Origin of the sequence: Pseudomonas sp. MYb2 (assembly GCF_002979955.1) — a bacterium.
In the GTDB taxonomy this organism is placed as follows: domain Bacteria; phylum Pseudomonadota; class Gammaproteobacteria; order Pseudomonadales; family Pseudomonadaceae; genus Aquipseudomonas.
Window position 1 is genome coordinate 57342 of record NZ_PCQC01000007.1, and the last position, 55949, is coordinate 113290.

The 55949-nt window shown below is 59.2% G+C and carries 55 protein-coding genes and 1 pseudogene (1 of these 56 only partly in view); 18 read left to right on the forward strand and 38 right to left on the reverse strand.

The window, feature by feature from the left end; translation table 11 throughout:
* On the forward strand, positions 1–844 hold the 3' portion of the coding sequence (locus CQ009_RS13760; protein WP_105706924.1) for a transporter. It extends 179 nt beyond the left edge of the window; only the last 844 of its 1023 coding nucleotides appear in the window; its start codon lies off the left edge, out of view; its stop codon occupies positions 842–844.
* 224 nt (positions 845–1068) lie between these two features.
* The gene (locus CQ009_RS13765) at positions 1069–2682 is read left to right on the forward strand and encodes an inorganic phosphate transporter (RefSeq protein ID WP_105706926.1); all 1614 of its coding nucleotides are present in this window, start codon (positions 1069–1071) and stop codon (positions 2680–2682) included.
* A gap of 124 nt (positions 2683–2806) precedes the next feature.
* Here CQ009_RS13765 and CQ009_RS13775 read toward each other — a convergent pair whose 3' ends face one another.
* The gene (locus tag CQ009_RS13775) at positions 2807–3703 is read right to left on the reverse strand and encodes a LysR family transcriptional regulator (protein ID WP_064387615.1); all 897 of its coding nucleotides are present in this window, start codon (positions 3701–3703) and stop codon (positions 2807–2809) included.
* 125 nt (positions 3704–3828) lie between these two features.
* Here CQ009_RS13775 and CQ009_RS13780 point away from each other — a divergent pair, with 125 nt between their 5' ends.
* Positions 3829–4587, forward strand: a complete 759-nt coding sequence (locus CQ009_RS13780; RefSeq protein WP_105706928.1) for an SDR family NAD(P)-dependent oxidoreductase — start codon at positions 3829–3831, stop codon at positions 4585–4587.
* A gap of 119 nt (positions 4588–4706) precedes the next feature.
* Here the strand turns inward: CQ009_RS13780 and CQ009_RS13785 are convergent, their stop codons facing one another.
* Positions 4707–5144: a multidrug/biocide efflux PACE transporter gene (locus CQ009_RS13785; RefSeq protein WP_105706930.1), complete on the reverse strand. Its 438-nt coding sequence runs from the start codon at positions 5142–5144 to the stop codon at positions 4707–4709.
* An 89-nt stretch (positions 5145–5233) separates the two neighbouring features.
* On the opposite strand from CQ009_RS13785, the gene CQ009_RS13790 reads away from it, so the two are divergent.
* Positions 5234–6088 (forward strand): LysR family transcriptional regulator, encoded by an 855-nt coding sequence (locus CQ009_RS13790; protein WP_105706931.1) that lies wholly within the window; start codon positions 5234–5236, stop codon positions 6086–6088.
* Positions 6089–6316: 228 nt separating this feature from the next.
* On the opposite strand, the gene CQ009_RS13795 is transcribed toward CQ009_RS13790, so the two are convergent.
* The 3 genes from CQ009_RS13795 to CQ009_RS13805 are packed head-to-tail and all read right to left on the reverse strand — an operon-like array spanning position 6317 to position 8361.
* A complete protein-coding gene (locus CQ009_RS13795) occupies positions 6317–7558 on the reverse strand; it encodes an RNA polymerase sigma factor (protein WP_105706934.1) in 1242 nt (413 codons plus the stop codon).
* Positions 7551–7895, reverse strand: coding sequence for a YciI family protein (locus tag CQ009_RS13800; RefSeq protein ID WP_034153360.1), 345 nt, complete (start codon positions 7893–7895; stop codon positions 7551–7553). The genes CQ009_RS13795 and CQ009_RS13800 overlap by 8 nt, the downstream gene beginning before the upstream one ends.
* A gap of 40 nt (positions 7896–7935) precedes the next feature.
* Positions 7936–8361: a nuclear transport factor 2 family protein gene (locus tag CQ009_RS13805; protein ID WP_105706936.1), complete on the reverse strand. Its 426-nt coding sequence runs from the start codon at positions 8359–8361 to the stop codon at positions 7936–7938.
* Between the two features lie 140 nt (positions 8362–8501).
* Between CQ009_RS13805 and CQ009_RS13810 the strand changes: the two genes are divergently transcribed.
* The gene (locus CQ009_RS13810; RefSeq protein ID WP_064389188.1) at positions 8502–8987 is read left to right on the forward strand and encodes an N-acetyltransferase; all 486 of its coding nucleotides are present in this window, start codon (positions 8502–8504) and stop codon (positions 8985–8987) included.
* Positions 8988–9005: 18 nt separating this feature from the next.
* Entirely contained in the window at positions 9006–9611 is a 606-nt protein-coding gene (locus tag CQ009_RS13815; protein WP_105706939.1) for a pyridoxamine 5'-phosphate oxidase family protein, read from the forward strand.
* A 123-nt stretch (positions 9612–9734) separates the two neighbouring features.
* On the opposite strand, the gene CQ009_RS13820 is transcribed toward CQ009_RS13815, so the two are convergent.
* From CQ009_RS13820 to CQ009_RS13830, 3 genes are all read right to left on the reverse strand, one after another.
* Positions 9735–10223 (reverse strand): GNAT family N-acetyltransferase, encoded by a 489-nt coding sequence (locus CQ009_RS13820; protein ID WP_064389186.1) that lies wholly within the window; start codon positions 10221–10223, stop codon positions 9735–9737.
* A 120-nt stretch (positions 10224–10343) separates the two neighbouring features.
* The gene (locus CQ009_RS13825) at positions 10344–10838 is read right to left on the reverse strand and encodes a GyrI-like domain-containing protein (RefSeq protein ID WP_105706942.1); all 495 of its coding nucleotides are present in this window, start codon (positions 10836–10838) and stop codon (positions 10344–10346) included.
* A gap of 67 nt (positions 10839–10905) precedes the next feature.
* Positions 10906–11568 (reverse strand): LysE family translocator, encoded by a 663-nt coding sequence (locus CQ009_RS13830; protein ID WP_105706944.1) that lies wholly within the window; start codon positions 11566–11568, stop codon positions 10906–10908.
* 139 nt (positions 11569–11707) lie between these two features.
* Between CQ009_RS13830 and alaC the strand changes: the two genes are divergently transcribed.
* On the forward strand, positions 11708–12925 hold the full coding sequence (gene alaC / locus CQ009_RS13835) for an alanine transaminase (RefSeq protein WP_105706946.1): 1218 nt from the start codon (positions 11708–11710) through the stop codon (positions 12923–12925).
* A 164-nt stretch (positions 12926–13089) separates the two neighbouring features.
* Here alaC and CQ009_RS13840 read toward each other — a convergent pair whose 3' ends face one another.
* A complete protein-coding gene (locus tag CQ009_RS13840) occupies positions 13090–14445 on the reverse strand; it encodes a GntP family permease (protein ID WP_064389183.1) in 1356 nt (451 codons plus the stop codon).
* An 82-nt stretch (positions 14446–14527) separates the two neighbouring features.
* Entirely contained in the window at positions 14528–15061 is a 534-nt protein-coding gene (locus CQ009_RS13845; RefSeq protein WP_105706948.1) for a gluconokinase, read from the reverse strand.
* 215 nt (positions 15062–15276) lie between these two features.
* Here CQ009_RS13845 and CQ009_RS13850 point away from each other — a divergent pair, with 215 nt between their 5' ends.
* The gene (locus CQ009_RS13850) at positions 15277–16308 is read left to right on the forward strand and encodes a LacI family DNA-binding transcriptional regulator (protein WP_105707250.1); all 1032 of its coding nucleotides are present in this window, start codon (positions 15277–15279) and stop codon (positions 16306–16308) included.
* Positions 16309–16473: 165 nt separating this feature from the next.
* On the opposite strand, the gene CQ009_RS13855 is transcribed toward CQ009_RS13850, so the two are convergent.
* Positions 16474–17346, reverse strand: coding sequence for a LysR family transcriptional regulator (locus CQ009_RS13855; RefSeq protein WP_105706950.1), 873 nt, complete (start codon positions 17344–17346; stop codon positions 16474–16476).
* Positions 17347–17468: 122 nt separating this feature from the next.
* Here CQ009_RS13855 and CQ009_RS13860 point away from each other — a divergent pair, with 122 nt between their 5' ends.
* The 3 genes from CQ009_RS13860 (at position 17469) to CQ009_RS13870 (ending at position 20168) form a co-directional block, all read left to right on the forward strand.
* Positions 17469–17909, forward strand: coding sequence for a PACE efflux transporter (locus CQ009_RS13860; RefSeq protein WP_105706952.1), 441 nt, complete (start codon positions 17469–17471; stop codon positions 17907–17909).
* Positions 17910–18034: 125 nt separating this feature from the next.
* Entirely contained in the window at positions 18035–19459 is a 1425-nt protein-coding gene (locus tag CQ009_RS13865; protein ID WP_105706954.1) for an MFS transporter, read from the forward strand.
* 154 nt (positions 19460–19613) lie between these two features.
* On the forward strand, positions 19614–20168 hold the full coding sequence (locus tag CQ009_RS13870) for a hypothetical protein (RefSeq protein ID WP_105706956.1): 555 nt from the start codon (positions 19614–19616) through the stop codon (positions 20166–20168).
* 129 nt (positions 20169–20297) lie between these two features.
* Here the strand turns inward: CQ009_RS13870 and CQ009_RS30420 are convergent, their stop codons facing one another.
* The 6 genes and pseudogenes from CQ009_RS30420 to CQ009_RS13895 all read right to left on the reverse strand — a co-directional run bounded on the left by CQ009_RS30420 (position 20298) and on the right by CQ009_RS13895 (position 25791).
* The gene (locus CQ009_RS30420) at positions 20298–20837 is read right to left on the reverse strand and encodes a methyl-accepting chemotaxis protein (RefSeq protein WP_232013121.1); all 540 of its coding nucleotides are present in this window, start codon (positions 20835–20837) and stop codon (positions 20298–20300) included.
* A 3-nt stretch (positions 20838–20840) separates the two neighbouring features.
* Positions 20841–21617, reverse strand: a pseudogene (locus tag CQ009_RS30425) (PAS domain-containing protein); the annotation flags it as partial.
* A 573-nt stretch (positions 21618–22190) separates the two neighbouring features.
* Positions 22191–23204 carry an ABC transporter substrate-binding protein gene (locus tag CQ009_RS13880; protein ID WP_105706958.1) on the reverse strand — a complete coding sequence of 338 codons (1014 nt, stop codon included), beginning with the start codon at positions 23202–23204 and terminating at the stop codon, positions 22191–22193.
* Positions 23201–23728 carry a sigma-70 family RNA polymerase sigma factor gene (locus tag CQ009_RS13885; RefSeq protein WP_064389175.1) on the reverse strand — a complete coding sequence of 176 codons (528 nt, stop codon included), beginning with the start codon at positions 23726–23728 and terminating at the stop codon, positions 23201–23203. Before CQ009_RS13885 ends, CQ009_RS13880 begins: the two co-directional genes overlap by 4 nt.
* Before the next feature lie 190 nt (positions 23729–23918).
* A complete protein-coding gene (locus tag CQ009_RS13890) occupies positions 23919–24710 on the reverse strand; it encodes a phosphate/phosphite/phosphonate ABC transporter substrate-binding protein (RefSeq protein ID WP_105706960.1) in 792 nt (263 codons plus the stop codon).
* Between the two features lie 139 nt (positions 24711–24849).
* Entirely contained in the window at positions 24850–25791 is a 942-nt protein-coding gene (locus tag CQ009_RS13895; RefSeq protein WP_105706962.1) for a fatty acid desaturase, read from the reverse strand.
* A 325-nt stretch (positions 25792–26116) separates the two neighbouring features.
* Between CQ009_RS13895 and CQ009_RS13900 the strand changes: the two genes are divergently transcribed.
* Complete coding sequence (locus CQ009_RS13900) at positions 26117–26533, forward strand: GNAT family N-acetyltransferase (protein ID WP_105706965.1); 417 nt, start codon at positions 26117–26119, stop codon at positions 26531–26533.
* Between the two features lie 123 nt (positions 26534–26656).
* On the opposite strand, the gene def is transcribed toward CQ009_RS13900, so the two are convergent.
* From def to CQ009_RS13920, 3 genes are all read right to left on the reverse strand, one after another.
* Complete coding sequence (def, locus tag CQ009_RS13910; RefSeq protein ID WP_105706966.1) at positions 26657–27196, reverse strand: peptide deformylase; 540 nt, start codon at positions 27194–27196, stop codon at positions 26657–26659.
* 2 nt (positions 27197–27198) lie between these two features.
* A complete protein-coding gene (locus CQ009_RS13915) occupies positions 27199–28149 on the reverse strand; it encodes a YihY/virulence factor BrkB family protein (RefSeq protein ID WP_064391698.1) in 951 nt (316 codons plus the stop codon).
* A gap of 164 nt (positions 28150–28313) precedes the next feature.
* Positions 28314–28505, reverse strand: coding sequence for a CsbD family protein (locus CQ009_RS13920; RefSeq protein ID WP_007917841.1), 192 nt, complete (start codon positions 28503–28505; stop codon positions 28314–28316).
* A gap of 197 nt (positions 28506–28702) precedes the next feature.
* Here CQ009_RS13920 and CQ009_RS13925 point away from each other — a divergent pair, with 197 nt between their 5' ends.
* Positions 28703–29080 (forward strand): hypothetical protein, encoded by a 378-nt coding sequence (locus tag CQ009_RS13925; RefSeq protein WP_064391701.1) that lies wholly within the window; start codon positions 28703–28705, stop codon positions 29078–29080.
* A 217-nt stretch (positions 29081–29297) separates the two neighbouring features.
* Here CQ009_RS13925 and fadD1 read toward each other — a convergent pair whose 3' ends face one another.
* Positions 29298–30995 (reverse strand): long-chain-fatty-acid--CoA ligase FadD1, encoded by a 1698-nt coding sequence (gene fadD1, locus CQ009_RS13930; protein ID WP_064391702.1) that lies wholly within the window; start codon positions 30993–30995, stop codon positions 29298–29300.
* A gap of 347 nt (positions 30996–31342) precedes the next feature.
* Positions 31343–33031 (reverse strand): long-chain-fatty-acid--CoA ligase FadD2, encoded by a 1689-nt coding sequence (fadD2, locus tag CQ009_RS13935; RefSeq protein WP_105706969.1) that lies wholly within the window; start codon positions 33029–33031, stop codon positions 31343–31345.
* A 201-nt stretch (positions 33032–33232) separates the two neighbouring features.
* On the opposite strand from fadD2, the gene CQ009_RS13940 reads away from it, so the two are divergent.
* Positions 33233–34177, forward strand: a complete 945-nt coding sequence (locus tag CQ009_RS13940; protein WP_064392138.1) for an alpha/beta hydrolase — start codon at positions 33233–33235, stop codon at positions 34175–34177.
* A 42-nt stretch (positions 34178–34219) separates the two neighbouring features.
* Positions 34220–34690, forward strand: a complete 471-nt coding sequence (locus tag CQ009_RS13945) for a MaoC family dehydratase (protein ID WP_003227420.1) — start codon at positions 34220–34222, stop codon at positions 34688–34690.
* Between the two features lie 140 nt (positions 34691–34830).
* Here the strand turns inward: CQ009_RS13945 and CQ009_RS13950 are convergent, their stop codons facing one another.
* On the reverse strand, positions 34831–35298 hold the full coding sequence (locus CQ009_RS13950) for a PA2169 family four-helix-bundle protein (RefSeq protein ID WP_064391705.1): 468 nt from the start codon (positions 35296–35298) through the stop codon (positions 34831–34833).
* Between the two features lie 205 nt (positions 35299–35503).
* Between CQ009_RS13950 and CQ009_RS13955 the strand changes: the two genes are divergently transcribed.
* Complete coding sequence (locus CQ009_RS13955) at positions 35504–35740, forward strand: DUF3820 family protein (RefSeq protein ID WP_003227425.1); 237 nt, start codon at positions 35504–35506, stop codon at positions 35738–35740.
* Positions 35741–35768: 28 nt separating this feature from the next.
* Positions 35769–36950 carry an aminotransferase class V-fold PLP-dependent enzyme gene (locus tag CQ009_RS13960; RefSeq protein ID WP_105706971.1) on the forward strand — a complete coding sequence of 394 codons (1182 nt, stop codon included), beginning with the start codon at positions 35769–35771 and terminating at the stop codon, positions 36948–36950.
* A gap of 4 nt (positions 36951–36954) precedes the next feature.
* On the opposite strand, the gene CQ009_RS13965 is transcribed toward CQ009_RS13960, so the two are convergent.
* The 4 genes from CQ009_RS13965 to zwf all read right to left on the reverse strand — a co-directional run bounded on the left by CQ009_RS13965 (position 36955) and on the right by zwf (position 40736).
* On the reverse strand, positions 36955–37680 hold the full coding sequence (locus CQ009_RS13965; RefSeq protein WP_105706973.1) for an intradiol ring-cleavage dioxygenase: 726 nt from the start codon (positions 37678–37680) through the stop codon (positions 36955–36957).
* A gap of 206 nt (positions 37681–37886) precedes the next feature.
* On the reverse strand, positions 37887–38552 hold the full coding sequence (locus CQ009_RS13970) for a bifunctional 4-hydroxy-2-oxoglutarate aldolase/2-dehydro-3-deoxy-phosphogluconate aldolase (protein WP_008082815.1): 666 nt from the start codon (positions 38550–38552) through the stop codon (positions 37887–37889).
* Positions 38553–38569: 17 nt separating this feature from the next.
* Entirely contained in the window at positions 38570–39283 is a 714-nt protein-coding gene (gene pgl / locus CQ009_RS13975; RefSeq protein ID WP_105706975.1) for a 6-phosphogluconolactonase, read from the reverse strand.
* Positions 39270–40736, reverse strand: a complete 1467-nt coding sequence (gene zwf, locus CQ009_RS13980) for a glucose-6-phosphate dehydrogenase (RefSeq protein ID WP_105706978.1) — start codon at positions 40734–40736, stop codon at positions 39270–39272. Before zwf ends, pgl begins: the two co-directional genes overlap by 14 nt.
* Positions 40737–40962: 226 nt before the next feature.
* Here zwf and CQ009_RS13985 point away from each other — a divergent pair, with 226 nt between their 5' ends.
* The gene (locus CQ009_RS13985) at positions 40963–41823 is read left to right on the forward strand and encodes a MurR/RpiR family transcriptional regulator (RefSeq protein ID WP_171057240.1); all 861 of its coding nucleotides are present in this window, start codon (positions 40963–40965) and stop codon (positions 41821–41823) included.
* Between the two features lie 345 nt (positions 41824–42168).
* Here the strand turns inward: CQ009_RS13985 and CQ009_RS13990 are convergent, their stop codons facing one another.
* The 11 genes from CQ009_RS13990 to edd all read right to left on the reverse strand — a co-directional run bounded on the left by CQ009_RS13990 (position 42169) and on the right by edd (position 55867).
* Positions 42169–43023, reverse strand: coding sequence for a D-hexose-6-phosphate mutarotase (locus CQ009_RS13990; RefSeq protein ID WP_064391715.1), 855 nt, complete (start codon positions 43021–43023; stop codon positions 42169–42171).
* Between the two features lie 113 nt (positions 43024–43136).
* Positions 43137–44486: a carbohydrate porin gene (locus CQ009_RS13995; RefSeq protein ID WP_064391717.1), complete on the reverse strand. Its 1350-nt coding sequence runs from the start codon at positions 44484–44486 to the stop codon at positions 43137–43139.
* A gap of 193 nt (positions 44487–44679) precedes the next feature.
* Positions 44680–45840: an ABC transporter ATP-binding protein gene (locus CQ009_RS14000; RefSeq protein ID WP_105706980.1), complete on the reverse strand. Its 1161-nt coding sequence runs from the start codon at positions 45838–45840 to the stop codon at positions 44680–44682.
* Positions 45841–45842: 2 nt separating this feature from the next.
* Positions 45843–46688 (reverse strand): carbohydrate ABC transporter permease, encoded by an 846-nt coding sequence (locus CQ009_RS14005; protein ID WP_064391721.1) that lies wholly within the window; start codon positions 46686–46688, stop codon positions 45843–45845.
* The gene (locus tag CQ009_RS14010; protein WP_007917874.1) at positions 46681–47589 is read right to left on the reverse strand and encodes a carbohydrate ABC transporter permease; all 909 of its coding nucleotides are present in this window, start codon (positions 47587–47589) and stop codon (positions 46681–46683) included. Before CQ009_RS14010 ends, CQ009_RS14005 begins: the two co-directional genes overlap by 8 nt.
* Positions 47590–47739: 150 nt before the next feature.
* On the reverse strand, positions 47740–49041 hold the full coding sequence (locus CQ009_RS14020) for an ABC transporter substrate-binding protein (protein WP_105706982.1): 1302 nt from the start codon (positions 49039–49041) through the stop codon (positions 47740–47742).
* 118 nt (positions 49042–49159) lie between these two features.
* Complete coding sequence (locus tag CQ009_RS14025) at positions 49160–50419, reverse strand: AGE family epimerase/isomerase (RefSeq protein WP_105706984.1); 1260 nt, start codon at positions 50417–50419, stop codon at positions 49160–49162.
* A gap of 295 nt (positions 50420–50714) precedes the next feature.
* A complete protein-coding gene (locus CQ009_RS14030; RefSeq protein ID WP_007917878.1) occupies positions 50715–52184 on the reverse strand; it encodes an ATP-binding protein in 1470 nt (489 codons plus the stop codon).
* A complete protein-coding gene (locus CQ009_RS14035) occupies positions 52174–52905 on the reverse strand; it encodes a response regulator (RefSeq protein ID WP_064391728.1) in 732 nt (243 codons plus the stop codon). The genes CQ009_RS14030 and CQ009_RS14035 overlap by 11 nt, the downstream gene beginning before the upstream one ends.
* Positions 52906–53084: 179 nt before the next feature.
* Positions 53085–54044 carry a glucokinase gene (locus CQ009_RS14045; protein ID WP_105706986.1) on the reverse strand — a complete coding sequence of 320 codons (960 nt, stop codon included), beginning with the start codon at positions 54042–54044 and terminating at the stop codon, positions 53085–53087.
* Positions 54041–55867 carry a phosphogluconate dehydratase gene (gene edd, locus CQ009_RS14050; RefSeq protein ID WP_105706988.1) on the reverse strand — a complete coding sequence of 609 codons (1827 nt, stop codon included), beginning with the start codon at positions 55865–55867 and terminating at the stop codon, positions 54041–54043. The genes CQ009_RS14045 and edd overlap by 4 nt, the downstream gene beginning before the upstream one ends.
* Between the last annotated feature and the right edge of the window lie 82 nt (positions 55868–55949).

Consider the following 55949-nt stretch of genomic DNA (forward strand, 5'->3'; position numbering starts at 1 on the left):
GGCGTGCGAGCGCTGGATGAAAAGTCATCTGCAATTGCCCGAAGAGTTTTTCGAGGCGCTGCACGAAGGCTCGCGTTCGACGCGCATCGAGCATGTCGATTCGGCGTTGTTGGCGGTGGTCAACGATGTGGTGTTCAACCTCAGCAGCATGGTCTCCTCGGACGTATCGACGCTGTGGGTCTGCGTGCGCAGCAAACTGATCGTCAGTGCGCGTCTGCAACCGCTGCATTCGGTGGACAAATTGCGCTCGTCAGTGAAGGCCGGCGAACGCTTTCGTTCGCCCTCGGAACTGCTCGTGCACCTGCTGCGCGATCAGGGCGAAGTGCTCACGCAGATCGTCCGTAAAACGAGCATGAGCGTTGACCAGGTCGAGGACGAATTGCTCTCCTCGCGACTGTCGACCAACCGCGCTGAACTCGGTGCAAACCGGCGGGTGCTGGTGCGTCTGCAACGGCTGTTGGCGCTGGAACCGGGTTCGTTGCTGCGCCTGCTCAATCGCCCGCCGCCGTGGTTGCAGAAGGAAGACGTCAAGGAGCTGCGCAAATCCACCGAGGAGTTTGCGCTGATCATCAACGATCTCACCGCGCTCGGCGAGCGGATCAAACTGTTGCAGGAAGAGATCGCCGCCAACCTCAACGAACAGAGCAACCGCACGCTGTTTACCCTGACGGTGGTGACGGTGCTGGCGTTGCCGATCAACATCATTGCCGGTTTTTTCGGGATGAATGTCGGCGGGGTGCCGTTGTCGCAGGATCCGGAAGGGTTCTGGATATTGGTCGCGCTGGTGGCGACGTTTACCGTGATCGCCGGGCGTTGGGCGTTTCGCAAGCGCGGAGACTACTGACGCCTGAACGCTCGTTCCCACGCTCTGCGTGGGAATGCATCAAGTGACGCTCTGCGTCACAGGGACGCGGAGCGTCCCGGGCGGCATTCCCACGCAGAGCGTGGGAACGAGCAGAAGACCGACGGCTGGGCTAATCCGCCAAACACTGACATGGCGCAGTCTCTCTGTAACATTCTGCAACGATCATGGGCGACATTCCTTCCCTCGCTCAGGATTGTCCTGCCATGGCTACTCCCTCCCTGACCGCCAGCCCCGCGTCCGCCGCCAGCGGCAGGCCGGCCCTCGACAAGAAAACCGGCGCGTTCACCTACGTGATCTTTTTCGCCGTGCTGGCGCTGGGGATGCTGTTCACCGCTTATAGCCTGATGCATGACATGCACGAACTCGGCACGGTGGTGACCACCTGGACGCCGTTCCTGTTGCTCGGTGTGGCACTGTTGATTGCGCTGGGTTTCGAGTTCGTCAACGGCTTCCACGACACCGCCAACGCCGTCGCGACGGTGATTTACACCCACTCGCTGCCACCGAATGTCGCGGTGGTCTGGTCGGGCTTCTTCAACTTTCTCGGTGTGTTGTTATCGAGTGGCGCGGTGGCGTTCGGCATCATCGCTTTGCTGCCGGTAGAGCTGATTCTGCAGGTCGGTTCGTCCGCCGGTTTCGCGATGATCTTCGCTCTGCTGATCGCGGCGATCCTGTGGAACCTCGGCACTTGGTGGCTGGGGTTGCCGGCCTCGTCGTCGCACACGTTGATCGGTTCGATCATCGGCGTCGGTGTGGCCAATGCCTTGATGCACGGCCGCGACGGCACCAGCGGTGTCGACTGGGCGCAGGCGACCAAGATTGGTTACGCCTTGCTGCTGTCGCCCCTTGTGGGGTTCGGTTGTGCGGCGCTGTTGCTGTTGGCGCTGCGTGCGTTCGTGAAGAATCGCTCGCTCTATAAAGCACCGGAAGGCAACACTCCGCCGCCGTGGTGGATTCGTGGTTTGCTGATCGCCACGTGCACTGGTGTGTCCTTCGCCCACGGCTCCAACGACGGCCAGAAAGGCATGGGCCTGATCATGTTGATTCTGGTCGGCACGCTGCCGATGGCTTATGCCTTGAACCGCACCATGCCCGAAGAGCAATCGCTGCAGTTCGCCGCTGTGGCGCAGGTCACTCAGCAAGCACTGGTGAAAAGTGCGCCGCTGCCGACGCCCGCCGATCCGCGTGCAGTCCTTTCCGATTACGTGCGCAGCAAGGAAGCCACGCCGCAACTGATCCCGGCCCTTGCCGCTCTCACCGGGCATATTGGCGAAGAAGTCAGAGGCTACGGCTCGCTGGCGAAAGTCCCGGCCGAAGCCATGGGCAACGTGCGTAACGACATGTATCTGGCCAGCGAAAGCATTCGCCTGATGGACAAGAACAAGGTCGGCAATTTCGACGCCGACACCAGCAGTAAGCTGCAACTGTTCAAGCAACAGATCGACAACGCCACGCGGTTTATTCCGCTGTGGGTGAAGATCGCCGTGGCCATCGCGCTGGGGCTGGGCACCATGGTCGGCTGGAAGCGGATTGTGGTGACGGTCGGCGAGAAGATCGGCAAGACTCACCTGACGTATGCGCAGGGTGCGTCGGCGGAAACCGTGGCGATGCTGACCATCGGCGCGGCGGACATGTTCGGTTTGCCGGTGTCGACCACGCACGTGTTGTCCTCGGGCGTGGCCGGGACCATGGTTGCCAATGGTGGGGGGTTGCAGATGAGGACCATCCGTAATCTGTTGATGGCGTGGGTGCTGACGCTGCCGGCGGCGATCCTGCTGTCGGGCAGTCTCTACTGGCTGTTCACCCAGATCTTCTGACCGAAGAAAGTCCCCTGTAGGAGTGAGCCTGCTCGCGATAGCGGTGTATCAGTCAACATTGATTAAACTGACACACCGCTATCGCGAGCAGGCTCACTCCTACAGTTTTGACCGGTGTTCAGGTTTAGAGCGCGGAGCGAATCAGATCGCCCAGCCAGTCCATGAACACCCGCACCCGCAACGGCAAATGCCGTTGTCGCGCATACAGCAATGAAATGCCCATCGCCGGCGCGGTGAATTGCGGCAACACCGTCACCAATTCGCCGTTTTCCAGATGCGGTTGCATGCCGGTGCGCGGCACCTGAGTCAGACCGAAGCCGCCGAGGCACGCCGACTCGTAAGCGTCAGTGCTGTTGACCGTAATGCTGCCAGCCATCGGCAAGCGTTTCACCTGGCCGCCCTCCTCGTACACAAACCCTTCCGAACGCGAACCGAGCACGCCGACGTAATGCACCAGTCGATGCTGCGCGAGATCTTCCAGCGACTGCGGCACACCGTAGCGTTCGAGGTAAGCGGGGCTGGCGCAATTGACCATGGGGAAGTCACCGAGGTGCCGCGCGACCACCGATTGATCCGGCTGCGCGCCAATCCTCACCACGCAATCGAACCCTTCGCTGAGCAAGTCGACGCGGCGGTCGGTGCTGCTGATTTCCAGTTCCAGATGCGGGTGCCGATCCATGAACTGCGGCAGGCGCGGCATGACCAGGCGCCGCGCGAGAATGTTCGGCAGGTCGACACGAATGCGCCCGGTCAGCGACGCTTCGTCCTGTCGAAACAAGCCTTCGATCTCGTCCATGTGCGAGAGCAGATCCTTGCTGCGTTCGTACAGCACCAGACCGTCCTGAGTCGCCTGCACCTTGCGCGTGGTGCGTTGCAACAGGCGCGTGCCGAGCAGCGCTTCCAGCGCTTGCACGTGTTCGGACACCGTTGAGCGGGGCAGTCCGAGGCTTTCCCCGGCGAGAGTGAAACTCGACAGTTCGCTGACCCGGACGAAGGTGCGCAGCAGTTCCAGTTTGTTCATGGGCCACCTATTGATTGTTCGGCTTAACCGATCAGTGATTCCGGATTCAGCCTGTTTATCACCACAGGGCGGATAAATAAACTTTGATCCATCACCTGATCACTCACGGCAATCGAGGAAAAACCATGAATCGCAAAATCGCATTGATCACTGGCGCCAGTCGTGGCCTGGGCAAAAACGCTGCACTGCACCTCGCCGCGCAAGGCATCGACATCATTGGCACTTACAACAGCCGCGCCGATGAAGCCCAGGCGCTGGTCGCCGAAGTGCAGGCTCTCGGCGGCAAAGCCGTGATGCTGCAGCTGGACGTTGGCCGTAGCGAGAGCTTTGCCGATTTCGCTACACGTGTTGAGCAAGCGTTACAGCAGACCTTCGACCGCCAGCGCTTTGATTTCCTGATCAACAACGCCGGGGTCGGCTTGCATGCCGGTTTCGCCGAGACCACCGTCGAGCAATTCGACCTGCTGATGAATGTGCACCTCAAAGGGCCGTTCTTCCTGACCCAGCAACTCTTGCCACTGATCAACGACGGCGGGCGGATCATCAACATTTCCAGTGGTCTAGCGCGTTTCACCATTGCCGGCGCCAGCGCTTATGCCGCAATGAAAGGCGCGATTGAAGTCCTGACCCGCTATCAGGCGAAAGAGCTGGGCGCACGGCAGATTGCCGTGAATACCTTGGCGCCAGGTGCGATTGAAACCGACTTTGGCGGCGGCACCGTTCGCGACAACACGGCAGTGAATGCGATGGTCGCCGACAACACTGCGCTGGGTCGTGCCGGTCAGCCGGATGACATTGGCGGGGCGTTGGCGCTGTTGCTGTCGCCGGGTGCGCAGTGGATCAATGGCCAACGGGTTGAAGCCTCTGGGGGCATGTTCCTCTAACTTCACTGAAAACATTTAACGCCTGTAGAAGCTGCCGAAGGCTGCGATCTTTTGATCTTGTCTTTAAAAACAAAATCAAAAGATCGCAGCCTGCGGCAGCTCCTACACGGGGATCGGTGTTAGTTCTGACAGGCGTTGCGAGTCATGAAGCGCTCGCGCACCACGTCATATCCCCAGTGATACACATAGGTGTACGGCAGGAAAAACAACAACACGCCGATGTCGAGCAAGAACGCCTGCCACAGGCTGACCGACAGCCACCAGGCAATCAGCGGCACGCCCATCACGATCAAACCACCCTCGAACAGCAACGCGTGTACCACCCGTACCCAGGCGTTGTGTGCAACATTCATTCGCACAAGCATGCGGTCGAAGAAGCGGTTGAACACCACGTTCCAGCCCAGCGCCAGCATGGCGATCAATACTGTCACCGCGCCCATTTCAAGCATCGGTTTTTGCATGATCCACGCCAGCAACGGGGTGCAGATCAGAATCGCCAACAATTCGAAACCGATGGCCTGGAAAATACGTTCAGTGATGGATTTGTGGGCAGTCATGACCTGAGTCCTTGAGTGAAGATGGTTGCCATGATCTATGCTCGCATCGATACTTCATAACCAATAACCATCGATCAAGGCGATAGTTGATGATTTCGCAGGAAGTGCTGCTGGCATTTGTCCAGGCTGCCACGCAAGGTTCGTTTTCGGCAGCGGCGCGCAAGCTCGGGCGCAGCCAGTCGACCATCAGCGCGGCGGTGGCCAGCCTGGAGATTGATCTGGATCTGCAGCTGTTCGATCGCAGCAGCCGCAAACCGACGCTGACTCCGGCCGGGCATGTGATGCTGCAACGCGCCGAGGCGATTCTGGCGGCCAGCAGTCGCCTGGAAATGACTGCGCGGCAGTTGTCCCAAGGCGTCGAACCGAAGCTGACGGTGGCGATTTCCGATACTTATCAGTCGTACCGTTTTGAAGCGGCGCTGGTGGGGTTTGAGCAGCGTTATCCGGATCTGGAGCTGGAATGTCTGATCGCCGAATGCGATGACCTGGTCGAGTTGGTGCAGCGTGGTCGCGCGCATCTGGCGTTCGCTGAAATGCAAGAGAACTACCCGCCGGATCTGGTCACCTCGACGGTGGCCGAGCGTACGGAAATTGCCTTGTTCGTTAATCGCGACCATGCGCTGGCCAAGCTCGATCACATTGATCAGCACATCCTGGAACAGCATCGCGAATTGCGTCTGGCGACCATCGTCAATCCTTATGACAGTCGCGGCAAAGGTCGGGTGTGGTCGGCGCCGAGTTATTTGATGCTGCTGGAAATGGCCGAGAAAGGTTTTGGCTGGGCGCCGTTGCCGCGTTGGCTGGCGCAGCGCTTTGGCAATGATTTGCTGGTGGAGTTGAAGGTGCGCGGCTGGCCGAAACCGGTGTTTGTCGATGCGTTGTGGTCGCGGCTGTATCCGCCGGGGCCGGCGGGGAGTTGGTTGCTCAGCAAGATGCTGGAATAGCGGTGAAGAGAGAGCCACCCTCACCCCAGCCCTCCCGAAACGTCGGACCGCCCGGTGGGAGAGGGAGCCGACCGAGGTGTCTTGGGTCAGACATCGACCTGAAAGACCGAGTCGATTATGGATGTTTAGCTACGGTATACACCTCGATTATGGATTCACAGCTGAGCTTTCAGGTCGGTGAAATTCTCCAATATCCCCCAATCGGTCCCCTCTCCCACTGGGAGAGGGCTAGGGTGAGGGCAATTCCAGCGCCGAAAGCCGCCCTTCAATAAACCGCCGTTCCGGCTCCTGCCGGGTCAGCTCCAACGCCCGCAAATACGCCGCCCTCGCCTCTTCCACCCTGCCCAACTGCCGACAAAACTCCGCCCGCGCCGAATGCACCAAGTGATAATCCTGCAACTCCCCCCGCGCCAAAATCCCTTCAATCAGATTCAACCCCGCCAGCGCGCCGTCGCGCTTGGCCACCGCCACCGCCCGGTTCAACTCGATTACCGGCGAAGGCACTGCCCGCAACAGTACGTCATACAAGCCAATGATCTGCTCCCAATCCGTCTCCCCCGCCGTCGGCGCCTCAGCATGAACCGCCGCAATCGCCGCCTGCAAACAATACGGCCCAAACCGCCGCGTGGTCAGCGCGCGCTCAACCAGCGCACAACCTTCAGCGATCAGATCGGCATCCCAACGCGAGCGATCCTGATCATCCAGCAGCACCAGTTCACCACCCGGCGAAGTGCGCGCCGAGCGTCGCGATTCGTGCAACAGCATCATCGCCAACAGCCCCATGACCTCAGGCTCCGGCAGCAACTCCATCAACAGTCGCCCCAGCCGGATCGCCTCGCGCGTCAGATCTTCGCGGGTCAATTCAGCCCCGCCCGACGCCGAATACCCCTCGTTGAACACCAGATAAATCACCCGCAACACACTGTCGAGGCGCTCGGGCAATTCGCTCAGGCTCGGTACTTGATAAGGAATTTTCGCATCACGAATCTTGGCTTTCGCCCGCACGATGCGTTGAGCAATCGCCGCCGGTGCCGAAAGAAACGCGCGGGCAATTTCCTCGGTGGTCAGGTCGCAGACTTCACGCAAGGTCAGCGGCACTTGCGCATCCGCCGCCAGCGCCGGGTGGCAGCAGGTGAAGATCAGCCGCAGACGATCGTCTTCCACGTCTTCGCCACTCCAATCGGCCTGTTCGAGTTCTTCCAGTTGCGCGACCAATATGGGCTGCGAAGCCTTGAACCGCGCACGGCGGCGCAACACATCAATCGCTTTGAAACGCCCGGTCGAGACCAGCCAGGTGCGCGGATTGTCCGGCACGCCGTCGCGTTGCCAGCGCTCGACCGCGACGAAGAACGCCTCGTGCAAGGCTTCTTCGGCGAGGTCGAAATCACCGAGCAGACGAATCAGCGTCGCCAGAATCCGCCGCGAGTCTTCGCGATAGACCTGCTCGACCCGCGACCGGACCTCAGACATTCAACTGCCGCACCGGGCGCACTTCAACGCTGCCGACCCGCGCCGCCGGAATGTTGCCGGCGACCTGAATCGCTTCGTTGAGATCCTTGGCGTCGATCAGGTAGAAGCCGGCCAGTTGCTCCTTGGTTTCGGCAAACGGGCCGTCGGTGATCGACAGTTTGCCGTTGCGCATCCTGACGGTCGTGGCGGTCTGCACCGACTCCAGCGCCTCGGCGGCGACCATCCGCCCGCTGCCCTGAATCGACTCGGCGTAGGCCCAGCACTCGGCGTCTTCCGGGCTGTCGGGCGATGAATGCAGCAGGTGCTCATCGCTGTAGACCAGGCATAAATACTTCATGGCGTTCTCCTGAATCGGACGGTTCAACTATGGTTGAAGATCAGGGAGTCACATCGAACAGGGTCGCGCCGCTCATCGGATCGAACGGCGCCGACCAATGTTCATGGGCGATTTTCCACGCCCCGCCGACTTGCCGATAGCAGGCGGTGACGCGCATCCAGCAGCTCTGGGTTTCGCCTTTTTCATTGGTGCCGCCGCAGTTGGCAACCCAGTGGGCGAAGGCGATGTTGTCGGCGCTTTCGATGACGATTTCCTCGAATTCGAAGACGTGCGGTCCGGGGCACATTTCCATGCACGCCACCCAGTGCTCGCGGTAAGCCGCTTTACCCTTGAATTGCAGGGCCTTGATCGCATCGAACGAGACGATGTCATCGGCATACAACGCCATGACTTTCTCCACGTCCTTGGTCATGACGGCTTCGCGGTAGGTGTTGATCAGGGTCTGTATTTCAGATTGTGCACTCATGGTGTTCTCCGTGGTTTTTGTTGTGAAGACACCCTTAGTCGTTCGGCAAATGGGCAGATCGACAGATGAAACAAAAAAAATCCGCGAAGGACAAAATCGCTAGAATCGGCGACTTACCTTGTAGGAAAAAGGAAATTCCCGTGTCAGCCCAACTCGTGCCGTACGACAGCCTGAACGCCTTGCAGCGTCAGCAAGTCGAGGCAATTGAAATCCATGCCGAGCAGATCAAATTCTCTGGCGATATCCACGGCGCTTTGCACACCCTACTGTCGAAACCCGGCCCGGGCGTGAAAGGCTTTGCGCTGTTGGCGGATGACGTGCCGGTGGCGTTTTTGCTGCTCAAACGCCCGCCGGTGTTGCCAGCCTGGGCCGATGAACACAGCGCCACCTTGCATGCGTTGCAGGTCGATCGCCGCGCGCAGGGCAAGGGTTACGGCAAGGCTTGTCTGCAAGCGCTGCCCGAGGTTGCGCGTCAGGCCTGGCCGGAGATCAAGGGGCTGGAATTGTCGGTAGATGCGGATAACGACGCGGCCATCGCGCTGTACGCCAAGCACGGCTACGTCGACAGCGGTGAAGCGTACAAGGGCCGGATCGGTTATGAACGGCGCATGGGCCTGGTTTTCTAAGTCATCGAGGGATGCACGATGATCGATTCAATCGAAGCGCTGGAAGCGATTTACGGACTGCCCCACGAGCGGGCGGTGCGCAAGCAGATCGGTTTTCTCAACGAGGATTATCAGGCGATGGTGCGGGTTTCGCCGCTGGTGATCGTCAGCTCGGTGGGGGCTGATGGCCTGGATAATTCGCCGCGCGGGGATGCGCCGGGCTTTGTGCGGATCATTGATCAAAACACCCTGGCCCTGCCGGATCGCCCGGGCAACAACCGCATCGATACCCTGCGCAACGTGCTGCAGGATTCGCGGGTGTCGCTGCTGTTCATCATTCCGGGGATTGGCGAGACGTTGCGGGTCAATGGCACCGCGGTGATCAGCGCAGAGCCGGCGCTGCTGGAGAGTTTTGCGGTGAATGGCAAACCGGCGAAAACAGTGTTGCTGGTGACGGTGGAGGCGGCGTTTTTTCATTGCTCGAAAGCGTTCGTCCGTTCGGATGCGTGGAATCCGCAAACGCACCTGCCGCGCTCGGCCCTGCCCTCTGCCGGCGCCTTCCACAAACGTCTGAACGATGGCGAGTTCGACGCTGAAACCTACGACCGTGAAGCGCCGAAACGGGTCACCGACACTCTCTACTGACACAACGCGGTCCCTTGTAGGAGTGAGCCTGCTCGCGATAGCGGTGTGCCAGTTAAATTAATGTTGACTGACACTCCGCCATCGCGAGCAGGCTCACTCCTACAGGTTTTGATCAGTGCTGGGTTAGAGGGTAAGGATCATCTCGTGCCACGCCATGCCGCCGTGATCCGACTCCGATGGCTTGATGTAGGCAAAGCCAAACCCGGCATACAGCGGAATATGCTTTTCCTTGCACATCAGGTGAATCGTCGCTTTATCCATCCCGCGCATACGCTCGATGAACTCGCCCATCAAGCGCTTGGCCAAACCCTGCCCCTGATAATCCGGATGCACCACCACCGACATGATCACCACGTTCGGGCCTTTCGGGTCATGGCCGATCAACTCTTTGAACGCCTCGTCCGACATCTGCACGTCAAACGCCGCGCCGGAATTGACGAAACCGGCGACCACGCCATCCACCTCAGCGACGATAAAACCTTCCGGCCAAGTGGCGATTCGCGTGGCGATCTTCTCGCGAGTGGCGGCTTCGTCACCTTCGTAGGCAACGGTTTCGATGGCGTAGCAGCGGTCCAGATCGGCAGCGGTGACGTTGCGTATGACGGTGTTCATGGCGGCTCGGAAATCAGCAGAAGAAAGTGCCGAAAGGATAAAGGAATCAGGGAGCCATATCGATGCGCTCATCGCGCAAACAAAAAGGCGGATCAGTGATCCGCCTTTTGGTCTGTGTGCTCAGGCCTTGGTATCGACCGGCACGCAGATTTCCAGTTTGCCGGTGTGCAGCTTCGGATTGAAGTCCGCGCTGTAACGCTCCAGTTCAGGGGCGTTGAGTTCCACGTAGTGGGAGGACGGCAACCAGGTCTTGTAGATGTATTGCAGGGTCTGCGGCAACTGGTCGAGCGGCCCTGAATGTTCAAACACCGCGTACTGCCGAGGCAGCACTTCGACCCATTGGTAGACCTTCTGGTCGAGGTCATCGAGCTTGCTGATTTCCACTCCGGCGATGTAATCGAAGCCGCCCTTGCCATCGAAGTTGCTGCAGACACCGTAGGTCACTTCGTTCTTTTGCCCCTGGATCTTTCCTAGGTGCGGCAAGAACTTTTCCCACAGCGCCGGGATGTCTTTTGCTGTGTCTTGGGTAAATCGACCGCGAAAGCCTGCAATCAGCAGGAAGTGTCCATGTTCGAAGCGAGGTTCAGCCACTTCGACGCGTGTTTGCTCATCCATGACTCGACTCCTGGAACAAAAAAGGGGTTCGGCTGGGAGTATAGAAAGCCAAACCCAATTCGCACGCTTACAGCGAATGCAACTGCTCGACGGCGCCCGAACCGACAAACTCGTTATAGCCGGATACGATCACGTACACCGCGAAATAGCAGAAGATCGCTGCAGATGCCAGATAGGAATAGCGCAACAGCTTGTCGCCCAGCAGTTTGCCACCGTGGCTCGCGGCGAAGCACAAACCCGCCGACCACAACAGTCCGGCGCAAAGGAAACCGCCGAGGAACAACGCCGAACTCAGCGGGCCGCCGCCACCGGAACGGGCGATCAAGGTGCCGCCGACCGCTGCAAACCAGAGAATCGCGCTTGGCGATGACATAGCGAGAAAAATCCCACGGAAGAACTCCTTGCGATGGGAGTTCTGCCCTACCTCGGCGGTCGCGGCCAGTTGCGCTTCGTGATGGATCGCCGAGTAAATCATCTTCGCCGCAAAGTAGATCAGCAGCGCCGAACCACCGATCCACAGGACCCAGCGCACGGTTTCGAACTGCAGCAAAACGGTCATGCCGGCCAGCGCCAGCACCGCGTAGATCAGGTCGCCGACGCAGGTGCCGAGGCCCAGCGCAAAGCCCTGAAAGTAACCGCGCTGCATCGCCAGGGTGATCATCGCAATGTTGGCCACGCCGATATCCAGGCACAGCGAGAGGCTCAGCAAGAAGCCGCTGGTGAATTCCATCTACCGATTTCCTTGGGACAAAATTGTTTACAAACGGGCTGGACAGTATGCCATCACTGACCTTATCTTCCGCCACAGGTCACCGCAGTGACCAGCGTCGCTCGGACGGTTCCGGGCGCTTACGTTATCCGAGGCAACAATGGCTGAACAAGGTTCGCCGCGCCGCTTTGCGCGCATAGATCGACTCCCCCCTTATGTTTTCAACATCACCGCCGAGCTGAAGATGGCCGCGCGTCGTCGTGGTGAAGACATCATCGACTTGAGCATGGGCAACCCCGACGGCGCCACGCCGCCGCACATTGTCGAAAAACTTGTACAAGTCGCCCAACGCGACGACACCCACGGTTACTCCACATCCAAGGGCATTCCGCGCCTGCGCCGGGCGATTTCCAACTGGTACAAGCAGCGTTACGAGGTCGATATCGACCCGGAAAGCGAAGCCATCGTCACCATCGGTTCCAAGGAAGGCCTGGCGCATCTGATGCTGGCCACCCTGGACCAGGGCGACACCGTACTGGTGCCGAACCCGAGCTATCCGATTCACATCTACGGTGCGGTGATTGCCGGTGCCCAGGTGCGTTCGGTACCGCTGGTGCCGGGAGTGGATTTCTTCGATGAACTGGAACGGGCCATTCGCGGTTCGATTCCGAAGCCGAAAATGATGATCCTCGGTTTCCCGTCGAACCCGACTGCACAGTGCGTGGAACTGGATTTCTTCGAACGGGTGATCGCCCTCGCCAAGCAGTACGACGTGCTGGTAATTCACGACCTGGCCTACGCCGACATCGTCTATGACGGCTGGAAAGCGCCGTCGATCATGCAAGTGCCGGGGGCCAAAGACATCGCGGTGGAGTTTTTCACCCTGTCCAAAAGCTACAACATGGCCGGCTGGCGTATCGGTTTCATGGTCGGTAATCCGGAACTGGTCAACGCGCTGGCGCGAATCAAGAGCTACCACGACTACGGCACCTTCACCCCGCTGCAAGTGGCGGCAATTGCCGCGCTGGAAGGCGATCAGCAATGCGTGCGCGATATCGCCGAGCAGTATCGTCAGCGTCGCAACGTGCTGGTCAAAGGCCTGCATGAACTGGGCTGGATGGTCGAGAATCCTAAGGCTTCGATGTATGTCTGGGCGAAGATTCCTGAGCAGTACGCGCATCTGGGTTCGCTGGAATTCGCCAAGAAACTGCTGGCCGAAGCCAAGGTGTGCGTCTCGCCGGGGGTGGGGTTTGGTGAGTATGGCGACGATCATGTGCGCTTTGCGCTGATCGAAAACCAGGACCGCATTCGTCAGGCTGTACGCGGAATTCGCGGGATGTTCCGGGCGGATGGCCTAGCCCCGAAATCCATTGCCTGACGCACTGATCGTTCCCACGCTCCGCGTGGGAATGCAGCCCGGGACGCTCCGCGTCCCAAAGCGGACGCAGAGCGTCCATTGAGGCATTCCCACGCAGAGCGTGGGAACGATCACCCACAAAAAAACCGCATCGCTGCGGTTTTTTTGTGTCTGCAAGAAGCTGTTTACACGAACAGCGACAGCAGCAGGATAAAGCCCAACGCAACCACCGAGAGGATGGTTTCCATCGCCGTCCAGGTCTTGAACGTCTCGGCCACGGTCATGTTGAAGTACTGCTTCACCAGCCAGAAACCGGCGTCGTTCACGTGCGACAGGATCAGCGAACCGGCGCCGGTAGCGAGTACCAGCAGCTCACGGTTAACGCCCGGAATCATCCCCACCACCGGCACCACAATGCCCGCGCCAGTAATGGTTGCCACAGTCGCCGAACCGGTCGCGATACGAATCACCGCCGCCACCAGCCACGCCAGCAGGATCGGCGAGATCTGTGCGCTCACTGCCATGTGTCCGATCACGTCGCCCACACCGCTGGTGACCAGCATCTGCTTGAAGCCACCGCCGGCACCGATGATCAGGATGATCGCCGCGGTTGGCGCCAGGCTCGCGTCGAGCCACTTGAGCATTTGCTGGGAACCGATGCCCTGCTTGTGACCGAAGGTGTACAGCGACAGCAGCAACGCCAGCAGCAGTGCAGAGATCGGGTGACCGATCATGTCCATCCAGGTGCGGAAGAAGTGACCGTCGGGCAGCGCCACGTCAGCGAAGGTTTTCAGCAACATCAGGAACACCGGCAGCAGCACGGTGACCAGGGTGATGCCGAAGCTCGGCAGCTTGGCCGAGTCGTCGTTCTCACGGGCCAGTTGATCGACCAGCTCCTGGTTCGGGTGACCAGGAATGTGCTTGGCGATGAACGTACCGAAGATCGGACCGGCAATGATCGCGGTCGGCAGCGCAACGATCAGACCGTAGAGAATGGTCTTGCCGATGTCAGCGCCGAACACGCCGATGGCCAGCAGCGGGCCCGGGTGCGGTGGCACCAGACCGTGCACGGCGGACAGGCCGGCGAGCAACGGGATACCGATCTTGATGATCGACACGCCGGTGCGGCGCGCAACGATGAACACCAGCGGAATCAGCAGAACAAAACCGATCTCGAAGAACAGCGGAATGCCCACCAGGAATGCAGCGAACATCATCGCCCACTGGACTTTGTCCTTGCCGAACGCGCGGATCAGGGTCTGGGCGATCTGATCCGCTCCGCCCGACTCGGCCATCATTTTGCCGAGCATGGTGCCCAGCGCGAGGATGATGCCGACGAAACCGAGCACGCCACCGAAGCCGTCCTGGAACGCTTTGATGATGGTGCCGATCGGCATGCCGGAGGTGAGGCCGAGGAACGCGGCGGCGATGGTCAGGGAAATAAACGGGTGCAGCTTGAACTTGGTGATCAGGACAATCAGTCCGATCACCGTGACCACTGCATCGAGCAGCAGAAACGCGTCGTGGGACATGCCAAACATTGGGGGTGTCTCCTGGATTGTTGTTGTTATTAAAGCGGGTTAAACAGAAGTCGGGTGGACAGCGCTATCTCTTTCAACACACTCATACCGCCTGTTTCAGACCGTGGGCTTGCCACCAGACGTGAGCCTGGGACGCCAGTTCGTCAACGCTGTGGATCGAAGCGTTCAGCGCCAGGGTCAACGGCTCGCCCTTCGGCGATTCGAGGGTGGCGAACTGGCTTTCGATCAGCGTGGCCGGCATGAAGTGGCCCGGACGATGGGACACACGCTCAGCGGCAACTTCAGGGGTCAATTCAAGAAACACGAAGCCCAGGCCCGGCAAGGCGCTGCGCAACACTTCGCGATAACTGTGTTTAAGGGCCGAGCAGGTCAGCACCGGGCGTTTGCCCAGTGCATCGACACGACGCAACTCATCGCACAGGCTGTCGAGCCAGCCGGCACGGTCGTCGTCGTTCAGGGGGATCCCCGCGCTCATCTTTTCGATGTTCGCGGCCGGATGAAAAGTATCGCCTTCAATGGCAGTGGCGCCGCTCAATTGGCACAGGGCCTCGCTGACGCACGTCTTGCCGCAACCGGCAACGCCCATGATGACCAGGGCGGTGATGGGATGACTCATATAACACCTCAGCGCGCAGACAGCGCTACCTTTGCTAGCTATGACTCTAGTGCACAGGCAGAAGTTGCCGACGCCTTCTTGTCGTTTTTTTGGGTTGCAGCAGGTTTGTTCCCAACGCCAAAAAGCGAAGATCAGGCAGGACCTCGCTTACGCATTTACAGCTGCATCAGGACAGCGCTACCTTAGTGCCTTGATTTTTGTTTGGCAAGCCGTCGATGACCACCCCTAAAAACGATAAAAATACCCGCACCACCGGCCGTCCCACCCTGAATGAAGTTGCCCGCCTGGCCGGTGTCAGCCCGATTACCGCCTCCCGCGCCTTGCGCGGGGTCAGCACCGTGGCTACCGAACTGGTGGAAAAAGTCCAGAAAGCCGCCCTCGAACTCAACTATGTCGTGAACCCTGCCGCCCGCGCGCTGGCCTCGGCGCAGAGCCATTCTGTCGTCGTGCTGGTGCCGTCGCTGTCCAACCTGTTGTTCATTGATACGCTGGAAGCCATTCATCGGGTGCTCACGCCCAAGGGCTTCGAAGTGCTGATCGGCAACTTCCACTATTCGCGCGATGAAGAAGAAAACCTGCTGCGCAACTACATGGCCTATCAGCCGCGCGGTTTCCTGTTGACCGGGTTTGATCGCACGGAAAGCTCACGGCGCATGATCGAAGCCAGCAACATTCCCTGCGTGTACATGATGGAGCTGGACAGCGCCGCTGGCGTGAACTGCGTGGGCTTCTCGCAACTGAGTGCCGGAGAGACCGCGGCTGAGCACTTGCTGTCCCGTGGGCGCAAACGTCTGGCGTATATCGGCGCGCAACTTGATCAGCGTACGCTGCTGCGCGGTGAAGGTTTTCGCAAAGCGTTGCAGAAAGCCGGGCGTTACGACCCGGACCTGGAAGTGCTGACGCCGCGTGCTTCGTCGGTAGGATTGGGTGGTGAATTGTTTTTGCAGTTGCTTGCGGCGCATCCGGATGTCGATGCGATCTTCTTTGGCAACGATGACCTGGCGCAGGGTGCATTGCTGGAAGCGTTGCGCCACAGCATCAAGATTCCCGAGCAAGTGGCGATTCTCGGCTTCAACGACTTGCCGATGTCCGAGCACATGGTGCCGCGCCTGAGCAGCATCAACACCCCGCGTGAAGCGATTGGCCGGCGGGCGGCAGAGCAGATGCTGACGCTGATGGCCGGTAACAGCGTGGCGCGGCCGGTTGAAGACATGGGCTTTGAACTGAAGATCCGCGAAAGTACCTGACCCCTGAAATCCCTGTGGGAGCTGGCTTCACCGATCGTTCCCACGCTCTGCGTGGGAATGCCTCAACGGACGCTCCGCGTTCGGCTTTTGATGGGACGCAGAGCGTCCCGGGCTGCATTCCCACGCAGAGCGTGGGAACGATCAACACAGGGGCTTGTGTTGGGCTCAGTGGCTGAGCAAGTCAACGAGGGCCAAGGCGCCTTTCTGTAGTGGCTGGCTCTTGAGCCACACCGCGTGCACCGGCATTACCAGACCGTTTTCGATGTTGCGAAAATTCAGGCGTTGCAGTTGGCCGCTGTCCAGTCGCGGTTGCACCACCGACAACGGAAAGTTGCCCCAGCCCAATCCCGCCTCGACCATTTCCATCGCCGTCTCCAGGCTGTCGGTGCGCCAATATGATTGCGCCACCAACGGTCGCGTCTCACTGATCGGCAGATCACGGCTGGCGACGATGATCTGCCGCACCTGCACCAGGTCTTCAAGGAACACGTCCTGCCCCTGCAATAGCGGACTGTCCGCTGCCAGCGTGGCAATCATGCGTTCGCTGCCGACGAACTGAAAACGCTCAAGCACATTCATGCTCAACCCGGCGAACGCCAGGCACACACTGACCCGACCACTGTGCAGCATCGCCAGCACGTCATCCTGCGGCGCCGTCAGCACTTCGATATCGAGCAGCGGATGCCGCGCGGCGATCACCTTGATCGCCGCCAGCAAACGACGGCGGTCGATGTCCGCGACCACGCCAATCGACAGCTTGCTTTCCAGCCCCAGCGACAGCTCCACCGCGTGCACTTGCAGTTGTTTGAGCTGCTCGGCGATCAACCGCGCATGGGGTACAAGCGTCAGCGCCATTGCCGTCGGTTGTGGCTCACGATGGCTGCGGTCAAACAGCAGATAACCGAGCTCAGCCTCAAGATTGCCGATACCCATGCTCACGGCCGAGGGGACTTTGCCCAAGGCTCGCGCAGCCGCCGAAAACGAACCGCGCTCAATGACGGCGAGAAACAGCTCAATGCTGTCGCTGTTGAAATTCACTTCACATACCTATCAATAAAACTGAAAGTAGCTGACTTTTTCTGTCACCCCTATTGAAGCTATCTTTCGTCGCCTTCGCCAGTCCCGCTGGCCAACAAACGGCAAGAAAGAGGCAATTCCCCATGCAAGGCGTCAAACGCAAACTGGTCTACGTGTCGCTCTACGAAGTGATCGGCATGACCTTCTCGGCTCTGGGCCTGGCACTGTTATCCGGCACCTCGCCAGGCAGCACCGGGCCATTGGCGGTGATCATCACCACCATCGCCGTGACCTGGAACTTCATTTACACCTCGCTGTTCGAGTGCTGGGAAAGCCGCCAGGTGTCGCGCACGCGCACGGTCAAACGCCGCATCGCCCACGCCGTGGGTTTTCAACTGACGTTGATCGTGTTCCTGATTCCGTTGATCGCCTGGTGGATGAATATCAGTCTGGTACAGGCGTTTCTGCTGGATCTGGCGCTGATCATCTTCATCCCGTGCTACACCTTTGCCTTCAACTGGCTGTTTGACCGGATTTTCGGGCTGCCAGCCTCGGCGCTACCGAATTCGGCGGCTGCGGCATAAATCGTTAATTCGTAAGCAGATATTGCTAGAAATCAGCGGTTTAACCGGTTAAACCGCCGATATTCACAATCCGTCAACTCCGATAGCAGGCTAAGCTTTTCCATCAATAAAAAATGGATCAGCCCATGACTGCTCACGCCCCCGCCGCCGCGCAAAGCGACGGCATCGACCCGATTCGCGCCGCTCAGGTGTCCGCCCGCATCGACCGTCTCCCTGCGGTCTCAACGATATGGCGCCTGGTGGCGCTGCTGTCGATTGGCGGCTTCTTCGAACTTTACGACTTGTTTCAGACCGCCTACATCAGCCCAGGCCTGATCCGCGACGGCATCTTTGCTACCGGCGTTCAGGGCGTGTTCGGCTTCTCCGATCAAGCGGCGTTTGCCTCGGCGACTTTTCTTGGGCTGTTCCTCGGCGCCAGTCTGCTCAGCCCGTTGGCAGACCGTTTCGGCCGCCGCGCGATCTTCACCTTCGCACTGATCTGGTACACGGTCGCCACCGTGTTGATGGGCGTTCAGAGTTCGGCGCTGGGCATCATCTGCATGCGCTTTCTGGTCGGCATCGGCTTGGGTATCGAACTGGTGACCATCGACGCTTACCTCTCGGAACTGGTGCCCAAACGCATGCGCAGTTCGGCGTTTGCCTTCGCGTTTTTCGTGCAGTTTCTCTCAGTGCCGGCGGTGGCGTTGATGTCGTGGTGGCTAGTGCCGCAAGCGCCGTTCGGCGTGTCCGGCTGGCGTTGGGTGGTGTTGGCCAGCGCGGTGTTTGCGTTGTTTATCTGGTGGCTGCGCAAACGTCTGCCGGAGTCGCCGCGCTGGTTGGCGCAGCATGGTCGGTTCGACGAGGCCAACCGGATTCTCGATGGCATCGAAGCGCGATGCGCGAAGGATCACGGTAAAGCGCTGGATGCTCCTGAAGCCGTTTCGGTCGACGTCGAAGGCAAGGGCCGCTTCGCCGACATCTGGCAGCCACCCTATCGCCGTCGCGCATTGATGCTGATCGTCTTCCACATCTTCCAGGCCATCGGTTTCTTCGGTTTCGGTAACTGGTTGCCGGCGTTGCTGTCCGGCCAGGGCGTCAGCGTCACCCACAGTTTGATGTACGCCTTCATCATCACCCTCGCCTACCCGCTTGGGCCGTTGCTGTTCGTGAAGTTCGCCAACCGCTTCGAGAACAAATGGCAAATCGTCGGCTCGGCCCTCGGTGCAATGACCTTCGGTACCTTGTTTGCGCTGCAGACCAGCGCGTTCGGGCTGATCTTCTGCGGGGTGATGATCACCTTCTGCAACGCCTGGCTGAGCTTCAGCTATCACTCGTACCAGAGCGAACTGTTCCCGACCAATATTCGCGCCCGCGCGGTAGGTTTCTGCTATTCGTTCAGTCGCTTGTCGACGGTATTCAGCAGTCTGTTGATTGGCTTTTTCCTCGACAGCTTCGGCACGCCGGGCGTCTTGGCATTCATCGCCAGCAGCATGCTCATCGTGATGCTGACCATCGGCTGGTTCGGCCCGCGCACGCGTAATCTGGCGCTGGAGAACATTGCCCATCGCTGACGACGCAGCGGTCATCGCCTGCCGCGCAACGGCAAGAGATGACCGCTCCAACTCTGAGCAAAGACAACAAGCAATTGAAATATAAGGACTTATCCGCGAGGCACGGTAATTGCTCCATAACCGCCGTCAGCAATTACCCACAGGTTCAGTCATCATGTTGGTCAATGCCAAACAACCTTTAATCATCCACCTGCCCAAACAGGTCAATGACGACGCAACGGCCACCGCGGCCGCCGGTCTGCAGAGCGGCCTGCACGGCGCCATGCTGCAAACCCTGCAGAATCAGAGCCAACTGCAATCCGCGCAGACCGCCTCCACCGTGCAGGCGTCGGCCACCCAGATCGCCACGCAGCAAGTCAGCGAAGCGACGCGCATCAGCGACAACGTCGACGAGGCTTTCGCCAAGACGCGTGTCGGCCTGCAATCTACCGATACCTCCGATGCCACCAAGACCACCGGCACTTCGGCCACCGACGAGTTCAAGGACTACATGAGCAAGTCGCCGGAACAGCGCCTGCGCGACAGCATCCTCCAGAGCATGGGCATCACCGAAGACGACATCAAAGCCATGCCGCCGGAGAAACAACTGGCCATCGGCAAAGAGATCGCCGAGCGTTTGCAGGACAAGATGAAGTTGGCGCAGGCGGAAAAAGACAACGATGTGAAGGACAGCGACAAGCAGGCGGACAAGTTTCTTGCCGCACTCTGATCTCGGGTCTAAATGAAAAATCCCTTGTAGGAGTGAGCCTGCTCGCGATTGCGGCTAGTCAGTCACCGAAGATGTCACTGATAAACCGCTATCGCGAGCAGGCTCACTCCTACAGGTTTGGCTGCGTTTTCAGTTCAGTTGCAGGGTTTCATTGAACTGACTTATCGCATCCACCACATGCCGCGATCCCTGCTGAATTTCCTGAATCACCGCCCCCGCCTCGTTCGCCAGTTCCACGCCAAGCCCGGTACGGCTCAAACTTGACTGCATGCTCGACACCGCACTCAACGACAAATCATGGTTCTTGCGCACCACATCGACGATCTCAAGTGTCGCCTGACTGGTCCGCGCCGCCAGGCTGCGCACCTCATCCGCGACCACCGCAAAACCACGCCCATGTTCGCCGGCCCGCGCCGCTTCAATCGCAGCGTTGAGTGCCAGCAAGTTGGTCTGGTCGGCAATGCCGCGAATGGTCTGCACGATGGTGCCGATGATGTCCGATTGTTTGCTCACCGCATCGATACTGACGGCGGCTTCGTTTAAGTCGCGGGAAATGTCCTGAATGATCTGCACGGTTTGTTGCACGACTTGCGAGCCCTTTTGCGCGCAGGCGTCGTTTTGCACCGAAGTGCTGTGGGCGGATTCGGCAGCGTTCTGCAAAGTGGTCATCTGATGGGTGATGTCGCTGGCGAACTTGACCACTTTGTACAAGCGGCCCTTGGCGTCGAACAGCGGGTTGTACGAGGCTTCGAGATAAACCATCTGCCCGGACTTGTTTTTGCGTTCGAAACGATGGGAGTGATATTCGCCGCGATTGAGCGAGGCCCAGAACGCCTTGTACTGCGCTGATTCGGATTCGGCGCGATGGCAGAACAGGCTGTGATGATGCCCGACGATTTCGTTCAGCGAGTACTGCATGGTGCGTAGAAAGTTGTCGTTGGCACTGATGACATTGCCTTCGGGAGTGAACTCGATCACCGCCATGGAACGGCTGATCGCCGCCAGCATGCTTTCTTCTTCGTGTTCCTTGTTGACCCGGGCGGTGATGTCCGCCGCCACCTTGATCACACTTTTGACCTGCTTGTCGGCGCCATACACCGGCATGTAACTGGCTTCGAGCCAGATCTCCCTGCCGCTCTTGTTCAAGCGCAGGAACGTGCCGCTGATCGGCTCGCCCCGGGCCAGATCGCGCCATAACCGGGCGTAATCCTCGCTGCGGTAAAACGCTTCTTCACAAAAGATCCGGTGATGTTTGCCACGTACTTCTTCGGCGCTGTAGCCCATGGTCTTGCAGAAATTTTCGTTGGCATCCAGGACGATGCCCTCAGGGGTGAACTCGATCATTGCCATCGAACGGCTGATCGCTTCCAGCTTGGCGTTGGCCTCGGTCAAGGCGCAGCTGAATCGCTCGATCTGCTGCAGGTCAGCCTTGTGATGTAGGTTGAACATGGTTGTATCACCTTCCGCGCGGACTTTTGATTTGATGAAAGTTCAGTTCTTTCACGATCCACCACTACGTTCCACAGAACAGGCACACGCATTCCTCCACGGGAGGAAGTTGTCAGGTGATAAATGATGATCAATCGGAGAGTCCATGCAGCGACGCTCTAATCAAGACATCCTTCTCTTGATAGCCCGCACGCGGGCCAGCCCTAACGCGTTGAAGAACTTCCATGTAAGCGACGCTCCTTGTTGGTTCAGTGTCGGTGCCTCGGGTTGCGCACTCTGGCAGCATGAATTCACGGACCAACGATGTGTTTGAGCCATGTTTTGACATGACGGTCGACATAGTTAGTTATGAGAAGCATAGCCAGTGCAAAGCCCTGCGCAAGGCCACTAGTCGGCCAGTATCTGGCACTTTTTGCACAAGAATCGGTTCAGCGCGGGGCGTTGTATCGGGGGATGGCCATCGCGAGCAGGCTCACTCCTACATTTGATCTGCGATGTTCACACGATCAAATGTAGGAGTGAGCCTGCTCGCGATAGCAATAGTCGTCGCACTAACAAAACATCAGGAAAAATCTACAAACCTGCACTCACCTTGGTCGCCACCTCCGCAGGCACCCAAGGCTTCCAGATCTGCGGCTGATCACGCAAGAACGCCTGCGCCACCACCCTCGGCTGCAAACGTTTTTCACTCATCCCCGCCAAAGTCTGGTTCAACAGATCAATCGGCAAATCGACTTTCTCGAAGAACGCCACCAACTCAGGATACTGCGCCTTGAACGGTGCCGAGACACCAATCGCCAGGCTCGCCGGCATCGACCGCGTGCCCTTTGGGTTCGGGTTGTTAGCATCGGCCAGGGTCTTCCAGGCCTCGGCATCGAACGGCGGCTCCTCCAGTTTGACCAGTTTGAACCGGCCGAGCAGCGGCGTCGGTGACCAGTAGTAGAACAGCACCGGTTTGCCGCGTTTGATCGACGAGGCCACCTCGGCATCCAGCGCCGCGCCGGAACCGGTGCGGAAGTTGACGAAACTTTCGTTCAGCGCATAGGCCTTGAGCTTCTGACTGTTGACGATCTCCGAAGTCCAACCGGTCGGGCTGTTGAGGAAACGCCCGCGAGTCGGATCTTCCGGGTCGCGGAACACGTCTTTGTAGCGCGGCAGATCGGCCACCGACTTCAACTCCGGCGCCAACGCTTTGATGCCCCGCTCGGGGTCGCCCTTGATCACATACTCCGGCACCCACCAGCCTTCAGTCGCGCCTTTGACCGTGTCACCGAGGCCAAATACCTTGCCCTCGGCGGCCGCCTTGACCCACGCCGGACTGCGCCCGGCCCACTCTTCGCCGATCACCTGGATATCATTTTTCGCCAATGCGGCCTCAAGGCTGACCGTGCTGCCGGGCAAGGTGTCGGTCGGATAGCCGTAACCTTTTTCAACGATCACGCGCAGCACTTCGGTGATGAAACTGCCGCTCTCCCAAGTGATGTCGCCGAAGTGGATCGGCGCGGTTTTCTCCGTCGCCGAGACAGCGCCAACACTCAGGCTCAGTGCCAGCAGCGATGTGCCGAGCAGGGTTTTGATCGCTCTCATGCGTACCTCTTGTCTGTCAGGAATGGATTGGCGCTGTGGCGCTCGCACAGTGCTTGGGAACGGTTCATGTAGACGCTGACCGAACGCTGGGAGATGCCCAGTTCGGCGGCGATTTGCGGGTAGGTCAGGCCGTCGATGCGCGCGAGCAGAAACGCTGTGCGAACCTTGCCGGGCAAGCGCTGCAAGCTGTGATCGAGGCGGTTGAGGGTCTGCGAGAGGTGAACGCGGTCTTCAGGCGAGGCGGCGTAATCAACGTCGATTTGCTGGCGATGGCGACGCTCCAGATCACCGCGCCGCCAGCACTGATAAAGCAAGCGTTGGGCGATGGTCGTCAGCAGGGCGCGAGGTTCGCGAATGGCCCTTAGCGACGGTGCTTCGAGTAACTGCACGAAGGTTTCTGCGGCGATGTCTTCAATACTGGCGGCATCATGCAGATGACGACGCAGATAACTACAGAGCCAGCGATAGTGGGCGCGAAACAGGCCGTCCACGGTGTGATGATGGGAAAGGTCGGCGCCGGACATAGGGGCTCCTGGGTTAGGGGTCGCTGAATGTCCGGTGTTCCGGTGGCGCGATCGTAGCAAGGCGCCTTATTCTTTAATAATACTTAAATTTCATTTTTATATTCTATTAAAGAATAAAAAAACCAAAAGATCGCAGCCTTCGGCAGCTCCTACACCGATCCCCGTAGGAGCTGCCGAAGGCTGCGATCTTTTAGCGCAAGCGGCTATAACCGAGTTCTTCAGCCTCGCGCTGATAATCGAGCAGGATCTGATAATCGCTCTCGCTAGCCGCAAGCACCTCAGGCAATCCCAATGTCTGCACGACATCAGGGAGTTCGCGCAAGGCTTCATTCATTACCTGTCGGAGCTGCTCGATCTGCTCATCCGTAGCGCTACCGACCGTAATGAACGGTAAGGTCGGGCTCAACGCACTGCGCGCGATCACTCGCAAGGCGTTGACCTCTTCCGGCGCATATTGCGCGAGATAGGCATAGGTTACGCTGTCGATAGCCGCCAGATCGGCGCGGTTTTCCCGCAGCCAGCGCAGACTTTCCCGATGACCGCCGCTGACCTCGACTGTGGCGAAGAACCGGCCACTTTGCTGCAACGGCGCCAGACGCTGACGCAGCAGGTTCATGCCACTGTTGGAGTCCTCACTGTTGATTACCCCGCGACTGTCGCGCAACTCCGCCAGGGTTTTGCGTGGGTCGTCAGCGCGACCGAGGATCAGGCTGCAATGATTGCCGGCGCTGGCGTCGGGGAGTTCGTAGCGTGGGCGGCCGACGATGCGCACTTGTCCGCGCAATGCAGTCATCAGCGGATAGCCGCAGGTTTGTGTGAGCAGTAGATCGGGGGATATCCAGAGTTCTGGCAGTGACAGGCCCTCAGCGCTCAGACGAGTGTGGCCAAGTTGCTTGAGAATGCGCGCAATCCAGCGTTCATTGGCCGCGCGGATGGGCTCGGGGGCGATGTACATCAGGAGTTCGGTGTGGTGTTGGGTCATACATTTTTTCCCGGTAAACACAAATCCAATGTAGGAGTGAGCCTGCTCGCGATAGCGGTGCATCAGTGACATCTTCAGTGCCTGAGACACCGCTATCGCGAGCAGGCTCACTCCTACAGGGGGTTGTGGTGGTCTTGGGTCAGTGGAAGGGATGTTGCGGACTGTCGATCGGCTTGAAGCCATTGCGTCGCCAGAACTCGCCATACCCTTGCACCAGAAACCCGCCACTGCGCGCGATCCACTGTTCGCGATGCGTCCGGTAGACCTTGGGCAAGTCGTACCACGCAAGCTTGGGCAAATCGTGATGCACCAGATGAAAATTAAGATTCAGAAACAACCAGCGCCACGGCCAAGCCGCTTCGTTCAACACCGTGCGCTGTTCCGGTTGCGCATGCGGGCGATGTTCATGATAGGAACGGATCATCGCAATCGACAGCGCCGGCACGCTGATCAGCAGCAGGTAATGCCAGACCGGCAGCACACTGAAACGGGCAATGAACCACAGCATCAATAATGTGAACGCAGCATGCGTCAGCCACATCAACCAAGCCTGGCGCTCGCCATTCTTCAGTCGCATCAATTCTTCTTTGACCAGCGCCATCAATGCCAACGGCGCTCCGATCACGAAGCGGCCAAGGACGGTTTTGTTCAGCCAATGCAAACTGCGTTCGAACAGCGAACTGCCCTGCCAGCCCACGCGGGTCAGGTAACGGCTTTCCGGATCGACGCCGGGCACGGTCAGATCCTCATCGCGATGATGCAGCAAGTGGCTGTCGCGGTAGAGCGTGTACGGATACCAGACCGCGAACGGCGCATAGCCAAGGATTTTGTTGACGAGGGTCCAGCGCGTCGGATGTCCGTGAAGCAGTTCGTGCTGTACCGACAACCACAGCACCAGCAGCGGGATCAGCAGCAATGTGCTCAAGCCACGACCGAGCCACTGACTATTGAGAACAATGGCGAACCAGCCGCCATAGACGCCGATCAGCAACAGCCAGGTTGGCCATTCAGTGCGGGCGGTAAAGCGTTGGCGCAGGGTCTCGATCTGTTGACGATGGGCGGCGTCGAAGTAATGGGGCATGGCGTTGCTCGGAACGGGGATCGTCCCCTTCTGTGCAACGACGCAATGCAATCTTGCAGATTATTTTCGGGTGCAGGCAGGAGCCCGAGAGCCGGGCTCCGGAAAGGCGTGATCAATGGCCGAAGATGTCGACTTTCTTGGCTTTCTTCTCCGCGCGCTTTTCAATCGCGGTCTTGGCCGGTTTCTTCTTCGCGGCTTTCTTTGAATCCATACCTTTGGACATGATGCGTACTCCACTCACAGGGGATGTGAGGTCAGGTATACACCTATCCAGAGCCGTGCGTTCTTTTATAATCGGCGCTTTGCCCACCGACAGTCCGATCCCATGCCCGATACCCAATACAGCCTGCTCGACGAGTCGTTATGGCCGTTGATGAACAAGTTTTACCGCAGCCATCAATCGTCGATGAAAGCTGTTCGCGAGGCACAATTGTGGGTCGCTCGGCGGGGAGAGATTGTCGCCGCGCTGTGCTTGCGGCCGGTTGCGGGCGGGCATTGGTTGACCGGGTTATTCGTTGATCCGAGGTGCCGGGATCAGGGGATTGCGGCGCATTTGATGGCGGCTGCGGTGAAGGGTGTCAGCGAGCCGGTGTGGCTGTTCTGTCATCCGGATCTGCGGGAGTTTTATGAACGACGCGGGTTCACGTTCGACCCGGCGCTGCCCCAGGCGATGGCGGAGCGTTTGAGCCGGTATGCGCGGAGCAAGCCGATGATTGCGATGGAACGCAAGACTTCAATCTGACGCGAATCCTTGTAGGAGTGAGCCTGCTCGCGATAGCGGTGTGTCAGTCACCGAAAATGTCACTGACACACCGCTATTGCGAGCAGGCTCACTCCTACAGGGGGGTTGTGGTGTTCTCGGGGATCAATCGTCAGCTGTGGGATCGAGATCCGGGAACATCACTTCGGTATAACCGAACTTAGTGAAGTCAGTGATGCGCGACGGATACAACCGGCCGATCAAGTGATCGCATTCATGCTGCACCACCCGCGCGTGAAAACCCGAAGCCACACGCACAATCGGCTCGCCCTTCGGATCAAATCCTTCATAGCGAATCTGCTGATAGCGATCCACCGCGCCACGCAAACCCGGCACCGACAAACAGCCTTCAAAGCCTTCTTCCGTCAAAGGACTAAGCGGCGTGATCAGCGGATTGATCAGGATTGTCTGCGGCACCGCTTCAGCGTCCGGGTAACGTTCGCTGTGTTCGAAACCAAAGATCACCAGTTGCAGATCGACACCGATCTGCGGCGCAGCCAGGCCAACGCCACCGACGCTTTCCATGGTCTGGAACATATCGTCGATCAGTTGCCACAGCTCGGGGCTGTCGAACATCTCGGCCGGCACCGGCGGCGCTACGCGCAGCAGGCGCTCGTCGCCCATTTTCAGAATTTCACGGATCATGATCAGACTTCGTCAGTGTCCGGCTTGAGCGAGTGATCGCGCCCCAGGCCCGAGACGTGTTGTTTGGGATGCTCATCGAGTTCGCCGGGGACTTTTTCACCCGCGTCCTTGCCCTCGCTGGACATGTGCTCGATCACCGCATTCATCTCCGCGCCGAGCAGCAACACCGCAGCGGAAATGTAGAAATACAGCAACAGCACGATGATGGCGCCGATGCTGCCATACATCGCGTTGTAGTTGGCGAAGGTTTTCACATAAAACGCGAAACCCAACGAAGCGATGATCCACACCACCACGGCCAGTACCGAGCCCGGGGTGATGAAGCGGAACTCCTGTTTGACGTCGGGCATGACGTAGTAGATCAATGCCACCGCAACCATCATCAGAATCACGATTACTGGCCAGCGCGCGATGGTCCACACGGTGACGATGAAGTCTTCCAGCCCAACCTGCGCGGCGATCCAGCCCATCACCTGCGGCCCGAGCACCATCAGTGCGGCAGCCACCAGCAGCATGCCGGCGATGCCAACGGTGTAGAAAATCGACAGCGGGAAACGTTTCCAGATCGGCCGCCCTTCGACCACATCGTACGCGGCGTTCATCGCGCTCATCATCAACCGCACACCCGCGGACGCGGTATAGAGGGCAATCACGATACCGACCGAGAGCAGGCCGCCCTTGGACTGCTGCAACTGGTCGATTACCGGGTTGACCTGCTCCAGCGCCTGCGGCGGCAAGACCAGTTCCGACTGCAGGCGCAGCCAGGAGAAGAAGTCCGGCAGGTGCAGAAAACCGATCAGCGCGATCAGGAACAGAATGAACGGGAACAGCGAGAACAGCATCTGGTAGGCCAGTGCCGAGGCGTAGGTCGACATCTCGTCGTCGACGAACTCAGTGACCGTACGCACCATCACCCGGTGCAGGGGCAGACCTTTCATGTCTGGAAATATCATTCGCGTCTCCTTTCGCCGCAGAACAGGTTGAAGTCGTGGCGACTCAGGGGCCGTTTTTTACATCACGGTAGCTTGTTTGGCGAACCTTGATGGGTGTCAGCAGGATTTCGACACAAAAACGGCCATCCTTGGATGGCCGCTCATGTATTTCGTTCAAGGCTGAATTACGCCTTGTCGACGCCTTTTTTGACAGCGTCTTTGGCTTTGCCTACAGCCTGCTGGGCTTCACCTTTTTTCTCTTGAATCTTGCCCTCGGCTTGCAGCTTGCTGTTGTCGGTAGCTTTACCGACGCCTTGCTTGACGTTGCCGACGGCTTCGTTGGCCATGCCTTTTACTTTATCGCCTGTGCTACTCATGGTATTTCTCCGCGATGCATGAAGGGGGAAAAGTCAGTACGTAATGATTGACTGGCCGGGTTTGCGCCAAGTTTCATTTATTTTCAGCGGCTCATTTCGTCGCGGCGAGCAGGTTGGGCTTTATGTTTGCAGACAATGCCCCGAGAATGCGCAGCATAGGGGCGCCATGCGCCTGAGACCGATCCCGCAGGAATGTTATGAAACTCGATAAAAAGCAGGCCATCGCCCGTCGCAACCAGGAACTGGGCGGCGCTGTGCTCGGCACCAACAACTGCCACTTCGCCGAACTGAACCGTAACCGCAACATCTGGTGGTTCGATCTGCCGGTGTCGCGCCTGGCGGTCGGCCAGTACGAGTGGATTCACCTGCTGATGCACACGCCGGCGACCGACGAACTGCTGCACCTGAAAGTGCCGACGGTGTTTTTGCGTGAAAAGCTCGAAGGGCTGGTGATTCGCAATGAAGGCAAACGCAAAGCGGCGTTGAGCCTGGAATTGAGTGCGGACAAGGATTCGTATCTGCAGGACATGCGTCCGTCGGGGACCAATGTGAATTTCGCGCCGTTCCGTCAATAGCCCTCACCCTAACCCTCTCCCAGAGGAAGAGGGGACTGACTGAGGTGTTTGGGCGAGCTACACCGACTTGAAATATCGAGTCGAACTCAGGTTTTGAACTGCACGCGATCGGCTCCCTCTCCCTCGGGAGAGGGCTGGGGTGAGGGGCAGGTTCAGCGCATAACCCAAGCCCTGCCTCGCACCAACAAAAAGCCCCGCTGATGCGGGGCTTTTTGGTTCAGGCGGCGGACTTGGCCTTGATCTTCTTCAGCTCTTCATCCCGCAACTCGCGGCGCAGGATCTTGCCGACGTTGGTGGTCGGCAGCGCATCACGGAACTCCACCGAGCGCGGCACCTTGTAACCAGTGACGTTGGCACGCATGTGATCCATTACCTGCTCTTTGGTCAGGGTCACGCCTGGTTTGGCAACGATGAAAATCTTGATCGCCTCGCCCGACTTCTCGTCCGGCACGCCAATGGCCGCGCACTGCAACACGCCTGGCAGGGTTGCCAGCACGTCTTCCAGTTCGTTCGGATAGACGTTGAAACCGGAGACCAGAATCATGTCTTTCTTGCGATCGACAATGCGCATGTAGCCGTCCGGCTGGATCAACGCGATGTCGCCGGTCTTCAGCCAGCCATCGCTGTCGAGCATTTCATCGGTGGCTTCCTGACGCTGCCAGTAACCCTTCATCACTTGCGGGCCCTTGACGCACAGTTCGCCGATTTCGCCCAGCGGCTGCTCGACACCGGCATCGTCGATGACTTTGCACAGGGTCGACGGCACTGGAATGCCGATGGTGCCGATCTGGATATGCTGGATCGGGTTGACCGTGGCCACCGGACTGGTTTCGGTCATGCCGTAACCTTCGCAGATCGCACAACCGGTCACGGCTTTCCAGCGCTCGGCAGCGGCCAGTTGCAGGGCCATGCCGCCGGACAAGGTGACTTTCAGTGCGGAGAAATCCAGCTTGCGGAAAGCTTCGTTGTTGCACAGCGCCACGAACAGCGTGTTCAGCCCTACAAAACCGCTGAACTTCCACTTCGACAGTTCCTTGACCATCGCCGGCAGGTCACGCGGGTTGCTGATCAGGATGTTGTGGTTGCCGATCAGCATCATCGCCATGCAATGAAAAGTGAACGCATAGATGTGGTACAGCGGCAGCGGCGTGATCAGGATCTCGCAGCCTTCGTTGAGGTTGGAGCCCATCAGCGCCTTGCATTGCAGCATGTTGGCGACGAGGTTGCGGTGGGTCAGCATCGCGCCCTTGGCCACGCCAGTGGTGCCGCCGGTGTATTGCAGCACCGCGACATCGCCGCTGTCCGGGTTGGCTTCAGCCACAGGCTGGCCCTGGCCTTTGCTCAATACGTCGTTGAACTTGATGGCGTTCGGCAGGTGATAGGCCGGGACCATTTTCTTCACGTATTTGATGACGCTGTTGATCAGCAGGCGCTTGATCGGCGGCAGCAGGTCGGCGACTTCGGTGACGATGACGTGTTTGACGCCGGTTTTCGGCACCACGGCCTCAGCCAGATGCGCCATGTTTGCCAGGCAAACCAGGGCCTTGGCACCGGAATCGTTGAATTGGTGCTCCATTTCCCGCGCGGTATAGAGCGGGTTGGTATTGACCACGATCAGCCCCGCGCGGATCGCGCCGAAGACGGCCACCGGGTACTGCAGAACGTTGGGCAATTGCACGGCGATTCGATCACCGGGCTGCAAGTCGGTATGCTGTTGCAGATACGCGGCAAACGCACCGGACAATTCGTACAGCTCACCGTAGGTGATTGTCTTGCCCAGGTTGCTGAAAGCCGGTTTGTTGGCGAAGCGTTGGCAGGATTGCTTCAACACTGCCTGAATGTTCGGATACTCGTCTGGATTGATGTCGGCAGCAATTCCAGCCGGGTATTTATCCTTCCAAAAGTCTTCGATCATGGAAGCCCACTCCTCAGCAACGCGAATTCTTCACCGCATTTGATGCGATTATTATTGGTGTGTGTTTTGTATTGGTGAATCTGGCTTTCAGATAGGCCGAGAAGTCACAAAGCGCGCCGAGAGTAGCAGCTTTGCCGAGGGTCGACCAGAGCCAAAAGCGGCCCATACAGTCATATTTATGACTCAAGACTTGCCAACAGTCATTTTAGAGCAAAAATCCTATATCGCCTTGAAAGCCCCGGTTTTCGTGGACTTAAAGCAAAAGATCGCAGCCTTCGGCAGCGCCTACAGGAAATGCATTCCAAGGTAGGAGCTGCCGCAGGCTGCGATCTTTTCGCTTCTGTCGGTTAAGCGATATCGCGCAACTCCCTCCGCAGAATCTTGCCGACCGGCGTCATCGGCAACGACTCACGCAACACAATGTGTTTCGGCACTTTGTACGCGGTGAAATTTTCTTTGCAGTAGGCCTTGAGCTCTTCAAGGCTGACACCGGTTTCCCGCGCTACCACAAACAGCTTCACTGCCTCGCCCGAGCGCTCGTCCGGCACGCCGATCACCGCGCAGTTGGCGACCTTCGGGTGAGCCATGACCACGTCCTCAATCTCGTTCGGGTACACATTGAAACCGGAGACGATGATCATGTCCTTCTTGCGATCGACGATGCGTACAAACCCGTCCGGATCGATCACCGCGATGTCGCCCGATTTGAACCAGCCTTCGCCATCCAGCACTTCAGCGGTGGCTTCGGGTTTGTTCCAGTAGCCCTTCATGATCTGCGGGCCTTTGATGCACAACTCGCCGCGCTCGCCCATCGGCTGCTCGACGCCGTCATCGTTGATGACTTTGAGCAACGTGCCCGGCACTGGCAGGCCGACGGTACCGAGGCGCGATTGATCGCCATACGGGTTGGTGCAGGCCACTGGCGAGGTTTCGGTCAGACCGTAACCTTCGGTAATGCGGCAACCGGTCATCTGCTCCCAACGCTCGGCGGTGGCTTTGACCAGCGCGGTGCCGCCGGAGTTGGTGAGTTTCAGGCTGGAGAAATCCAGGGTCTTGAAATCCGGGTGTTCCATCAATGCGACGAACAAGGTGTTCAAACCCAACAGAGCCGAGAAGCGCCAGTTCTTCAGTTCCTTGATGAAACCGGCAATGTCGCGCGGGTTGGTGATCAGCACGTTGTGGTTGCCGGAGACCATCATGCACATGCAATTCGCGGTGAAGGCATAGATGTGGTACAGCGGCAGCGGCGCGACCATCACTTCCTGACCTTCGCGCAACAAAGGCTGACCGTCCGGGCCGAGCTGTGCCAGACAGGCACGCACTTGCTGCATGTTCGCTACCAGATTGCCGTGGGTCAGCATCGCGCCCTTGGCCAGGCCGGTGGTGCCGCCGGTGTATTGCAGCACGGCGATGTCGTCGAGGCTGACCTTCAACGGCTTGATGCCCAGACCCCGCCCCATGCGCAGCGCACTCTTGAAGGAGATGGCCTGCGGCAGCGAATAGTCCGGGACCATTTTCTTCACTTTGCTGACCACGGTGTTGACCAGCCAGCCCTTGGCGGTGGGCATCAGGTCGCCCATCTTCGCTTCGATCAGGTACTGGATGTCGGTGTCGGCCAGTACTTCCTGGACTTTCTGGCCAAACATGTTCAGGTACACCAACGCCCGTGCGCCGGAATCCTTGAACTGATGGCGCATCTCCCGCGCGGTATACAGCGGGTTGGTGTTGACCACGATCAGCCCGGCGCGCAACGCGCCGAACACAGCGATCGGGTAATGCAGGACGTTGGGCATCTGCACGGCAATGCGATCGCCCGGCACCAGATCGGTATGCGCTTGCAGGTAACCGGCAAAGGCTGCGCTCTGGCGCTCAAGTTCAGCGTAGGTCAGGGTCACGCCCATGTTGCTGAACGCCGGGCGATCCGCGAACTTCTTGCAGGAACGCTCGAACACCTCGATCACCGACTTGAACTCACCCATGTCGATGTCCAGCGGCACGCCGGCCGGGCGCTTGTCGTTCCAGAAATCAGGTTGCATTGTTCTTGTCCTCTTTACCTGAGCCGATCCGGGGCCGCTTTCTGTCATTTCTGAAAAAGCGGAGCTTCACGGACACTAGCAGTTATGGCCATTCAGGCAAATATGAGCAAAGCCGTCATTGATCGTGTGAATCTTCCTGCCGTGGCGTGGGCTGATCAGACGCGCTATACAATGATCCGACTCTTGAGCAAAGGAATCGCCATGACCCACGACACCCTGTGGCTGGACGCGAGTGACCGCAGCCGCCTGTTCGTCAACCAATGGCTGCCCGCCGCGCCGTTGAAAGCGGTGATCCTGCTGGCCCATGGCATGGCCGAACACAGCGGTCGTTATGCCCGTCTGGCCGACACGTTTTGCGACAAAGGATATGGCGTATATGCCCCGGATCTGCGGGGACATGGCAGAACTGCCGATCAGGGCACCGTCGGCCATTTCGCCGATGATGACGGTTGGTGCAAAGTCCTTGGCGATCTGGCCAGCCTCAATCAATACATTGGCCAGCAACACCCCGGCGTGCCGATCATCCTGCTCGGCCACAGCATGGGCAGCTATCTTGCCCAAGGCTATTTACTGCACCACAGCGCCAGCCTGACCGGGGCGATTCTCAGTGGCTCGAATTTCCAGCCGGTGGCCTTGTATGGTGCCGCGCGGCAGATCGCCCGCCTGGAAAAACTGCGTCAAGGCGGCAAGGGCCGCAGTGCACTGATCGAGTGGCTGTCGTTCGGCTCGTTCAACAAACAATTCAAACCGGTGCGCACGCCGTTCGACTGGCTGAGCCGCGATCCGACCGAAGTCGACAAATACGCCGCTGACCCGCTCTGCGGCTTTCGCTGTACCAATCAGCTATGGATCGACCTGCTCGGTGGCTTGCAGCAAATCAGCAAAGCGTCCAATCTCGCGCAGATCGACCCGGGCCTGCCATTGCTGGTGATCGGCGGTGAATGTGATCCGGTGAGTGACGGCAAGCGTCTGACAGATCTGGCCAATGCCTTACGCACAGCCGGCAGCCAGAACCTGCAATTGAAAATCTACCCGCAGGCCCGGCACGAATTGTTCAACGAAACCAATCGCGATGAAGTGATCGCCGATGTGCTGGCCTGGATCGCCCAAGCGCTGAGCCATCCGCGACCTCAGCGCAGTGAATGATTTTTTGTGGATTTATTTAATCCGTCACAGGAACCGAAATCGATGACCCAGGTTACCAACATCCCTTACGAAGCCCTCGAAGTCGGCCAGACTGCGAGCTACAGCAAGACTGTCGAAGAGCGCGACATTCAGCTGTTCGCCGCGATGTCCGGCGACCACAACCCGGTGCACCTGGACGCAGAGTTCGCGGCAGCCAGCATGTTCAAGGAGCGTATCGCTCACGGCATGTTCAGTGGCGCCTTGATCAGCGCCGCGGTGGCCTGTGAACTGCCTGGGCCGGGCACAATTTACATCGGCCAGCAGATGAGCTTTCAGAAACCGGTGAAGATCGGTGACACGCTGACAGTGCGCCTGGAAATTCTCGAGAAACTGCCCAAGTTTCGCGTGCGCATTGCCACTCGCGTGTTCAACCAGCGTGATGAGTTGGTGGTGGACGGTGAGGCGGAGATTCTGGCGCCGCGTAAGCAGCAGACTGTGACGTTGCCGACGTTGCCGGCCATCAGCATTGGCTGATTGAAAAGATCGCAGCCTTCGGCAGCTCCTACAGGGGAATGCCTTCACTGTAGGAGCTGCCGCAGGCTGCGATCTTTTGCTTTCAAAACACTCATAAAAAAACGCCAGACTAGCTGGCGTTTTTTGTAACCGGCGTACGCTTACGAGCGTGCGCGAGCCTGGTTACGCAGGGCTTTCACTTGGTCATGGTTGCGTTGCACGCCATGGTATTGGCGCTCAACCAGGTCACGAATGCCCACCAGGTTGTGCTTGTTGATTTTTTCGATGGCTTCACGATAAGCCTTCAGCGCATGGTCTTCACCGCGCTCGGCTTCGTTCAGCACAGCCTCCTCATCCTTGCCAGTGAACATGGCTTTGACGTCGACCCAACGACGGTGCAGATCACCGCTGACGCTGGTAGAGGTTTCCGGATCGCCGCCCAGTTTGCGAACTTCGGCTTGCAGCTCAGCTGCAGCAGTGGCGCAGTCGGCAGAGCGAGTGACAAACAGGGTTTTCAGTTCTGGGTGCTTGATGTCTTCGGCGCAAGTCTTGAACCCTTCCTGACCGTCCTTGCAGGTTTCAATCAGGTCATTGAGTACAGAGATGGCTTCTTTATTCATGTCGGTCATTTTTCAATTCCTTGCGATCGGTGGAAGATGCAAGGGATATTGCAGTGTGCGTGCCAGCTTTTTTGTAAGATAAATATCGTTATAAATCAACAAGTTAAATATAAATGAACTATCTGTATCGCGGTTATTTGCATGATCTGTCATTTGGCCTGCATGCAGAATGCCTGTATTTTCCAGTTTGATTTGAAGCCAGACGAAAACCGCAATGAATCCCGAAAAACTCGAACTGCTGATCACCCGCGAAATGCCCTTCGGCAAATACAAGGGCCGGATCATTGCCGACCTGCCGGGGCCTTACCTCAACTGGTTTGCCCGCGAAGGTTTTCCCCATGGCGAACTCGGCGGCCTGCTGGCGCTGATGCAGGAGATCGACCACAACGGCTTGTCTGACTTGCTCGAACCGCTGCGCGCCAAACATGGCAAACCTGCCCCGCGCCACTGAAGCGCCCTCCTCTATAGAGCCAGCCGCCATGCCCGATAACACCCGCCGTGCCCGTGACGAAGCCTTCTGGCAGACGTTCGCCGACCGTTACGATGTTCAACCCGGCCCTGTGAACCTGGAAAACGGTTACTTCGGGCGTATGTCGCGTACGGTGATCGAGGAGTATCAGCGCAATATCGAGCTGATCAATACCAGCAACTCGGTGTACGTGCGCCAGCGCTTTGAGCAGCACGACAATCTAGACATCCGCGCGCAGTTGGCAGAGCAGATGGGCGTACGCGCACAGAGCGTGGCCTTCACGCGCAATGCCACCGAAGGCCTGCAATCGCTGATCCGCAATTACAACCGCCTGCAACCGGGCGACCAGTTGCTGATCTGCGACCTTGAGTACGACACGGTCAAGGGCGCCATGCGCTGGCTGGCCAGACATCGCGGCGTCGAGATCATCGAGATTTCGCATGCACACCCGGCGAGCTTCGACAGCCTGCTGGAAACTTACCGCGAAACCTTTATTCGCCATCCGAAACTGAAACTGATGGCCCTGACACACGTTACCCATCGCACCGGCCTGGTGATGCCGGTACAAGCCATTGCCGCGCTGGCCAGGGAGCATGGGGTCGACATCATTCTTGATGGTGCCCACGCCCTCGGTCAGATCGAGTTCGACTTCGATGCCCTCGGTATCGCCTTCGCCGGTTACAACCTGCACAAATGGATCGGTGCGCCGCTGACGCTTGGCTTCATCTATATTGCCCCACAGCGTCTGGCTGACATCGATCCGGACATGGGCGAGATGCACTATCCGGTCAATGACATCCGAGCGCGCACGTCCTACAGCACTCCCAACATTCCGGCATTGATGACACTGCCGCTGGTATTCGAGGAGCATCGTTCACTCGGCGGCGCAGCGGCAAAAGGTGCCCGCCTGAACTACCTGCGCAACCTGTGGGTCAGCGCCGTGCGGCATTTACCGGGCATTGAAGTGATGACGCCCGACGATCCGCGATTGTATTGCGGGATCACGGCGTTGCGCTTCACTCGTCACGACGACCAACAGGCCATGGCGGAGCATTTGCTCAATGACTTCAATCTGTTCACGGTGGTTCGCAATGGCGCGGCGTGCGGGCCTTGCATCCGCATTACACCGGGGCTGACCACCACCGCTGGCGACATGCAACTGCTGACCCGCGCACTGAACGAGTTACGTTGATGGCTTAAACGGTGAATTTGTCGAAGTCCTCGGGTTTGATCTGCGACGACACAGCGAAGGTATCGATACCGATCGTCAGTTGGCCGAAAAAACCATCCTCATGAGTATCGCGACCGATCGGCCACACTGTCAGCGTCGAGGCTTCGCCCTGCATGTCGGCGTAATAGCTGTCCTCGGCATTGTTCAGTACCTTCGCCGAGCGTCCGCGATAGGCTTTGGCATTGAGTACCGAGCGCGAAACGACCTCCGGGAAATACAACTGGCCAACCCAGGCCACATTGCGTGCTTCGAGAAATTCGCTGCCGGCAACGATGCGCACCGCCATATGAATATGCAGTGCGCGACCGGCGTAAAACCCCGGATAAATCGTCGTGAAGCGCACGCGGCCCTTGGGATCACAAAACTGGCTGCCGCGCAGGTAGGTGTCATCATCGGTACGCGGGATTGAACCGATGGCCTCGGCATCGGCTTCAAGATCCGGATTGACCCGGCTCCAGCCCGAATACGCGCCGCGCGCATTGCAGTGCCAGATATCCACCAGCGCGCCACTGACCGGCTCACCGGTCATTGCATCAACGATGGTCAGGCGCAGCAGCAGCGGCAAACCTTCTGCACCCTCGCTGATGTTGCGGCGCAGCAATTTCGGGTTGCGAAAGTACGGTCCGGCGATTTGCTCGGGGGCCAGTTGATACACTTGGTTATTTGAGGATGCTGCAGAGTCTTGGGCCATGACGCGTTCTCTCTTCCATAAGATGAACGCAGATTAGCGCCAGGCAAAAGCCTGTGTGCGGTAACTATGTATCGCGTCGTAACTTTTGCAGGAGTTGCCGAAGGCAGCGATCTTTTGCCGTTGGCTTTTGCGCGGGCAAAAAAAACGGTGCACCGACCAAGCGCACCGTAAAGCCGTAGAACACACAACGAAGTGTCTGGTAACAATCAGTCCAGCAGCGCCAGTGCCTCGGCGGTGCATTCCTGAATACGGGCCCAGTCGCCGTTCTTGATCCACTCTGGATCAAGCATCCAGCTACCGCCCACGCACATGACGTTTTTCAGCGCCATGTAGCTCTTGATATTGGCCGGGCCGACGCCGCCAGTCGGGCAGAATTTCACTTCACCGAACGGGCCGCCGAGGGCCTTGATTGCTGCTACGCCACCGCTGACTTCCGCCGGGAACAACTTGAAGCGGCGATAACCCAGGCCATAGCCTTCCATGATGCCGGAGGCGTTGCTGATGCCCGGCAACAGCGGAATCGGGCTGTCGACACTGGCTTCGAGCAAATCACGGGTGATGCCCGGGGTGACGATGAATTGCGAGCCGGCAGCTTCGGCAGCCGCGAGCATGTTGCGATCGAGCACGGTGCCGGCACCGGTCATCAGTTCCGGACGCTGGTCGCGCAGGATCTGAATGGCCTTGAGGCCGAACTGCGAACGCAGGGTCACTTCCAGCGCGGTCAGACCACCGGCAGCCAGGGCGTCGGCCAATGGCAGCACGTCCTGTTCGCGAGCGATGGTGATCACCGGCAGGATCCGCGCCTTGGCGCAGAGGCTGTCGATCAGGGCAACTTTGTCCGCCATGGAAACGGTCGGGGATGGGGTTGTCATAGCGGCTGTTCCTTGGCTCATGGGCACCAGTAAATCTCTAACGTAGGTTGCAGAAACGCGCGCACCGGCATGGCGGCGACGTCATCGGATGCCAGCGCGGCATTCAGGGTGGTCAGTTTCGACTGACCGGAAATCGACAGAATCTTGTGCTTGGCCGAGGCCAGCAGCGCACGGCTCATGGTCAGGCGCTGACGCGGCACGCTCGGCGCCAGCATCGGCCAGCAACGGCGTGCGCCATCGACTTGCAAGGCTTCGGCGAGGTTCGGGCTGTTGGGGAACAGCGACGCGGTGTGGCCGTCATCGCCCATGCCCAGCACCAGCACGTCAATCGGCGGCAGTTCGGCGAGCAAGCGGTCAGCCTGTTCGGCGGCCTGCTCGACGCTGGCCGCAGCGCTGTAAAGGCTGAGGAATTGCGCTTTCGCCGCCGGGCCTTTGAGCAGGTATTGCTTGAGCAGGCCGGCATTGCTGTCGGCGTGTTCAACCGGTACCCAGCGCTCATCGGCAAGGGTCACGACGACCTTCGACCAGTCCAGGTCCTGCTTGGCCAAATGCTGGAAAAACGCCACCGGGCTACGACCGCCCGACACCACCAGCACCGCGTTGCCGCGTGCAGCAATGGCCTCGCTCAATTGCTTGGCAACGTTCAGCGCCAGACCTTCGGCCAACAGCACCGGACTCTTGAATTCGTGAGCGTTCACGCCCGCAGGCAGTTGCACATCAGATATCGCCATACCACGACCTCCCGTCCCGCGTGATCAATGCAATGGAGCTCATCGGCCCCCACGACCCGGCCGCATACGGCTTGGGCGCGTCACCGGATTTTTTCCATCCGGCGATCAGCTGGTCACACCAGTTCCACGCGGCTTCGATTTCATCTTTACGGACAAACAGGTTCTGATTGCCGTTCATCACTTCCAGCAACAACCGCTCGTAGGCATCGGGGATCCGCGCGCTACGCCAGGTGTCGGAGAAATTCAGTTGCAGCGGCCCGCTGCGCAGTTGCATGCCTTTGTCCAGGCCTTGCTCTTTGGTCATCACACGCAAGGAAATGCCTTCGTCCGGCTGCAGGCGGATGATCAGTTTGTTGCTGATCTGCAAGCGCTGCTCGGGGGCGAAGATGTAGTGCGACGGTTCCTTGAAGTGGATAACAATCTGCGACAGCTTTTGCGGCATGCGCTTGCCGGTGCGCAGGTAGAACGGCACGCCGGCCCAGCGCCAGTTGCGGATATCGGCACGCAGGGCGACGAAGGTTTCGGTGTCGCTCTGGGTGTTGGAATTCGGTTCTTCGAGGTAACCCGGTACCGATTTGCCTTCGCTGTGGCCGGCGATGTACTGGCCGCGCACGACCTGAGTGGTCAGGCCTTCGGGACTGATCGGCGCCAGCGCCTTGAGCACTTTTACTTTCTCGTCACGGATGCTGTCGGCGGACAGGTCGGCCGGCGGATCCATGGCAATCAGGCAGAGCAGCTGCAGCAGGTGATTCTGGATCATGTCGCGCAGTTGGCCGGCCTTGTCGAAGTAGCCCCAACGGCCTTCGATGCCGACCTTCTCGGCGACGGTGATTTCCACGTGGGAGATGTAATTCTGGTTCCACTGGGTTTCGAACAGGCTGTTGGCGAAACGCAGGGCGATCAGGTTCTGAACGGTTTCTTTGCCCAGGTAATGGTCGATGCGGTAGGTGCGGTTCTCCGGGAAGAACTGCGCCACGGCGTCGTTCACTTTGCGCGACGATTCGAGGTCGGAGCCGATCGGTTTTTCCAGCACCACGCGAGTGTTTTCCGCCAGACCGACTTTCGCCAGGTTCTCGCAGATCGCGCCGTACACCGCTGCCGGTGTGGCGAAGTAGGCAATCATGCGTTGCGTGCTGCCGGCCAGTTCGGCCAGCGCCACATAATCTTCAGATCTGAGGAAGTCGACGTGCAGGTAGGTCAGCCGTGCGAGAAAGCGCTCGGCGACGGCCTCGTCCAGCTCTTTGCCTACATAACGGCGCAGTTCGGCGGCGATGAATGCCAGGTGCTGCTGCTCGGAACCTTCTTCACGGGCCAGGGCGATGATGCGCGTGTCCTCGTGCAACAAGTCGGCGCCATCGAGGTGATAAAGGGCAGGAAACAGCTTGCGCAGGGCCAGATCGCCAAGCGCGCCGAACAAGGCAAAGGTGCACGGTTCAACCGTAATCGAAGGCATGATGTTTGTTCTTTTATCAAGTTAAGCTACAAATACCTTTTTTCAAGGCATCACTCAAGGGAAAATGTAGTAATAACCACAACATTTTCGCAAAATACAGATTCCGAGTGGTGGTCGCTCGGACGCATCAGTAGGATAGGCCACCGTTACGGGCCATATCAAAGGCCCAATTTGCATAGCCCGGCGCACCTTTGCGCAGGTGAATTAGGAATTCCATATGGACCGCGTGCGAAATTTACTGGAACAGATCCAGAGTCGCCTTGAAGACCTGAACAAGGCCGAACGCAAAGTCGCCGAGGTGATCCTGCTCAACCCGCAGCAGGCCACCCGCTTCAGCATCGCCGCCCTCGCCCAGGCAGCCTCGGTGAGCGAACCGACGGTCAACCGTTTCTGCCGTTCGTTCGGTGTCAGCGGCTACCCGGAACTCAAGCTGCAACTGGCGCAGAGCCTGGCCAGTGGCGCGGCGTATGTCAGCCGCGCGGTCGAGGCTGATGACAATCCCGAGGCGTACACGCAGAAGATTTTCGGCAGCGCCATTGCGTCGCTGGACAGCGCTTGCCAGGCGCTCGATCCGAACCTGATCAGCCGCGCCGTCGACCTGTTGATTCAGGCGCGGCAGATCCACTTCTTCGGCCTCGGCGCTTCGGCACCGGTGGCGCTGGATGCGCAGCACAAGTTCTTCCGCTTCAACCTCGCGGTCACCGCGCATGCCGATGTGCTGATGCAGCGGATGATTGCTTCGGTGGCGCACACTGGCGAGTTGTTCGTGATCATTTCCTACACTGGCCGCACCCGTGAGCTGGTCGAGGTTGCGCGTATCGCTCGCGAGAACGGGGCTTCGGTGCTGGGACTGACGGCGGAGAATTCGCCGCTGGCCAAGGCGAGTACCTTGAGCCTGAATATTCCGTTGCCGGAAGACACCGACATTTATATGCCGATGACGTCGCGGATCATTCAGTTGACCGTGCTGGATGTGCTGGCGACGGGGATGACCTTGCGTCGCGGGGTGGATTTCCAGCCGCATCTGCGCAAGATCAAAGAGAGCTTGAATGCGAGCCGGTATCCGGTTGGGGATGAATTCAACTAAAGATCAAAAGCACCCTCACCCCAGCCCTCTCCCGGAGGGAGAGGGGGCCGACCGAGGTGTCTTGCGCTATACATCGACCTGAAACACCGAGTCGATTATGGATTCACCGACATTCGTTCAGGTCGGTGCATCTCTCGAATATCCCCCATTCGGCCCCCTCTCCCTGAGGGAGAGGGGGCCGACCGAGGGGGCTTGCGCGGTACATCGACCTGAAATATCCAGTCGATTATGGATTCAGAACTGCACTTTCACGTCGGCGTAACTTTTGAGCATCCCCCATTCGGTCCCCTCTCCCCCCGGGAGAGGGCTAGGGTGAGGGTGAGGGTATCGGTGTACTTGACACTCTCAAGCCGCCGCCCACGCCTGCAAACTCAAATGCGCCTTCTCCCCCGGCGCCAGGTGCAGACTGTCGGTCCCGCCCGCCGCCGCTTCCACGCAGACAAACTCGGAAATCTCATCCCACGACACGCCCAACAGCGGCCGCGCGCCCGGATGCCACACCACCGTGTCGGCGCTGTCCCCGGTATCGATGCACAACTCACGCTGCCAGGCGTGATCTTTCAGCTGCAATTCGCCGTCATGCTGGAACACCCGCTGGCAACCGCCATCCACCCGCAACTCGCCTTCCTGCTGGCAAACCTGGCGGTTCAACTGGTCATAACCCTGCGCCCCTTCGAGCCCAGACAGCGCTATCTCACCGACATCGCCAATACGCCAGTAAGCGTGCAAAGCCTGGCTCAACTGGCACGGCATGTCGTCTTGATGCTCAGTGCTCAGGCGTAACTCCATGCGTTCGCCAAGGTGTGCGTGCAGGTCAACCTGCCAGTCGCACAACTGCAATTGCCAGTGCAGGCGCACGCCGTCTTCGGCGCTGCTGCTGTCGAGCAACTTCCAGTCGAGCAACCTTGCCCAGCCATGGGACGGCCATGCGTTTTCGCTCGGATGACGGCCATACCACGGCCAGCACACCGGCACACCACCACGGATCGCGCCGACATGCGGCCACTTCGCAGCACACCACAACCACGGTTTTTGCCCGCGCGGCTGAAAGTGCAGCAACTGCGCACCCTGACGACTGAACACCGCCTGACACAGCGGATGATCGATCACCAACACGTCGCGCATCTGATAGCGCTCCCAGGCGAACACCGGTTGCTCACGCAGGGATTTGAAGAAGCGTTGTAGCGGATGCTCATGCATTTGCCACGATCCTGAAATCGACTTTCACCGGGCGGCGCCAGCCCCAAAAAAAAGCGGACAGCCTTGGCTGTCCGCAAATATGCGCACATAGAGAGGAGCTTATCGCAGACGCGTTAGAACGTAGACTGAATTTTCAGGCCAGCGACCAAAGCGTTGTCCACTTCATCCACACCACCCGGGTGAGTGATGTACTGCAGGTTAGGACGTACGGTCAGCCAGTTGGTGACGTGGAAGCCGTAGTTGATCTCGTAGTTGTATTCGGTTTCACGAATCGGCGAGAACACCGGGTTGTCGTAATCCGAAACACCGTTGGAAACGTTCAGCAACTCGGCGTTTTTCTTCACGTCGTCGTTGACGTGGATACGCGCCGCACCGATACCGACGTCATCTTTCGGACGCGCGTCGAACGGGCCTTTGTAGACGAACATCACCGACTGGTAGTTATCGATGAAGTTGGTGTCTTTGTCGTGGAAGGTCGCGTTGGCGGCGATGTTCAGACCGCGCGAGGCATCACCGTTGTGGCTGGTGAGTTGCTGTTGCGCGACGAACCAGTAGCCACTTTTGCTGCTGTGGGACTTGTAAGCGTCGCCAGTGGTGGCTGCGTCGAAACCATTGACGTCTTCGCGAACGTCGTCGGCATCGGCCGTGCTCTTGTAGTAACCGACGCGGTATTCGCCCGGCAGGCTGTTGACCTTCGGCGACCAGACCAACTCCACCGGCAACACAGTACCTTTGGTGCCGCTGCCGCTGAGTTTGAAGCCGTTGCCGTGTTCCAGCTGCGACGGGTTCTGGTTGTACGCGCCGATTTGCGCGTAGAGCTCGTCGTTGATGTTGTACTTCACACGGATCGCGGCCTGGCTGACTGGCCAGTTGTACCAGATGTTGGTCGCCCAGTTACCCACTTGGGAGCCGCAGAACGCGAGGTTCTGGAAGTCGCACGGGAAGGTGTTGAAGTCTTCGCCTTCACCGAAGTAACCGGCCTTGACGTCGAGTTTGTTGTCGAAGAACTGGTGCTGAATCCACAACTGGGTCAGACGCACCATGTGGCCACGGCCGTAGACTTCTTGCGAAGAACTCAAGGTGCCGGCACGCGGATCGCCAACGCGGTCGTTGGAGATGTTGTAGCCGTTACGGTTGGTCAGCTGGATTTTTGCCTGAGTGTTATCCCAGCCCCACAGCTTTTGCAGATCGAGAGCCACGCCCAGACCGAACTGGTCAGCGTAACGCGCGGTCTTGTCGTCGTTGTAGCCACCGTTCAGGTTGCCACCGACTTCCCCAACGTAGTCAGCCTTGATGTCGATACCCTGCTCGATCAGCTTGGTACGCTCGCCACCCCAGTCGCCGGTCATCCATTTCGAGTCGGAGCTGAAGGCGTCCGCCGCCATGGCGTTACCGGCCAGCACCAAGGCCGCCGCAGCTGACATTTGGCAGATCAACCGGGCATTGACGTGTTTCTTTTTCATCCCTACATCCTCGTCTTTATTGTTATTAACTGTTTTTATCTAACGCGGTTTACATAAATTGCGATGGATTACAGGCAATCCACCGCGTGCTCCTTTTGTAGGAGTGAGCCTGCTCGCGATAGCGGTTTTACATTCAACATCTCTGTCGACTGATACACCGTCATCGCGAGCAGGCTCACTCCTACATCGATCTTCAGCGGCCTTTGAATTGCGCCACGTTCGCAGACCGCGCATCGGTCTGCGGTTGACCGGCAGTGCCGAGGCGCTCACCGGTGTTGGCATCGAACAACAACACTTTCGACGGATCGAACTGCAGCGTCAGGCTCTCGCCCACCTGCGGTGCCACGTCCGGCGCCAGACGGCAGCAGACCTTGGTTTCATTGAGGTTGACGAACACCAGCGTGTCCGGACCGGTCGGCTCGGTGACCTGCACTTCAGCACGAATGCTCGGCAGACCATTGCCCTCGCCGTTCGCCAACACGATTTGTTCCGGGCGCAGGCCGAGGATCACTTCGCGATCTTCGAGACCGGCGTCCTGCATGCTCATCGGCAATTCACAACGGGCCTGGCCGCTGTCGAGCAGCGCCAACAAACGACCGTCCTTGCGTTGCAGACGCAGCGGGATGAAGTTCATCGGCGGCGAACCGATGAAGCTCGCCACGAACAGGTTGGCCGGGTTGTTGTAGATGTCTTTCGGCGTGCCGAACTGCTGAATGATGCCGTCCTTCATCACCGCAACCTTGTCGCCCAGGGTCATCGCTTCGATCTGGTCGTGGGTCACGTAGACCGTGGTGGTTTTCAGGCGCTGGTGCATCAACTTCATTTCGGTACGCATCTCGACGCGCAGCTTGGCGTCGAGGTTGGACAGCGGTTCGTCGAACAGATAGATCTTCGGCCGACGCGCCAACGCACGACCCATCGCCACACGCTGTTGCTGACCGCCGGAAAGCTGGCCCGGTTTGCGGTTCAGCAAGTGTTCGATCTGCAGCAGCTTGGCCACGCGCGCGACTTCTTCGTCGATCGCCGCCTGCGGCATCTTGCGAATCTTCAGACCGAACTCAATGTTCTCGCGCACGCTCATGGTCGGGTACAGCGCGTAGGACTGGAACACCATGGCGATGTCGCGATCCTTCGGGCTCATGCCGCTGACGTCTTGATCGCCGATCATGATCGCGCCGCCGGTGATGGTTTCCAGACCGGCGATGCAGTTCATCAAGGTCGATTTGCCACAACCCGACGGGCCGACCAGGATCAGGAATTCACCATCCTTGATCGACAGTTCGATGTTCTTCAGGGTGTCCGGCAGGCCGGCACCGTAGGTCTTGTTTACGTTGCGAAGTTCGAGCGTTGCCATGATTACCCCTTGACTGCGCCGGCCGTCAGCCCGCGCACGAAATACTTGCCTGCGACCACATAGACCAGCAGGGTCGGCAGGCCGGCGATCATCGCCGCTGCCATATCAACGTTGTATTCCTTGGCGCCGGTGCTGGTGTTGACCAGGTTGTTCAGCGCCACCGTGATCGGTTGCGAATCACCGCTGGAGAACACCACACCGAACAGGAAGTCGTTCCAGATCTGGGTGAATTGCCAGATCAGGCAGACCATGATGATCGGCGTCGACATCGGCAGAATGATGCGCCGGAAAATCGTGAAGAAACCCGCGCCGTCGAGGCGTGCAGCTTTCACCAGCGCATCCGGAATGCTCACGTAGTAGTTACGGAAGAACAGCGTGGTGAACGCCAGACCGTAAACCACGTGGATAAACACCAGACCGGTGGTGGTGCTCGCCAGACCCATTTTGCCGAGGGTGAACGAGGCCGGCAGGAGCACGGTCTGGAACGGCAGGAAGCAGCCGAACAACAGCAGACCGAAGAACAACTGCGAACCACGGAAGCGCCAGAACGACAGCACATAACCGTTCAACGCGCCGATGGCGGTGGAGATGATCACGGCCGGAACGGTGATCTTGATCGAGTTCCAGAAGTAACCGTCAACCGTGGCCCAGGCCTTGACCCAGCCTATGCCACTGACCACGGTCGGCCAGCTCAGCAGGTTGCCGCTGCTGATGTCTTCCGGGGTCTTGAAGCTGGTCAGCAACATCACCACCAGCGGTACCAGATAAAGCAGTACGGCGAGGATCAGCACTGCGTAGATCGCGATGCGACTCAGGCTGATAGCAGGTTTGGCAGCGAGACTAGTCATTGCGCTTGGTCCTCAGCTCGGAATACAGGTAAGGCACGATGATCGCGAGGATCGCACCGAGCATCAGAATCGCACTGGCCGAGCCCATGCCCATCTGGCCGCGACTGAAGGTGAAGGAATACATGAACATCGCGGGCAGGTCGGAGGAATAACCCGGGCCACCGGCGGTCATCGCCGCGACCAGGTCGAAGCTCTTGATCGCGATGTGCGCGAGGATCATCACCGCACTGAAGAACACCGGACGCAGGCTTGGCAGCACCACTTTCCAGTAGATCGTCGGCATGCTCGCGCCATCGATCTGCGCGGCACGGATGATCGATTGATCAACGCCACGCAGGCCGGCGAGGAACATCGCCATGATGAAGCCCGAGGCTTGCCACACAGCGGCGATCACCAGGCAGTAGACCACGCGATCCGGGTCGATCAGCCAGTCGAGACGGAAGCCTTCCCAGCCCCAGTCACGCAACAATTTGTCCAGGCCCATGCCCGGGTTGAGCAGCCATTTCCACGCGGTACCGGTGACGATCATCGAGAGCGCCATCGGGTACAGGTAAATGGTGCGGATAAAGCCTTCGCGACGAATGCGCTGGTCGAGGAACACCGCCAGCAACACGCCGATCACCAGAGTGATGCCGATGAACATACCGCCGAACACCGCGAGGTTTTTGCTCGCGACCCACCAGCGATCGTTGTCGAACAACCGTGCGTATTGCGCCAGACCGGCCCACTTGTAGTTGGGCAGGAACGTCGAGGTAGTGAACGACAGTACGAACGTCCACAGGATGTAGCCATAGAAGCCCACCAGCACGATGAACATGCTCGGCGCCAGCACCAGTTTTGGCAGCCAGCGTTGCAATGCATCGAACGGCGAGGCCTTGCTGAACACAGCAACAGAACTCATGGGGAAATCCAGTACGAAAGAAAAGGACTACTTGGGCAACTTGTCCCCTTGTAGGAGTGAGCCTGCTCGCGATTGCGGTGTGTCAGTTGATGAATCTGTTACCTGACAAACTGCTATCGCGAGCAGGCTCACTCCTACAGGGGCCAAGCATTACTTGGCGGACTTGATCGCTGCGCCCAGTTTCTTGGCGGTGTCGGCCGGGTCGGCTTTCGGGTCGTTGATGTAGTTGGTCACGACATCAAAGAACGCGCCTTGCACCGCCAGCGTGGTCGCCATGTTGTGCGCCATGCTTGGTTGCAGGCCGCCGGACTTGGCGTCTGCCAGGAAGTCCTTGGCAGCGGTCTGTGCGCAGGAGTCGAAACCGAGCTTGTCCATGTTGTTCAACATGTCGTTGCGAACCGGGATCGAGCCTTTGTTGATGCTGAAGACTTTCTGGAAGTTTTCACCCAGTACGACTTTGGCGATGTCCTGCTGACCGGCCGCAGTGCCGGCGTCCTTCTGCTTGAACACGGCCAGCGAGTCGATGTTGTAGGTGAACGCCTTGTCGGTGCCTGGGAAAGCGACACACTGGTAATCCTTGCCGGCGATTTTCTTCGCGGCAGTCCATTCGGACTTGGCCCAGTCGCCCATGATCTGCATGCCGGCCTTGCCGTTGATGACTTTGGCCGCTTCCAGGTTCCAGTCCTGGCCTTTGCCATCGGCGTCCATGTAGGTCGCGACTTTCTTCAGCTCGGTCAGCGCCTTGACCATTTCCGGGCCGGTCAGCGCGGCGTTGTCCAGGTCAACCAGGGCTTTCTTGTAACCATCAACACCCATGACCGAAAGCACCACGGCTTCGAACACGGTGCTGTCCTGCCAAGGCTGACCGCCGTGAGCCAGCGGAATGAAGCCCGCAGCTTTCAGCTTGTCGCCAGCGGCGTAGAATTCTTCGAGGGTGGTCGGGGCTTTTTCGATGCCGGCTTTCTTGAACACTTCCGGGTTGATCCACAGCCAGTTCACACGGTGAATGTTCACCGGTACGGCCACGTAATCACCGTCGTACTTCACGGTATCGGAGACTTTCTTGTCGAGCAGGCTGTCCCACTTTTCCGACTTGGCGACGTCTTTCAGCACGTCGGTGTCGAGCAGGCCGGTCGACGCCCATTCCTGGATGTCCGGGCCTTTGATCTGAGCAACGCCAGGCGGGTTGCCGGCGACTGCACGGCTTTTCAGCACGGTCATGGCAGTGGCACCGCCACCACCGGCGACAGCGCCGTCTTTCCAGGTGAAACCGTCTTTTTCGACTTGCGCCTTGAGCACATCAACGGCGGCTTTTTCGCCACCGGACGTCCACCAGTGCACGACTTCGACCGAACCTTTGGATTCGGCAGCAGAAACACTGAGAGGCAGAATTGCGAGCGGGAACAGGGAGGCGACAGAAATGACAGTAGCGAGGCGAGAAATCGCATTCATCTGAGATGTACCTTTCTTGTTGTTATGCATGCAAGTCTGGTGCTTGCGCTGCACAGGAGTTTAAACAGGACGTTTCCCCTCGCAGGTAACGAAGGGACGCGCGAATGTCACCACATGGTTACACAGGAGAACCCTGAGACAACTGCGCTAAAGCAGTCGCCATACTGGGTGACAAGGGTAGACGAGGGATCAGCACGGCTTGCCAGGCATGATACAGATCGGGTTTGCCCGGCCAGATATCGGCGCTCGGGATGTTTTGCGGGTTGAGTTCGTGGTGCCAGCTGCCATCGCAACGGTCGATGAAATTCACTTCACAGAATTCCCAGAACAGCCGGTACCAGGTTTCGTATTGCGCATCACCGGTGCGTTTGAGCAAGGCACTGGCAGCCGCGCTGGCCTCGGCGTGCGTCCAGTGCAGACGGTGGCGGACGACGGCTTTGTTGTCCCAGTCGAGGGTGTAGACGATGCCCGGCGCGCCATCGACGCTCCAGCCGTTGCGACAGTTGTGCTCGAAGAGTTTCTGCGCGTCGCCGGCCAGCCAACCCGGGGTGAGCATGCCAGCCTGTACTCGCGCCGCTTCGAGGTGCAGCAACAGCCGCGCCCACTCGAAACCATGGCCCGGTGTGGTGCCGTAAGGGCGGAAACCATCGGCGGGATTGTCGTGGTTGTAATCGCGCAACGGTTGCCAGTCGCGGTCGAAATGTTCGATGACCATGTAACCGTTTGCGGCAGCATGACCGTGGATCACCCGCTCGACGATGCGCTGCGCGCGCACCAGCCAGCGTGGGTCTTCGGTGACATCCGCCAGTGCGAGGAACGCTTCGGTGGCGTGCATGTTGCTGTTGGCGCCGCGATAGGCTTCTTCTTCGCTCCAGTCACGATTGAAGAATTCGCGCATGGCGCCCTCTTCTTCACTCCAGAAATACGTGTCGATGATGTCGATCGCATCATCCAGTAGTGCTTGAGCGCCGGGACGCTGTGCGACCACGGCAGAGCTCGCCGCAAGAGCGACAAAGGCATGCAGATAGGCATTCTTGCCGGTATTGCCATCACGGTGTTCGGCGACCGCAAACCAGCCGCCGTGCAGAACATCACGCAACGGCCCACGCAGAGCGGCGATGCCGTGATCGACCAGTTCGGCAAAGCCCGGCAAGCCCTGAATATGGGCCATGGCGAAGCTGTGGGTCATGCGTGCGGTGTTCATGGTTTCGGCTTGCGCGTTCGCTGGCAGACGGCCGCGTTCGTCGAGATTACCGAAGCCTTGCGGGAGTTTTGCTGCCTTGGCGAAATCCAGCAGGCGCAGGCCTTCGGCGGCGAGCCATTGCTGGTGGGCAGGGGCGTTCAGCCAACTGCTGAAGCCGGGTTGGAAGAGATCCATGGGTGGCCTTTTTTGTTGTTATGACTGCGGGGAGTCTAAACAACGGACCGGGGCGGGCTTGTAACGAAGGGGGCGGGGTTTGTCACCAGGCCGTGACAAAACAGCGGCCCTCACCCCAGCCCTCTCCCAGAGGTAGAGGGGGCCGACCGAGTGGTGCTGAGTTATCCACCGACCTGACACATCGAGTCGATTATGGATTCGCTACCGGACTTCCAGGTCGGCGTATCTCTGCAGCATCCCCCGATCAGTCCCCTCTCCCCCCGGGAGAGGGCTAGGGTGAGGGAATGCTTTTGACTCAATCCGCCGAACGCGGCAACTGCAGGGTCACCCGCAACCCACCCTCACGCAAATTCTGCAACGTCACTTCCCCGCCATGGCTATGGGCAATATTGCGCGCGATGCCCAACCCCAGCCCATAACCCTGCTGCTGCCCCGCCAACCTGAAGTGCGGCTCGAACACCTGCTCCAGCCGCTGCTCCGGCACGCCCGGCCCTTCATCATCAACGTGCAAGACAAACGCGCTGTCATCATCATCGATGTGCAAGTGTGCGTTCTGCCCGTACTTCAACGCGTTGTCGATCAGGTTGCCGATACAACGCTTCAACGCCAGAGGCTTGCCCGGATACGCCGCCAACGCGCGGCCATGCTGAGTCACGCGACCGTTGCCGTTCGGCGCCAGGTACGGTTCGACCAGACAATCCAGCACATGGTTGAGGTCGACCGGCTCGATGTTCTCGTGGATGTCGGTGTCTTTCACGCATTGCAGCGCGCCTTTGACCAGCAGTTCCAGTTCATCCAGATCACGGCCGAACTTGGCTTGCAGCTTCTCGTCTTCAAGCAGTTCGACGCGCAAACGCAAACGGGTAATCGGCGTACGCAGGTCATGGGAAATCGCGCTGAACAACTGGCTGCGCTCAGTCAGGTAACGGCTGATGCGTTCGCGCATGGTGTTGAACGCGCGGCCCACTTCGACCACTTCGCTGCCACCGCCCTCGGCCACCGGCTCGACGTCGGCACCCAACGACAGATCCCGCGCTGCCCGCGCCAGACGCTTGAGCGGCCGGCTCTGCCAGTGCACCAGCAGGCCGATGAACAACAGCAAGAAGCCGCTGGTGAGGACGATGAACCACACCTGCTGCGACGGCAGGCCCTGCTCTTCAAGACTGGTGTACGGCTCGGGCAACAACGAAGCGATGTACAACCATTCTCCCGGCGCCATTTGAATCTGCGTGACCAGCACGGGCGGATTCACCGGCTCCAGAGTCAGCGCGTAATGCGCCCACGAGCGCGGCAGCTCATCGAGTTTCAGCCCGGCGTTGAAGATCCGCAGATCTTCGGGGCTGACAAAGGTCACCGAGATATCGGTGTCATGGCCCAACGTCTGGCGCAGCACTTCGTCGACCGCTTTCATCACCGCCGCTTTGCGCGGTGTGACCGGTAGCACGTCCATGCCCAGCGGTTTGTCGTTGAGCGTCACCACGAAGCGGGTGCCGCCCATGCTGCGCAACTGATCGAGTACCAACGGACGATAAGCCACCGGCAACGAGCGGAAGTAACTGACGCTGGCGGTCATCGAATGGGCGAGGCTGCGGGCGCTGGTGACCAGGCCTTCGAGCTGGGTGGCGCGCAGTTGCGAGACCCAGATCACGCTGGACAATGTCTGCGCAAACAGCACGGCGAGCAAGGTCAGCAGCAACATCCGCCCGAGCAGCGAGCGCGGCACCGGCACCTTGGCGGCGAGCTTGCGCAGCGACTCAGTGAGCATTGCCGGCAACCACGTTGGCTGCCAGTTGGTAGCCGCTGCCGCGCACGGTGCGGATCAGTCGTGGCGGTTTCTCGGTGTCGCGCAGACGCTGACGCAAACGGCTGACGGCCATGTCGACGATACGATCCAGCGGCATCAGGTCGCGGCCCCGGGTAGCGTTGCCGATGGTGTCTCGGTCGAGGATTTCCTGCGGGTGATCAAGAAACAGTTTCAGCAGGGCGAAGTCGGCGCCGGAGAGAATCACTTCCTCGCCGTCGGTGTGGAACAGCCGATGGCTGACCATGTCCAGCCGCCACTCGTCGAACGCCAGCACTTCACTGCCACTGCGCTCCTGGCCGAATTGCGCGCGGCGCAGCAGGGCTTTGATCCGGGCTTGCAGTTCGCGCGGGCTGAAGGGTTTGCCGAGATAGTCGTCGGCGCCCAGCTCCAGGCCGATCACGCGGTCGGCTTCGTCGGAACTGGCGGTGAGCATGATGATCGGCACCTGCGCCTGACGCGGATGCTGACGCACCCAACGGCACAGGCTGAAGCCGTCTTCGTCGGGCAGCATGACATCGAGGATCACCAGATCGCTCGGCGCCTCGTTGAGTGCCTGACGGAAACTGGCGCCATCGGCGGTGGCCCGCACCTGAAACCCGGCGCGGGTCAGGTAGGTTTCCAGCAACTCGCGTATTTCCTGGTCGTCATCGACCAACAATATCGACTTGTTGACTGAGCTCACTTCGAAGGCATCCTTGTTGTTGGAATTGGGGCGGATTATGCCTTAAGCATCGATTTTACAAACACCACAAAACAACTGTAGGAGTGAGCCTGCTCGCGATAGCGGTCTTACATTCAACACATTCGTTGACTGACGTACCGCTATCGCGAGCAGGCTCACTCCTACAGTTTGATTGCATTTCAGGTCGGGATTGATTGGTCCAGGGCCACACCGGCACCGACAAGCCCGGAATACGGCGCTGTCACCAGCCACACCGGAATGCCTTTGAAATAATCGCTCATACAACCTTTGTCGGCGAAGCTGCGGGCGAAACCGCTTTCGAGGAAGAAATCGGCAAAGCGTGGAATCACCCCGCCAACGATATACACCCCGCCACGCCCGCCCGTGGTCAGCACGTTGTTGCCGGCCACGCGGCCGAGCCAGCAGCAGAACTGCTCGAGCACTTCCAGGGCAATCGGATCACCGGCCAAACCAGCTGCCGTAATCGCTTCCGGCGTATCCAGCGTCGGTTCATGGTCGTCCACTGCACAGATCGCCCGGTAAACCCGTGGCAGACCGCCGCCGCTCAACGCGGTTTCCGCGCTGACATGGCCGATCTCGTTATGGATGTGCTGCCACAGCTGGGTTTCACGCGGGCTGCTTAACGGCAGATCGACGTGACCGCCCTCGCCCGGCAACGCCGCGAAACGACCTTCACCGAGATCGAGCAAGGTGCCGACGCCAAGACCAGTGCCCGGCCCGATCACCACCGCCGGGCGCAACGGCTCCGGCGTGCCCGCGCAGACCACGCGGAATTCGCCCGGCTGCAAACGGGTCATGCCCAGCGCCATCGCCGAGAAATCGTTGACCAGCAACAACTGTTCGACCTGCAAGGTTTTGCAGAACGCCGTGCGGCTCAGCCGCCAGTGGTTATTGGTGAACTTGAACTCATCGCCGCTGACCGGGCCGGCCACCGACAGGCACACCGAACCGATCGAACCCGGCGCCAGGCCAAGCCCGCTCAGATAGAGGCTGATCGCCTCTTCCGGGCTGGCATGGTCGGCCGTGGCCAGCACTTGAACGGATTCCAGCTGCTGGTTTTTCCACAACGCGAACCGTGCGTTGGTGCCTCCGATGTCACCGACCAAAGCCAGTTTCAATTAAGCGTCTCCAGGGCAGAAGTGAAGGCGCTGGCGCCCTGCTCCGCCGAGCTGAAGGCCAAACGCATAAAGCCAAACAGTTCGCGACCGCTGCCGATGTTGTTGCCCAACAGGCCTTTGGCGGGTTCGCGCGCTGCAAATTCTGCGGCGTCGACTTTAAGTTCCAAAGTGCCTTTGACGCCATCGACGCGGATGATATCGCCCTCTTGCACGCGTGCCAAAGCGCCACCGACATAAGCTTCCGGGCTGACGTGAATCGCCGCCGGGATTTTCCCCGAGGCGCCGGACATGCGCCCGTCTGTCACCAGCGCGACTTTGAAGCCGCGATCCTGCAGTACGCCAAGGAACGGCGTCATCTTGTGCAGTTCCGGCATGCCGTTGGAACGCGGACCCTGGAAGCGCATCACCGCAACGAAATCCTTTTCCAGCAGACCGGCCTTGAACGCATCGGCCAGGTCCTGCTGATCCTGGAACACCATCGCCGGTGCTTCGACGATCTGGTTTTCCAGCGCAACGGCGGACACCTTCATCACACCGCGGCCGAGGTTGCCTTCCATCACACGCAGACCACCCTCCGCCGAGAATGCACGGGCGACCGGGCGCAGGATATTTTCGTCGAGGCTGTCGACCGGACCTTCGCGCCATACCAGTTCGCCGTTATCGAGGAACGGTTCCATGGTGTACTTGCTCAAGCCGTGGCCGAGCACGGTGTTGACGTCTTCGTGCAGCAGGCCGGCGCCGAGCAGTTCGCGGATCAGGAACGACATGCCGCCCGCTGCCTGGAAGTGGTTGATGTCGGCTTTGCCGTTCGGGTAAACGTGGCTCAGGGTCGGCACGACTTCGGAGAGGTCGGCCATGTCCTGCCAGGTCAGTTGAATACCTGCGGCCATGGCGATGGCCGGCATGTGCAGGGTGTGGTTGGTCGAACCGCCGGTGGCGTGCAACGCGACGATCGAGTTGACCAGCGACTTCTCGTCGACGATTTCGCCGATCGGCATGAAGTTGCCGTTCTGTTTGGTCAGACGCGTGACTTGATGCGCGGCTTCGCGGGTCAGCGCATCACGCAGCGGCGTGTTCGGGTTGACGAAAGAGGCGCCCGGCAAGTGCAGGCCCATGACTTCCATCAGCAACTGGTTGGTGTTGGCGGTGCCGTAGAACGTGCAGGTGCCCGGGCTGTGGTAGGACTTCATCTCCGATTCCAGCAGCTCTTCGCGGGTGGCTTTGCCTTCGGCGTACTTCTGGCGCACGTCGGCTTTTTCCTTGTTGGAAATCCCCGAGACCATCGGCCCGCCCGGGACGAAAATCGTCGGCAGGTGACCGAAGCGCAGCGAACCCATCATCAGGCCCGGGACGATCTTGTCGCAGATGCCAAGCATCAGCGCGCCGTCGAACATGTTGTGTGACAGCGCTACAGCGGTGGACATGGCGATCACTTCGCGGCTCGGCAGACTCAGTTCCATGCCCGGCTCACCTTGGGTCACACCGTCGCACATCGCCGGAGTGCCGCCAGCGAACTGGCCGACCGAGCCGATTTCGCGCAGGGCGTTCTTGATCTGTTCCGGGAACACTTCATACGGCTGGTGCGCCGAGAGCATGTCGTTATACGAAGAAACAATGGCGATGTTCGCCGAGTTCATCATCCGCAGGCTGTGTTTGTCTTCACTGCCGCAACCGGCCACGCCATGGGCGAAGTTGGCGCATTGCAGCTTGCCGCGCATCGGCCCGTCAGTGGCGGCGCCGCGAATCAGTGCAAGGTAAGCCTGACGCGTGGCGCGGCTGCGGGCGATAAGCCGTTCGGTGACCTCAAGAACGCGGGGATGCATGTGTAGAACTCCAGGCTAACGGATGTGGCGACCTGATTGTCTATGCTGATCAAACGCCGTTGTTGTTGGAATGACAGACGGC

What these genes read in the sequence shown, in the direction of transcription:
- CQ009_RS14020 (WP_105706982.1), bottom strand. Translation starts at nt 49,041, where the DNA reads ATGAATGCGATTTCTCGCCTCGCTACTGTCATTTCTGTCGCCTCCCTG.
- CQ009_RS13840 (WP_064389183.1), bottom strand. Translation starts at nt 14,445, where the DNA reads ATGTTTGGCATGTCCCACGACGCGTTTCTGCTGCTCGATGCAGTGGTC.
- zwf (WP_105706978.1), bottom strand. Translation starts at nt 40,736, where the DNA reads ATGCCTTCGATTACGGTTGAACCGTGCACCTTTGCCTTGTTCGGCGCG.
- CQ009_RS13965 (WP_105706973.1), bottom strand. Translation starts at nt 37,680, where the DNA reads ATGGCCCAAGACTCTGCAGCATCCTCAAATAACCAAGTGTATCAACTG.
- CQ009_RS13765 (WP_105706926.1), top strand. Translation starts at nt 1,069, where the DNA reads ATGGCTACTCCCTCCCTGACCGCCAGCCCCGCGTCCGCCGCCAGCGGC.
- CQ009_RS13960 (WP_105706971.1), top strand. Translation starts at nt 35,769, where the DNA reads ATGCCCGATAACACCCGCCGTGCCCGTGACGAAGCCTTCTGGCAGACG.
- CQ009_RS13785 (WP_105706930.1), bottom strand. Translation starts at nt 5,144, where the DNA reads ATGACTGCCCACAAATCCATCACTGAACGTATTTTCCAGGCCATCGGT.
- CQ009_RS30420 (WP_232013121.1), bottom strand. Translation starts at nt 20,837, where the DNA reads ATGACCACTTTGCAGAACGCTGCCGAATCCGCCCACAGCACTTCGGTG.
- CQ009_RS13775 (WP_064387615.1), bottom strand. Translation starts at nt 3,703, where the DNA reads ATGAACAAACTGGAACTGCTGCGCACCTTCGTCCGGGTCAGCGAACTG.
- CQ009_RS13990 (WP_064391715.1), bottom strand. Translation starts at nt 43,023, where the DNA reads ATGCATGAGCATCCGCTACAACGCTTCTTCAAATCCCTGCGTGAGCAA.
- pgl (WP_105706975.1), bottom strand. Translation starts at nt 39,283, where the DNA reads ATGGCGATATCTGATGTGCAACTGCCTGCGGGCGTGAACGCTCACGAA.
- CQ009_RS13995 (WP_064391717.1), bottom strand. Translation starts at nt 44,486, where the DNA reads ATGAAAAAGAAACACGTCAATGCCCGGTTGATCTGCCAAATGTCAGCT.
- CQ009_RS13815 (WP_105706939.1), top strand. Translation starts at nt 9,006, where the DNA reads ATGATCGATTCAATCGAAGCGCTGGAAGCGATTTACGGACTGCCCCAC.
- CQ009_RS13780 (WP_105706928.1), top strand. Translation starts at nt 3,829, where the DNA reads ATGAATCGCAAAATCGCATTGATCACTGGCGCCAGTCGTGGCCTGGGC.
- CQ009_RS13860 (WP_105706952.1), top strand. Translation starts at nt 17,469, where the DNA reads ATGCAAGGCGTCAAACGCAAACTGGTCTACGTGTCGCTCTACGAAGTG.
- CQ009_RS13795 (WP_105706934.1), bottom strand. Translation starts at nt 7,558, where the DNA reads ATGTCTGAGGTCCGGTCGCGGGTCGAGCAGGTCTATCGCGAAGACTCG.
- CQ009_RS13970 (WP_008082815.1), bottom strand. Translation starts at nt 38,552, where the DNA reads ATGACAACCCCATCCCCGACCGTTTCCATGGCGGACAAAGTTGCCCTG.
- fadD1 (WP_064391702.1), bottom strand. Translation starts at nt 30,995, where the DNA reads ATGATCGAAGACTTTTGGAAGGATAAATACCCGGCTGGAATTGCTGCC.
- fadD2 (WP_105706969.1), bottom strand. Translation starts at nt 33,031, where the DNA reads ATGCAACCTGATTTCTGGAACGACAAGCGCCCGGCCGGCGTGCCGCTG.
- CQ009_RS13820 (WP_064389186.1), bottom strand. Translation starts at nt 10,223, where the DNA reads ATGAACACCGTCATACGCAACGTCACCGCTGCCGATCTGGACCGCTGC.
- CQ009_RS14030 (WP_007917878.1), bottom strand. Translation starts at nt 52,184, where the DNA reads ATGCTCACTGAGTCGCTGCGCAAGCTCGCCGCCAAGGTGCCGGTGCCG.
- CQ009_RS13955 (WP_003227425.1), top strand. Translation starts at nt 35,504, where the DNA reads ATGAATCCCGAAAAACTCGAACTGCTGATCACCCGCGAAATGCCCTTC.
- CQ009_RS13850 (WP_105707250.1), top strand. Translation starts at nt 15,277, where the DNA reads ATGACCACCCCTAAAAACGATAAAAATACCCGCACCACCGGCCGTCCC.
- CQ009_RS13920 (WP_007917841.1), bottom strand. Translation starts at nt 28,505, where the DNA reads ATGAGTAGCACAGGCGATAAAGTAAAAGGCATGGCCAACGAAGCCGTC.
- CQ009_RS13925 (WP_064391701.1), top strand. Translation starts at nt 28,703, where the DNA reads ATGAAACTCGATAAAAAGCAGGCCATCGCCCGTCGCAACCAGGAACTG.
- edd (WP_105706988.1), bottom strand. Translation starts at nt 55,867, where the DNA reads ATGCATCCCCGCGTTCTTGAGGTCACCGAACGGCTTATCGCCCGCAGC.
- CQ009_RS13830 (WP_105706944.1), bottom strand. Translation starts at nt 11,568, where the DNA reads ATGGAATTCACCAGCGGCTTCTTGCTGAGCCTCTCGCTGTGCCTGGAT.
- CQ009_RS13865 (WP_105706954.1), top strand. Translation starts at nt 18,035, where the DNA reads ATGACTGCTCACGCCCCCGCCGCCGCGCAAAGCGACGGCATCGACCCG.
- def (WP_105706966.1), bottom strand. Translation starts at nt 27,196, where the DNA reads ATGATCCGTGAAATTCTGAAAATGGGCGACGAGCGCCTGCTGCGCGTA.
- CQ009_RS14005 (WP_064391721.1), bottom strand. Translation starts at nt 46,688, where the DNA reads ATGACTAGTCTCGCTGCCAAACCTGCTATCAGCCTGAGTCGCATCGCG.
- CQ009_RS14000 (WP_105706980.1), bottom strand. Translation starts at nt 45,840, where the DNA reads ATGGCAACGCTCGAACTTCGCAACGTAAACAAGACCTACGGTGCCGGC.
- CQ009_RS13945 (WP_003227420.1), top strand. Translation starts at nt 34,220, where the DNA reads ATGACCCAGGTTACCAACATCCCTTACGAAGCCCTCGAAGTCGGCCAG.
- CQ009_RS13890 (WP_105706960.1), bottom strand. Translation starts at nt 24,710, where the DNA reads ATGACCCAACACCACACCGAACTCCTGATGTACATCGCCCCCGAGCCC.
- alaC (WP_105706946.1), top strand. Translation starts at nt 11,708, where the DNA reads ATGGCTGAACAAGGTTCGCCGCGCCGCTTTGCGCGCATAGATCGACTC.
- CQ009_RS13950 (WP_064391705.1), bottom strand. Translation starts at nt 35,298, where the DNA reads ATGACCGACATGAATAAAGAAGCCATCTCTGTACTCAATGACCTGATT.
- CQ009_RS14010 (WP_007917874.1), bottom strand. Translation starts at nt 47,589, where the DNA reads ATGAGTTCTGTTGCTGTGTTCAGCAAGGCCTCGCCGTTCGATGCATTG.
- CQ009_RS13845 (WP_105706948.1), bottom strand. Translation starts at nt 15,061, where the DNA reads ATGAGTCATCCCATCACCGCCCTGGTCATCATGGGCGTTGCCGGTTGC.
- CQ009_RS13915 (WP_064391698.1), bottom strand. Translation starts at nt 28,149, where the DNA reads ATGATATTTCCAGACATGAAAGGTCTGCCCCTGCACCGGGTGATGGTG.
- CQ009_RS13900 (WP_105706965.1), top strand. Translation starts at nt 26,117, where the DNA reads ATGCCCGATACCCAATACAGCCTGCTCGACGAGTCGTTATGGCCGTTG.
- CQ009_RS13940 (WP_064392138.1), top strand. Translation starts at nt 33,233, where the DNA reads ATGACCCACGACACCCTGTGGCTGGACGCGAGTGACCGCAGCCGCCTG.
- CQ009_RS13895 (WP_105706962.1), bottom strand. Translation starts at nt 25,791, where the DNA reads ATGCCCCATTACTTCGACGCCGCCCATCGTCAACAGATCGAGACCCTG.
- CQ009_RS13800 (WP_034153360.1), bottom strand. Translation starts at nt 7,895, where the DNA reads ATGAAGTATTTATGCCTGGTCTACAGCGATGAGCACCTGCTGCATTCA.
- CQ009_RS14025 (WP_105706984.1), bottom strand. Translation starts at nt 50,419, where the DNA reads ATGGATCTCTTCCAACCCGGCTTCAGCAGTTGGCTGAACGCCCCTGCC.
- CQ009_RS13805 (WP_105706936.1), bottom strand. Translation starts at nt 8,361, where the DNA reads ATGAGTGCACAATCTGAAATACAGACCCTGATCAACACCTACCGCGAA.
- CQ009_RS13790 (WP_105706931.1), top strand. Translation starts at nt 5,234, where the DNA reads ATGATTTCGCAGGAAGTGCTGCTGGCATTTGTCCAGGCTGCCACGCAA.
- CQ009_RS13825 (WP_105706942.1), bottom strand. Translation starts at nt 10,838, where the DNA reads ATGGATGAGCAAACACGCGTCGAAGTGGCTGAACCTCGCTTCGAACAT.
- CQ009_RS13885 (WP_064389175.1), bottom strand. Translation starts at nt 23,728, where the DNA reads ATGTCCGGCGCCGACCTTTCCCATCATCACACCGTGGACGGCCTGTTT.
- CQ009_RS13870 (WP_105706956.1), top strand. Translation starts at nt 19,614, where the DNA reads ATGTTGGTCAATGCCAAACAACCTTTAATCATCCACCTGCCCAAACAG.
- CQ009_RS13880 (WP_105706958.1), bottom strand. Translation starts at nt 23,204, where the DNA reads ATGAGAGCGATCAAAACCCTGCTCGGCACATCGCTGCTGGCACTGAGC.